The 55315-nt window shown below is 72.8% G+C and carries 54 protein-coding genes, 1 tRNA gene and 1 riboswitch (1 of these 56 cut by a window edge); of the genes, 25 read left to right on the top strand and 30 right to left on the bottom strand.

Going from position 1 to position 55315, the window contains the following annotated elements:
* A protein-coding gene (clpB, locus tag ACIBTV_RS17920; protein WP_396706133.1) for an ATP-dependent chaperone ClpB crosses the window boundary here: on the bottom strand, nt 1-1293 show its 5' portion. Its footprint begins 1287 nt before the window's first position; the window shows 1293 of its 2580 coding nt (coding positions 1-1293); the start codon lies at nt 1291-1293; the stop codon falls past the left edge of the window.
* An 87-nt stretch (nt 1294-1380) separates the two neighbouring features.
* The gene (locus tag ACIBTV_RS17915) at nt 1381-2031 is read right to left on the bottom strand and encodes a TetR/AcrR family transcriptional regulator (RefSeq protein WP_396706131.1); all 651 of its coding nucleotides are present in this window, start codon (nt 2029-2031) and stop codon (nt 1381-1383) included.
* An 85-nt stretch (nt 2032-2116) separates the two neighbouring features.
* Between ACIBTV_RS17915 and ACIBTV_RS17910 the strand changes: the two genes are divergently transcribed.
* From ACIBTV_RS17910 to ACIBTV_RS17895, 4 genes are all read left to right on the top strand, one after another.
* Nucleotides 2117-3253: an epoxide hydrolase family protein gene (locus ACIBTV_RS17910; protein ID WP_396706129.1), complete on the top strand. Its 1137-nt coding sequence runs from the start codon at nt 2117-2119 to the stop codon at nt 3251-3253.
* Between the two features lie 126 nt (nt 3254-3379).
* Nucleotides 3380-3880, top strand: a complete 501-nt coding sequence (locus ACIBTV_RS17905; RefSeq protein ID WP_091599134.1) for a cation:proton antiporter regulatory subunit — start codon at nt 3380-3382, stop codon at nt 3878-3880.
* A gap of 5 nt (nt 3881-3885) precedes the next feature.
* Nucleotides 3886-5091: a cation:proton antiporter gene (locus ACIBTV_RS17900; protein WP_396706127.1), complete on the top strand. Its 1206-nt coding sequence runs from the start codon at nt 3886-3888 to the stop codon at nt 5089-5091.
* A 180-nt stretch (nt 5092-5271) separates the two neighbouring features.
* Nucleotides 5272-5703, top strand: coding sequence for a hypothetical protein (locus ACIBTV_RS17895; protein ID WP_396706125.1), 432 nt, complete (start codon nt 5272-5274; stop codon nt 5701-5703).
* A gap of 92 nt (nt 5704-5795) precedes the next feature.
* Here ACIBTV_RS17895 and ACIBTV_RS17890 read toward each other — a convergent pair whose 3' ends face one another.
* From ACIBTV_RS17890 to dnaK, 5 genes are all read right to left on the bottom strand, one after another.
* Entirely contained in the window at nt 5796-6002 is a 207-nt protein-coding gene (locus tag ACIBTV_RS17890; RefSeq protein ID WP_396706123.1) for a hypothetical protein, read from the bottom strand.
* 131 nt (nt 6003-6133) lie between these two features.
* On the bottom strand, nt 6134-6577 hold the full coding sequence (locus tag ACIBTV_RS17885; protein WP_396706120.1) for a heat shock protein transcriptional repressor HspR: 444 nt from the start codon (nt 6575-6577) through the stop codon (nt 6134-6136).
* Between the two features lie 28 nt (nt 6578-6605).
* Nucleotides 6606-7793 carry a molecular chaperone DnaJ gene (gene dnaJ / locus ACIBTV_RS17880; RefSeq protein WP_396706118.1) on the bottom strand — a complete coding sequence of 396 codons (1188 nt, stop codon included), beginning with the start codon at nt 7791-7793 and terminating at the stop codon, nt 6606-6608.
* Between the two features lie 85 nt (nt 7794-7878).
* Entirely contained in the window at nt 7879-8637 is a 759-nt protein-coding gene (gene grpE, locus ACIBTV_RS17875) for a nucleotide exchange factor GrpE (protein WP_396706116.1), read from the bottom strand.
* A gap of 47 nt (nt 8638-8684) precedes the next feature.
* Entirely contained in the window at nt 8685-10559 is a 1875-nt protein-coding gene (gene dnaK, locus ACIBTV_RS17870; protein ID WP_396706113.1) for a molecular chaperone DnaK, read from the bottom strand.
* Between the two features lie 194 nt (nt 10560-10753).
* Between dnaK and ACIBTV_RS17865 the strand changes: the two genes are divergently transcribed.
* From ACIBTV_RS17865 to ACIBTV_RS17855, 3 genes are all read left to right on the top strand, one after another.
* Entirely contained in the window at nt 10754-12574 is a 1821-nt protein-coding gene (locus ACIBTV_RS17865; RefSeq protein WP_396706111.1) for an ABC transporter, read from the top strand.
* A 73-nt stretch (nt 12575-12647) separates the two neighbouring features.
* Nucleotides 12648-14312, top strand: coding sequence for a GTPase (locus ACIBTV_RS17860; protein WP_396706154.1), 1665 nt, complete (start codon nt 12648-12650; stop codon nt 14310-14312).
* 53 nt (nt 14313-14365) lie between these two features.
* Complete coding sequence (locus ACIBTV_RS17855) at nt 14366-15580, top strand: hypothetical protein (protein WP_396706110.1); 1215 nt, start codon at nt 14366-14368, stop codon at nt 15578-15580.
* A 361-nt stretch (nt 15581-15941) separates the two neighbouring features.
* Here the strand turns inward: ACIBTV_RS17855 and ACIBTV_RS17850 are convergent, their stop codons facing one another.
* Nucleotides 15942-16754, bottom strand: coding sequence for a hypothetical protein (locus tag ACIBTV_RS17850; protein WP_396706108.1), 813 nt, complete (start codon nt 16752-16754; stop codon nt 15942-15944).
* 526 nt (nt 16755-17280) lie between these two features.
* Here ACIBTV_RS17850 and pdhA point away from each other — a divergent pair.
* The 6 genes from pdhA (at nt 17281) to ACIBTV_RS17820 (ending at nt 26175) form a co-directional block, all read left to right on the top strand.
* A complete protein-coding gene (gene pdhA, locus ACIBTV_RS17845; RefSeq protein WP_396706106.1) occupies nt 17281-18456 on the top strand; it encodes a pyruvate dehydrogenase (acetyl-transferring) E1 component subunit alpha in 1176 nt (391 codons plus the stop codon).
* A complete protein-coding gene (locus ACIBTV_RS17840) occupies nt 18456-19445 on the top strand; it encodes an alpha-ketoacid dehydrogenase subunit beta (protein WP_396706104.1) in 990 nt (329 codons plus the stop codon). Before pdhA ends, ACIBTV_RS17840 begins: the two co-directional genes overlap by 1 nt.
* Before the next feature lie 5 nt (nt 19446-19450).
* A complete protein-coding gene (locus ACIBTV_RS17835) occupies nt 19451-20944 on the top strand; it encodes a dihydrolipoamide acetyltransferase family protein (RefSeq protein WP_396706152.1) in 1494 nt (497 codons plus the stop codon).
* Nucleotides 20945-21163: 219 nt separating this feature from the next.
* Nucleotides 21164-21301 (top strand): hypothetical protein, encoded by a 138-nt coding sequence (locus ACIBTV_RS17830; RefSeq protein ID WP_172836472.1) that lies wholly within the window; start codon nt 21164-21166, stop codon nt 21299-21301.
* A gap of 347 nt (nt 21302-21648) precedes the next feature.
* Nucleotides 21649-24219 carry a hypothetical protein gene (locus tag ACIBTV_RS17825; RefSeq protein WP_396706102.1) on the top strand — a complete coding sequence of 857 codons (2571 nt, stop codon included), beginning with the start codon at nt 21649-21651 and terminating at the stop codon, nt 24217-24219.
* A 123-nt stretch (nt 24220-24342) separates the two neighbouring features.
* Nucleotides 24343-26175, top strand: a complete 1833-nt coding sequence (locus tag ACIBTV_RS17820) for an NHL domain-containing thioredoxin family protein (protein WP_396706100.1) — start codon at nt 24343-24345, stop codon at nt 26173-26175.
* A gap of 97 nt (nt 26176-26272) precedes the next feature.
* Here ACIBTV_RS17820 and ACIBTV_RS17815 read toward each other — a convergent pair whose 3' ends face one another.
* Genes ACIBTV_RS17815 through ACIBTV_RS17805 form a run of 3 tightly spaced genes read right to left on the bottom strand, consistent with a single transcriptional unit; the run spans nt 26273 to nt 28567 of the window.
* Nucleotides 26273-27025 carry a LamB/YcsF family protein gene (locus ACIBTV_RS17815; RefSeq protein WP_396706098.1) on the bottom strand — a complete coding sequence of 251 codons (753 nt, stop codon included), beginning with the start codon at nt 27023-27025 and terminating at the stop codon, nt 26273-26275.
* Nucleotides 27009-27974 carry a biotin-dependent carboxyltransferase family protein gene (locus ACIBTV_RS17810; RefSeq protein WP_396706150.1) on the bottom strand — a complete coding sequence of 322 codons (966 nt, stop codon included), beginning with the start codon at nt 27972-27974 and terminating at the stop codon, nt 27009-27011. The genes ACIBTV_RS17815 and ACIBTV_RS17810 overlap by 17 nt, the downstream gene beginning before the upstream one ends.
* A complete protein-coding gene (locus ACIBTV_RS17805; protein ID WP_396706096.1) occupies nt 27872-28567 on the bottom strand; it encodes an allophanate hydrolase subunit 1 in 696 nt (231 codons plus the stop codon). The genes ACIBTV_RS17810 and ACIBTV_RS17805 overlap by 103 nt, the downstream gene beginning before the upstream one ends.
* 111 nt (nt 28568-28678) lie before the next feature.
* Here ACIBTV_RS17805 and ACIBTV_RS17800 point away from each other — a divergent pair, with 111 nt between their 5' ends.
* The gene (locus tag ACIBTV_RS17800) at nt 28679-29356 is read left to right on the top strand and encodes a hemolysin III family protein (protein WP_396706094.1); all 678 of its coding nucleotides are present in this window, start codon (nt 28679-28681) and stop codon (nt 29354-29356) included.
* A gap of 106 nt (nt 29357-29462) precedes the next feature.
* Here ACIBTV_RS17800 and ACIBTV_RS17795 read toward each other — a convergent pair whose 3' ends face one another.
* On the bottom strand, nt 29463-29753 hold the full coding sequence (locus tag ACIBTV_RS17795) for a DUF6458 family protein (protein ID WP_281571502.1): 291 nt from the start codon (nt 29751-29753) through the stop codon (nt 29463-29465).
* 113 nt (nt 29754-29866) lie between these two features.
* Here ACIBTV_RS17795 and ACIBTV_RS17790 point away from each other — a divergent pair, with 113 nt between their 5' ends.
* Nucleotides 29867-30406 carry a SixA phosphatase family protein gene (locus tag ACIBTV_RS17790; RefSeq protein ID WP_396706092.1) on the top strand — a complete coding sequence of 180 codons (540 nt, stop codon included), beginning with the start codon at nt 29867-29869 and terminating at the stop codon, nt 30404-30406.
* A 39-nt stretch (nt 30407-30445) separates the two neighbouring features.
* On the opposite strand, the gene ACIBTV_RS17785 is transcribed toward ACIBTV_RS17790, so the two are convergent.
* From ACIBTV_RS17785 to ACIBTV_RS17770, 4 genes are all read right to left on the bottom strand, one after another.
* Complete coding sequence (locus tag ACIBTV_RS17785; protein ID WP_043961115.1) at nt 30446-30715, bottom strand: DUF6458 family protein; 270 nt, start codon at nt 30713-30715, stop codon at nt 30446-30448.
* A gap of 280 nt (nt 30716-30995) precedes the next feature.
* Nucleotides 30996-32852, bottom strand: coding sequence for an acyl-CoA dehydrogenase (locus ACIBTV_RS17780; RefSeq protein ID WP_396706090.1), 1857 nt, complete (start codon nt 32850-32852; stop codon nt 30996-30998).
* Nucleotides 32853-33040: 188 nt separating this feature from the next.
* Entirely contained in the window at nt 33041-34198 is a 1158-nt protein-coding gene (locus ACIBTV_RS17775; RefSeq protein ID WP_396706088.1) for a PP2C family protein-serine/threonine phosphatase, read from the bottom strand.
* Between the two features lie 100 nt (nt 34199-34298).
* On the bottom strand, nt 34299-34928 hold the full coding sequence (locus ACIBTV_RS17770) for a septal ring lytic transglycosylase RlpA family protein (protein ID WP_396706086.1): 630 nt from the start codon (nt 34926-34928) through the stop codon (nt 34299-34301).
* A 200-nt stretch (nt 34929-35128) separates the two neighbouring features.
* Between ACIBTV_RS17770 and ACIBTV_RS17765 the strand changes: the two genes are divergently transcribed.
* Entirely contained in the window at nt 35129-35701 is a 573-nt protein-coding gene (locus tag ACIBTV_RS17765) for a phosphoribosyltransferase family protein (protein WP_396706084.1), read from the top strand.
* On the opposite strand, the gene ACIBTV_RS17760 is transcribed toward ACIBTV_RS17765, so the two are convergent.
* Complete coding sequence (locus ACIBTV_RS17760) at nt 35685-36215, bottom strand: alpha/beta hydrolase (RefSeq protein ID WP_396706082.1); 531 nt, start codon at nt 36213-36215, stop codon at nt 35685-35687. The two genes, ACIBTV_RS17765 and ACIBTV_RS17760, sit on opposite strands and share 17 nt — an antisense overlap.
* A 116-nt stretch (nt 36216-36331) precedes the next feature.
* Between ACIBTV_RS17760 and ACIBTV_RS17755 the strand changes: the two genes are divergently transcribed.
* A complete protein-coding gene (locus tag ACIBTV_RS17755) occupies nt 36332-36748 on the top strand; it encodes an ASCH domain-containing protein (RefSeq protein WP_396706080.1) in 417 nt (138 codons plus the stop codon).
* 53 nt (nt 36749-36801) lie between these two features.
* Here ACIBTV_RS17755 and ACIBTV_RS17750 read toward each other — a convergent pair whose 3' ends face one another.
* Nucleotides 36802-37680, bottom strand: a complete 879-nt coding sequence (locus tag ACIBTV_RS17750) for an LLM class flavin-dependent oxidoreductase (RefSeq protein WP_396706078.1) — start codon at nt 37678-37680, stop codon at nt 36802-36804.
* A 94-nt stretch (nt 37681-37774) separates the two neighbouring features.
* Here ACIBTV_RS17750 and ACIBTV_RS17745 point away from each other — a divergent pair, with 94 nt between their 5' ends.
* Entirely contained in the window at nt 37775-38269 is a 495-nt protein-coding gene (locus tag ACIBTV_RS17745) for a GNAT family N-acetyltransferase (protein WP_396706076.1), read from the top strand.
* Between the two features lie 4 nt (nt 38270-38273).
* On the opposite strand, the gene ACIBTV_RS17740 is transcribed toward ACIBTV_RS17745, so the two are convergent.
* From ACIBTV_RS17740 to ACIBTV_RS17725, 4 genes are all read right to left on the bottom strand, one after another.
* The gene (locus ACIBTV_RS17740) at nt 38274-38507 is read right to left on the bottom strand and encodes a hypothetical protein (RefSeq protein WP_396706074.1); all 234 of its coding nucleotides are present in this window, start codon (nt 38505-38507) and stop codon (nt 38274-38276) included.
* 222 nt (nt 38508-38729) lie between these two features.
* Nucleotides 38730-38972, bottom strand: coding sequence for a hypothetical protein (locus tag ACIBTV_RS17735; protein WP_396706072.1), 243 nt, complete (start codon nt 38970-38972; stop codon nt 38730-38732).
* A 100-nt stretch (nt 38973-39072) separates the two neighbouring features.
* On the bottom strand, nt 39073-39840 hold the full coding sequence (locus ACIBTV_RS17730; RefSeq protein WP_396706070.1) for a class I SAM-dependent methyltransferase: 768 nt from the start codon (nt 39838-39840) through the stop codon (nt 39073-39075).
* Nucleotides 39841-39849: 9 nt separating this feature from the next.
* Nucleotides 39850-40458, bottom strand: a complete 609-nt coding sequence (locus tag ACIBTV_RS17725; RefSeq protein ID WP_396706068.1) for a dihydrofolate reductase family protein — start codon at nt 40456-40458, stop codon at nt 39850-39852.
* Nucleotides 40459-40549: 91 nt separating this feature from the next.
* Here ACIBTV_RS17725 and ACIBTV_RS17720 point away from each other — a divergent pair, with 91 nt between their 5' ends.
* From ACIBTV_RS17720 to ACIBTV_RS17710, 3 genes are all read left to right on the top strand, one after another.
* The gene (locus tag ACIBTV_RS17720) at nt 40550-41089 is read left to right on the top strand and encodes a GrpB family protein (RefSeq protein WP_396706066.1); all 540 of its coding nucleotides are present in this window, start codon (nt 40550-40552) and stop codon (nt 41087-41089) included.
* A 209-nt stretch (nt 41090-41298) separates the two neighbouring features.
* Nucleotides 41299-41532 carry a hypothetical protein gene (locus ACIBTV_RS17715; RefSeq protein WP_396706064.1) on the top strand — a complete coding sequence of 78 codons (234 nt, stop codon included), beginning with the start codon at nt 41299-41301 and terminating at the stop codon, nt 41530-41532.
* Between the two features lie 143 nt (nt 41533-41675).
* On the top strand, nt 41676-42152 hold the full coding sequence (locus ACIBTV_RS17710) for a hypothetical protein (protein ID WP_396706062.1): 477 nt from the start codon (nt 41676-41678) through the stop codon (nt 42150-42152).
* An 89-nt stretch (nt 42153-42241) separates the two neighbouring features.
* Here ACIBTV_RS17710 and ACIBTV_RS17705 read toward each other — a convergent pair.
* A tRNA-Gly gene (locus ACIBTV_RS17705) sits at nt 42242-42315 on the bottom strand.
* 282 nt (nt 42316-42597) lie between these two features.
* Here ACIBTV_RS17705 and ACIBTV_RS17700 point away from each other — a divergent pair.
* Nucleotides 42598-43575: a zinc metalloprotease gene (locus tag ACIBTV_RS17700; protein WP_396706060.1), complete on the top strand. Its 978-nt coding sequence runs from the start codon at nt 42598-42600 to the stop codon at nt 43573-43575.
* A gap of 77 nt (nt 43576-43652) precedes the next feature.
* Here ACIBTV_RS17700 and ACIBTV_RS17695 read toward each other — a convergent pair whose 3' ends face one another.
* A complete protein-coding gene (locus ACIBTV_RS17695; RefSeq protein ID WP_396706058.1) occupies nt 43653-44231 on the bottom strand; it encodes a pyridoxamine 5'-phosphate oxidase family protein in 579 nt (192 codons plus the stop codon).
* A 79-nt stretch (nt 44232-44310) separates the two neighbouring features.
* On the opposite strand from ACIBTV_RS17695, the gene dcd reads away from it, so the two are divergent.
* Complete coding sequence (gene dcd, locus ACIBTV_RS17690) at nt 44311-44889, top strand: dCTP deaminase (protein ID WP_396706056.1); 579 nt, start codon at nt 44311-44313, stop codon at nt 44887-44889.
* Nucleotides 44890-44949: 60 nt separating this feature from the next.
* Here the strand turns inward: dcd and ACIBTV_RS17685 are convergent, their stop codons facing one another.
* Nucleotides 44950-45990, bottom strand: a complete 1041-nt coding sequence (locus ACIBTV_RS17685; protein ID WP_396706054.1) for an NlpC/P60 family protein — start codon at nt 45988-45990, stop codon at nt 44950-44952.
* Nucleotides 45991-46002: 12 nt separating this feature from the next.
* A riboswitch (cyclic di-AMP (ydaO/yuaA leader) is annotated at nt 46003-46142 on the bottom strand.
* A 242-nt stretch (nt 46143-46384) separates the two neighbouring features.
* Between ACIBTV_RS17685 and ACIBTV_RS17680 the strand changes: the two genes are divergently transcribed.
* Nucleotides 46385-48403: an N-acetylmuramoyl-L-alanine amidase gene (locus ACIBTV_RS17680; protein ID WP_396706052.1), complete on the top strand. Its 2019-nt coding sequence runs from the start codon at nt 46385-46387 to the stop codon at nt 48401-48403.
* A 69-nt stretch (nt 48404-48472) separates the two neighbouring features.
* Here the strand turns inward: ACIBTV_RS17680 and ACIBTV_RS17675 are convergent, their stop codons facing one another.
* The 3 genes from ACIBTV_RS17675 to ACIBTV_RS17665 all read right to left on the bottom strand — a co-directional run bounded on the left by ACIBTV_RS17675 (nt 48473) and on the right by ACIBTV_RS17665 (nt 51961).
* On the bottom strand, nt 48473-49486 hold the full coding sequence (locus tag ACIBTV_RS17675) for an NlpC/P60 family protein (RefSeq protein ID WP_396706050.1): 1014 nt from the start codon (nt 49484-49486) through the stop codon (nt 48473-48475).
* Nucleotides 49487-49653: 167 nt separating this feature from the next.
* Nucleotides 49654-50655 (bottom strand): hemolysin family protein, encoded by a 1002-nt coding sequence (locus tag ACIBTV_RS17670; protein ID WP_396706048.1) that lies wholly within the window; start codon nt 50653-50655, stop codon nt 49654-49656.
* Nucleotides 50648-51961, bottom strand: a complete 1314-nt coding sequence (locus ACIBTV_RS17665; RefSeq protein ID WP_396706148.1) for a hemolysin family protein — start codon at nt 51959-51961, stop codon at nt 50648-50650. The genes ACIBTV_RS17670 and ACIBTV_RS17665 overlap by 8 nt, the downstream gene beginning before the upstream one ends.
* 25 nt (nt 51962-51986) lie before the next feature.
* On the opposite strand from ACIBTV_RS17665, the gene ACIBTV_RS17660 reads away from it, so the two are divergent.
* Complete coding sequence (locus ACIBTV_RS17660; protein ID WP_396706046.1) at nt 51987-52319, top strand: GPP34 family phosphoprotein; 333 nt, start codon at nt 51987-51989, stop codon at nt 52317-52319.
* Between the two features lie 69 nt (nt 52320-52388).
* Here the strand turns inward: ACIBTV_RS17660 and ACIBTV_RS17655 are convergent, their stop codons facing one another.
* On the bottom strand, nt 52389-54590 hold the full coding sequence (locus ACIBTV_RS17655) for a (Fe-S)-binding protein (RefSeq protein WP_396706044.1): 2202 nt from the start codon (nt 54588-54590) through the stop codon (nt 52389-52391).
* Between the two features lie 306 nt (nt 54591-54896).
* Complete coding sequence (locus ACIBTV_RS17650) at nt 54897-55160, bottom strand: cell division protein CrgA (RefSeq protein WP_091593679.1); 264 nt, start codon at nt 55158-55160, stop codon at nt 54897-54899.
* Nucleotides 55161-55315 lie beyond the last annotated feature (155 nt).

Genomic DNA, 55315 nt, shown 5'->3' with positions numbered 1-55315 from the left:
CAGCGCCATCTCCTCGATCTCCAGCCGGCGCACCGCCCGCTCGATCTCGTCGACCTCGACCGGCCGCGAGTCGATCTCCATCCGGAGTCGGGAGGCGGACTCGTCGACCAGGTCGATCGCCTTGTCCGGCAGGAACCGGTCGGTGATGTAGCGGTCGGAGAGGGTGGCGGCGGCGACCAGCGCGGCGTCGGTGATGCGGACGCCGTGGTGCACCTCGTAACGCTCCTTGAGGCCGCGCAGGATGCCGATGGTGTCCTCGATCGTCGGCTCGCCGACCAGCACCGGCTGGAAGCGGCGCTCCAGCGCGGGGTCCTTCTCGATGTGCTCGCGGTACTCGTCGAGGGTGGTCGCGCCCACCATGCGCAGCTCACCGCGGGCCAGCATCGGCTTGAGCATGTTGCCCGCGTCCATCGAGCCCTCGCCCTTGCCGGCGCCGACGACCGTGTGCAGCTCGTCGAGGAACGTGATGACCTGCCCGTCGGAGTTCTTGATCTCCTCGAGCACGGACTTGAGCCGCTCCTCGAACTGGCCGCGGTACGACGCGCCGGCCACCATCGCGCCCAGGTCGAGCGAGACGAGCTTCTTGTTCCGCAGCGACTCGGGCACGTCGCCGGCGACGATCCGCTGGGCCAGCCCCTCCACGATCGCGGTCTTGCCGACGCCCGGCTCACCGATCAGCACCGGGTTGTTCTTCGTACGCCGGGACAGCACCTGGATCACACGGCGGATCTCCGAGTCCCGGCCGATGACCGGGTCGATCTTGCCGTCTCGGGCGCTGGCGGTGAGATCGACGCCGTACTTGGCCAAGGCCTGGTAGGTCTGCTCCGGGTCGGCGGTGGTGACCCGCCGGTCCCCGCCACGGACGGTCGGGAAGGCGGCGACCAGGTTCTCCTCCGTGGCGCCGGAGTTCTTCAGCGCGACGGAGACCGCGCCACCCACCCGGGCCAGGCCGGCCAGCAGGTGCTCGGTGGAGGTGTACTCGTCGCCCAGCGGCCGCGCGATCTGCTCGGCGGCGCCGATGGCGTTGACGAACTCACGGGCGAGGGTCGGCTCGGCGATGCTGGAGCCGCGCGCGGCGGGCAACCCGTCGACCGTGCGCTGGGCGACCCGGCGCAGCTCGGCGGGGTCGGCCCCGACGGCGCGCAGCAGGCCGGCGGCGGTCGAGCCTTCGGTGTCGAGCAGCGACAACAGCAGGTGCCAGGGTTCCACGGTGGCGTGGCCGCGCTGGTTCGCCAGCGCCACGGCACCGGTGATGGTCTCGCGGCTCTTGGTGGTGAGGCGTTCCGTGTTCATGGGCTCCCCTGATATCGGCGTGTCCACTAGGAAGTGACACAACCAGAGTTGAGCGTATTCCGCTCAACTCTAGCGCTGTGACCCCACTCACTCCCGACGTCGCCACCGCCAGTCGAACTCGCCGGGCGCGGGGGGCGGGCCGGGCAGCGACGAGCCGTCACCGCCGGTCGACAGGCCGGCCAGCATCACCGCCAACTGGCGCCGGCGCAGCTGTCGGGTCCGCTCCGGATCGGGTACCCGCACCGCGGCGCACGCCTCCAGCAGCAGCCCGACGTCCTGCACCACGATGTCCGGCCGAAGCCGCCCGCCGTCGTGGGCGCGCTTCACCAGCGAGGTGGTGAGCTCGTTCGCCCGGACGGCGTCCCGACCCATCTCCTCGGTGGGGGTGAACGTGCCAGCCAGGTGCACGGTCAGCGAGTGCACGTCGGCGTCGACCACGCGCTCCAGGAAGCCGGCGAGGCCTCGCCACCCGTCCGGGTCGGCGAGCCCCGCCTCGGCCTCGGCCACGTACCGCCGCAGACCGTCCCGGCAGAGCGTGCGCAGCAGGTCCTCCTTGCTCGCGTACCGCCGGTAGAGCGCGCTGATGCCCACGCCCGCGCGGTCCGCGACCGCGGCGATGGGCGCCTTCGGATCGTCGAGGAACACGGCGCGGGCGGCGTCGAGGATCACCTCGTCGTTGCGCGCCGCCTGGGCACGGCGACCCGCGAGTGGCGGGGTCTTCGCGGTCGGGTTCGGCATGGCTCCAGATTAACAGTGGAACGGATCGTTCCGCTCTGCTAGGGTCCGAACGGAACGAAGCATTCCGTTCTGAAGGAGCGAGAAGATGACCGACTCCGCGATCCGCCCGTTCCGCGCCGAGGTGCCGCAGGCCGACCTCGACGACCTGGCCGACCGGCTGGGCCGGACCACCTGGCCCGACGAGCTGCCCGGCGCGGGCACCGCCTACGGGATGCCCCTCGACCGGGTCCGCGCCCTGGCCACCCGGTGGGCGGAGACCTTCGACTGGCGGGCGGTCGAGGCGCGGCTGAACGCCCACCCGCAGTTCGTGACCGAGATCGACGGCGAGGACATTCACTTCCTGCACGTCCGCTCATCACGCGCCGACGCCCTCCCACTGGTGCTCACCCACGGCTGGCCCGGCTCGGTGATCGAGTACCTGGACGTGATCGCCCCGCTCACCGAGCCGGACGACCCGGCGGCACCCGCCTTCCACCTGGTGATCCCGTCGCTGCCCGGCTTCGGCTTCTCCGGGCCGACCCGCAGCGCCGGCTGGAACCGCTACCGGACGGCCCGCGCCTGGGCCGAGCTGATGAGCCGACTGGGTTACGAGCGCTACGGCGCGGTCGGCAACGACGCCGGTTCGCTGGTCTCGCCCGAGGTCGGCCGGACCGACCCGGAGCACGTGGTCGGCGTCCACGTCACGCAGCTCTTCTCGTTCCCGTCCGGCGACCCCGCCGAGTTCGCCGGGCTCTCCGACGCCGATCAGGCGGCACTCGGCCACCTCCAGTGGTTCTACGAGAACAAGTTCTCCTTCAACCAGGTGCACAGCCAGCAGCCGCAGACCCTGGCGTACGCGCTGACCGACTCCCCGGTCGGTCTGCTCGCCTGGAACTCCCAACTCTTCGACCAGGGCCTCGACGACGACTTCGTCCTGGCCAACGTCGCGCTCTACTGGTTCACCCGCACCGCCGCCTCGGCCATCCGCTTCTACTGGGAGGACGCGCACGCCGGCGACCAGCCGAGCGGCCCGACCACCACGCCGACCGCGCTCGCCATGTTCCCGGGCGACTTCCAGTCGATCCGCCGGTTCGCCGAGCGGGACCACGCCGCCATCGTCCGGTGGACGGCGTACGACGCGGACGTCGAGGGACGCGGCGACGTGGGCGGGCACTACGCGGCGCACCAGGCGACCGGGGTGCTGGTGGGTGACATCCGGGAGTTCTTCGCCGGTCTGCGCTGATCCGACCCCGGGATCCGGGTGCGCCTGTCGTCGTCCCGGCGACGGCGGGCACACCCGGACTCCGGGCAGATCGGATCGATCACGGTGAGCGGCATCGACCGACGTGGACGCGGTACCGTTGCCAGAGTGCGAGTACGTGTTGAACAGATCGCGCTGCCGGGTATCGGCGTCCGCCACGACCTCGTGACGGAATCCGGTCGCCGCCTGGGCGTGGTCTCCCACCGCAATGGTCGTCGCGACCTCGTCCTCTACGACCCGGACGATCCCGACTCCTGCCAGTCCGACATCCCGCTGACCGACGACGAGGCGGAGGCGCTCGCCGACATCCTCGGCGCGTCGCTGATGCTGGGTCAGCTCTCCGGGCTGCGCGAGCAGGCCGCCGGGCTGCTCACCGAGCAGATCGCCATCCCGGCCGGCTCGTCGTACGTCAACCGGAAGCTCGGCGACACCCAGGCGCGTACCCGCACGGGCGCCTCGATCGTGGCGGTGCTCCGCCACGGAGAGGTGATCGTCTCGCCGGATCCCTCCTTCCGCTTCGCGGCCGGTGACGTGGTGGTCGTCGTCGGGACCCGCAAGGGCCTCGACGGAGTGACCGCCATCTTCGCCGACGGTGACCCGGACGGCTGAGGCGGATGCACGACTTCACCACACTGCTCGTCGAGGTCGGCGCGCTGCTGTTCCTGCTCGGCCTCCTCGGCCGACTCGGCCGCCGCATCGGTCTCTCGCCCATCCCTCTCTACCTGCTCGCCGGGCTCGCCTTCGGGCACGGCGGCCTGCTGCCGCTCAACGCCAGCGAGGAGTTCTTCGCCGTCGGCGCCGAGATCGGCGTCATCCTGCTGCTGGTCATGCTCGGCCTCGAATACTCGGCCGGCGAACTGGTCGGCAACCTGCGTGCGGCGGCGCCGGCGGGGCTCATCGACGGCGTCCTCAACGCCCTGCCCGGAGCGGCGTTCGCGCTGCTGCTCGGCTGGGACTGGGTCGCCGCGCTGGTGCTCGCCGGCATCACCTGGGTCTCCTCCTCCGGCGTCATCGCCAAGGTCCTCGCCGACCTGGGTCGGCTCGGTAACCGGGAGACGCCGGTCATCCTCTCGGTCCTGGTGATCGAGGACCTGGCCATGGCCCTCTACCTGCCGCTGGTCACCGCCGTACTGGCCGGCACCGGTCTGCTCGGCGGGGGCATCGCGCTCACCGTCGCGGTCGGCACGGTGCTGGTGGTGCTGGTGGTGGCCATCCGCTACGGCAAGGTCATCTCCTCGGCGATGTCGGCGCGCGACCCGGAGGCGCTCCTGCTCGGCGTGCTCGGCATGACCCTGCTGGTCGCCGGCCTCGCGGCGAAGCTCCAGGTGTCGGCGGCGGTCGGCGCGTTCCTGGTCGGCATCGCCCTGTCCGGCCCGGTCGCGCACAACGCCACCGAGATGCTGAGCCCGCTGCGGGACCTCTTCGCCGCGGTCTTCTTCGTCTTCTTCGGGCTGTCCACCGACCCACGGGACATCCCGCCGGTGCTGCTGCCGGCCCTCGGCCTGGCGATCGTCACCATGGCGACGAAGACGCTCACCGGCTACCTGGCCGCCCGGCGGGTCGGCATCGCCGAACCCGGTCGATGGCGTGCCGGCCTCACGCTCGTGCCCCGAGGCGAGTTCTCCATCGTCATCGCCGGGCTCGCGGTGGCGGCCGGCAGCGTCGAGCCACGGCTGGCCGCGCTCGCCACGGCGTACGTCCTCATCACCGTCGTGACCGGGCCGATGCTCGCCCGGATGCCCGACTTCCCGTGGTTCAAGCGCTGGCTGCGGCACCGCGCGGCCGCCCAGCGGCACGAGTCCGTACCGGTCGGCGACTGACGACGCTGGATGCGCCCGGGCCGGGTCGGCCGTACGGTCGACCCGGCCCACCCAAGGGTTGCCCAATTACTCCCTGGGAAGGGCTACCGCTACTGCTCAGTACCGCGTTACCGTGTCGCCCCAGCAGCCAGGGTCCGCGGGCGGCCGTACCTCCGCGCGGGCGTAGTGGAAGGTTGGCCGGTGAGCGTGCAGGAGTCGACGTTCCACGGCTTCGCGAACCCCGTCGATCCGACTCCGGCGGAGTTGCGTGCGTGGGCCTACCGGCCCGACTCGGTGCCGTTGAGCTCGATGCCGCCGGACTGGGACCTGCTGGTCTCCGGTGACCGGCTGGTGTCGACTCTCTTCGAGTTGGCCATGGACGGCAGCTGCCCCGCCCGCCGGTTCGCGGTGCACTGCCTCTACATCTACGCCGCCGACGGCATCCGGACGAACTTCCGCGCACACCCCAAGCGCCGCTTCCGCAAGCTCGTCGAGCAGGCCGAGAAGAACGGCGACGAGCTGATGCGGACGTGGGCGCACAACAGTCGCGTGCTGCTGGCCCGGCCGGACCTGTTCGTCTACCGCGACTGGTGCGAGGGCGGCCTGGTCCGGGAGAACCGCCGCCTCGGCTGACCGCCCGGCCCGGTTGACCGGCTCGCCCGAGCAGAAGACGAACGGGCCGGGACCCCCCGTGGATCCCGGCCCGCACGTCGGTGCCCCGCCCGTCAGCCCGGGCCGCCGCGTCCGTCGGGCCGTACCTCCGCCCGCCCCTGGTCGATTCCGTGATCGGCCCGGTCGGCGAAGCGGCCCTCCATCACGACCTCGGTGAAGCGCGGCCTGGTCAGCTCGTCGAACCGCTCGCGGAGCACCTCGACGATGCCGTCGAGTCGCTCCTCCGTCTGCTGGGCCACCTGCTTCGCCGCCTCCGTCATCGCTCCCCCTGCCATGCCGGTAGGTCCGGTTGACGCGAAAGGACCTCATTTTCAGCTAAGCAGAGCGGCCCGGCCCGCGCCGGGAAACCGGCGAGCGGACCGGGCCGTGAGTCCCGGAGGTGGGTGTCGCGTCAGCGGTCGGGCCCGCGCCGCGGGCGCCAGACCACCAGCGCGGTGGAGGTGCGGTTGGTGGGCACCAGGTCGCTGCCGGGGAAGCGGGCGAGCGACTCCAACTCGGCGATCCGGCGGTACGCGGCGTCGAGCTCCGCCTCCAGCCGCGCCACGCGCTGCTGCGCCTGTTCGAGGAGACGCTCCAGGCCGATGATCCGCTTGACCCCGGCCAGGTTGATGCCGTCGTCCTGGCTGAGCCGCTGCACCTCGCGCAGCAGCACCACATCCCGGACGCTGTACCGGCGACCGCCGCCGGCCGCCCGACCGGCCTGCACCAGGCCGAGCCGGTCGTACTGGCGCAGGGTCTGCGGGTGCATCCCCGCCATCCGCGCCGCGACCGAGATCATCAGGACCTTGGCCTCGTAGGCAGGGTCACCCGACGAACCGACGAACCCGTCCGACATCCCACTCACCTCCGCGTCCGTCCACCGATCATCCGGCTCGACGCACCCGCGCGTCGAGGTGTTCCCGAGCCGCCGGCGGTGTCTGCTCGGCGAACTCCTCCAGCGCCGCCCGCGCCTCGTCCGACACCCGCGCGGGCACCACCACGTCCAGTGTCACCAGCAGGTCGCCGGCCTGCCCGTCGCGGCGGACGACACCCTTGCCGCGCGCCCGCAGGACACGACCGCTCGGGGTGCCGGGCGGCACCCGTAGGGTCACCGCGCCGTCGAGCGTGGGTACCCGCAGGTCGGTGCCGAGCACCGCCTCGGCGAAGGTGATCGGCACGGTCAGCGTCAGGTCGTCGCCGCTGCGGCCGAACAGGTCGTCCGGACGCACCTTGACCTGTACGAACAGGTCACCCGCCGGACCGCCACGCTCGCCCGGCTCGCCCCGCCCCGCCAGTCGGATCCGCTGCCCGTCGGCGACGCCCGCCGGGAACCGGACGTTCATGGTCCGCGTCTTGGTCACCCCGCCGCTGCCGTGGCACTCGGGGCACTTCTCCTCGACGACCGTCCCCACGCCCTGGCAGTTGCGGCACGGCTCGGAGAAGCTGAACGACCCCTGGTTGCGGGTCGTGACCCCGGCGCCGTGGCACACCGGGCAGGTGCGCGGCTGGGTGCCCGGCTTGGCCCCGTTGCCGTGACAGGTGTCGCAGACGCCGGGGGCGCGCAGGGTCAGCGGCAGGGTGACGCCCCGCACCGCGTCGTCGAAGTCCAGTGCGACCTCGGTCTCCACGTCCCGGCCCCGGGCCGGGCCACGCGCGGTGGCCTGGCCCGCCTGCCCGCCCGAGAAGATCGAGCTGAACAGGTCGGTGAAGCCGGTACCGCCGAAGCGGCCATCGCCGGCGCCGCCGGGACGCCCACCGCCGAACAGGTCGGAGACGTCGAACGGCATGCCGCCCGGCTGGCCGCTGCCGCGGGCGCCGCGCCGGAACGCGCCCGAACCGAAGAGCGACCGCATCTCGTCGTACTCCCGGCGACGGCCGGGGTCCGACAGCACGTTGTACGCCTCGGACGCGGCCTTGAACCGCTCCTCGGCCTTGGGGTCACCGGGGTTGTAGTCCGGGTGCGACTCCCGGGCCAGCTTTCGGTACGCCTTCTTGATCTCGTCCGCGGAGGCGGCCTTGTCCACGCCGAGCACGGCGTAGAAGTCCTTCTCGATCCAGTCCTTCGAACTCACCGGTCCACCCCCTCCCCACCGTCGTGGCCCGGTCGCCCCGCCCACCGTCGTGCGGCGGACGGGGCGACCCGGTCACTGTTTCGCACTACTCCGGGTCCGCGACGCCGACCAACGCCGGCCGCAGCAGCCGCTCACCGAGCTGGTAGCCCCGCCGCATGATCTGCACGCAGGTCGGCTCGGTCACGTCGGCGGAGGTCTGGTGCGCCACCGCCTCGTGCAGCGTCGGGTCGAACGGGTCACCCTGTTCACCGAACGGGGTGAGCCCGAACTTGCCGAGCGCCGTGACCAGCTGCTCCGCCACCGTTCCGAACGGTCCGACCAGGTCGCCGTGTTCCCGGGCCCGGTCCAGGTCGTCGAGGATCGGCAGCAGCGCGGCGAGCACCGAGCCGGTCGCCTGCTCGGCGACGACGCCCCGGTCCCGATCCACCCGCTTGCGGTAGTTGGCGTACTCCGCCGTCACCCGCTGGAGGTCCCGGGTCCGCTCGTCGAGGTCGGCGCGGAGCGCCTCCAACTCCGCGCCGAGCGTGGAGCTGGTGGCGGCGTCGACCGGCTCGGCCGGCGCGTCCACCACCGGCGGGCCGGCCGCGGTCACCCCGTCGACCGTGCCGGTCTCGACCTCGATCTCGTCGACCACGACCTCGGCGTCCTCGACCAGCCCTTCGGCCGGGACGTCCGAGCCCGCGTCGGCCGCGGTGCCCTCCGGCTCCGCCGGCGGCTCGGTGATCTTGCGGTTGTTGCGGATGACGACCCGCGGCGCGTCACCGGCGGCCGGCTCGGCGGGCGCGGAGCCACCCGGCGTCGACCCGGCCTTACGCCGGTCGCCGTCTCGTGGCTTCTCCGTCATGCGGCTACCTCATCCCTTCGCCGTGAACTCGTATCGAGGACGCGATGTCACTTCTTGTCCTCGTCCACGATCTCCGCGTCGACCACGTCGTCGGCACCACCGGCCGGGCCCGCACCGGTCGCCCCGGCACCCGCACCCGCACCAGCACCCGCGCCGGCCTGTCCGCCCGGCTGCTCACCCTGCTCGCCCTGCTGCGAGTAGAGCAGCGAACCGGCCTGCTGGGAGACCTGCGCCAGCCGCTCGTGCGCCGACTTGATCTTCTCGATGTCCTGCCCGCCCAGCGCGCTCCGCAGCTCACCGAGCGCCTCGTTGAGCTGGTCGCGGTTCTCCGCCGGCAGCTTGTCGCCGCTCTCGGCGAGGAACTTCTCGGTCTGCCACTGCAGCGCCTCGGCGACGTTGCGGGTCTCGGCCTCGTCGCGACGACGCTTGTCCTCGTCGGCGTGCTCCTCGGCGTCCCGGCGCATCCGCTCGATGTCGTCCTTCGGCAGCGAGGAGCCGCCGGTGATCGTCATCTTCTGCTCCTTGCCGGTGCCCAGGTCCTTCGCGTGGACGTTGACGATGCCGTTCGCGTCGATGTCGAAGGTGACCTCGATCTGCGGCACGCCGCGCGGCGCCGGCGGGAGACCGGTCAGCTCGAAGGTGCCGAGCTTCTTGTTGTAGGCCGCGATCTCGCGCTCACCCTGGAAGACCTGGATCAGCACGGACGGCTGGTTGTCGTCGGCCGTGGTGAAGACCTCGGAGCGCTTGGTCGGGATGGTGGTATTGCGCTCGATCAGCTTGGTGAAGATGCCGCCCTTGGTCTCGATGCCCAGGCTCAGCGGGGTCACGTCGAGCAGCAGGACGTCCTTCACCTCGCCCTTGAGCACGCCGGCCTGCAGGGCGGCGCCGACGGCGACGACCTCGTCCGGGTTCACGCCCTTGTTCGGGTCGCGGCCGGTGAGCTGCTTCACCAGGTCGGTGACGGCCGGCATCCGGGTCGAGCCGCCGACCAGGATCACGTGGTCGACGTCGGAGACCTTGATCCCGGCGTCCTTCACGGCCTGCTCGAACGGGCCCTTGCAGCGGTCCAGCAGGTCCTGCGTCATCCGCTGGAACTCGGCGCGGCTCAGCGTCACGTCCAGGTGCAGCGGGCCGGCCGCACCGGCGGTGATGTACGGCAGGTTGATGTTGGTGGTGGTGGCAGCGGACAGCTCGATCTTCGCCTTCTCGGCGGCCTCGCGGAGCCGCTGGAGGGCCATCTTGTCCTGCGACAGGTCGATGCCGTGCTCACCACGGAACGTCTTCACCAGGTGGTCGATGATCCGCTGGTCCCAGTCGTCGCCACCGAGCTGGTTGTCACCGCTGGTCGACTTGACCTCGACAACGCCCTCGGCCAGCTCCAGCAGGGAGACGTCGAAGGTGCCACCACCGAGGTCGAAGACCAGGACGGTCTGCTCCTTGGAGCCCTTGTCCAGCCCGTACGCCAGCGCGGCGGCGGTCGGCTCGTTGACGATCCGCAGCACGTTGAAGCCGGCGATCTCACCGGCCTCCTTGGTGGCCTGGCGCTGACCGTCGTTGAAGTAGGCCGGCACGGTGATCACCGCGTCGGTGATCTGCTCGCCCAGGTACGCCTCGGCGTCCCGCTTGAGCTTCATCAGGGTCCGGGCGGAGATCTCCTGGGGGGTGTACTTCTTGCCGTCGATGTCCACGGACCAGTTGGTGCCGATCTCCCGCTTGACCGAGCGGATCGTCCGGTCCGGGTTCGTGACCGCCTGGCGCTTGGCGACCTCACCGACGAGCACCTCGCCGTTGCGGGCGAACGCGACGATCGACGGGGTCGTCCGCGAGCCCTCAGCGTTGGCGATGACGGTGGGCTCACCGCCCTCGAGAACGCTGACGCAGGAGTTCGTCGTGCCGAGGTCGATACCGACCGCACGTGCCATCTTCGCTTCCTCGCTTCGTAAGGTTGAGCAGGTGACGGGCACCGCCCGCAGCGCACCCACCACAAGTTGAGTGGAGTTGACTCAATAGTGCCACGCCTCCCCGGATCGTCAAGTCGGGGTTGAGCGGACCCGACGCAACCCGGTTTGCTACCGATCAGTTGTCTTCCCTTGCGTCGGTCGGGCACGCTTTAGCGGTGACGACGCACGGCGATCCCGCCACCCAGCCCGGCGCGCCCGCCGTCGCAGCCCGCACCGGCTCGCCGGAGGACGCGGAGGACCCGTCCGCCACCACCGGGGACGACAGCCTCCCCGCAGCCCTGGCCGGCCTCCGGGCCGCGATCGGGGCCGCCCGGTTCCCCCTCGCGCTGCCCTCGGCCGAGCCGGCCGAGCGCGCCGCCGCAGGGCTGGCCGCCCAACTCGACGACTACCTGCTGCCCCGGCTCGGGCGCCTCGACGCCCCCCTGCTGGTGGTGGTGGGCGGTTCCACCGGAGCCGGCAAGTCGACCTTGGTCAACAGCCTCGTGCAGGCACGGGTGAGCGCCGCCGGTGTGCTCCGGCCCACCACCCGCTCGCCGGTGCTGGTGTGCAGCCCGGCCGACTCGTCCTGGTTCCGGCAGGGCGACCTGCTGCCCGGCCTCACCCGCACCAACGAGCCCGGCGAGGACCCGCACAACCTCCAACTCGTCACCGCGCCCGCGCTCCCGGCCGGGCTCGCCTTCCTCGACGCGCCGGACATCGACTCGGTGGTCGACGCCAACCGCGCGCTCGCCGGCCAACTGCTCGCGGCGGCGGACCTCTGGCTCTTCGTCACCACGGCCGCCCGCTACGCCGACGCCGTCCCCTGGGAGTTGCTGCGCAGCGCCCGGGCGCGCGGCACGGTGATCGCGATGGTGCTCGACCGGGTGCCGCCGGAGGCGAGCGACGAGATCGCCGCCCACCTCGGCGAGATGCTCACCGAGCAGGGCCTCGGTCAGGCGCCGCTCTTCGTGCTCCCGGAGACCTGGGTCGACGGCCAAGGGCTGCTGCCGGCCCGGGTGACCGCCCCGCTCGCCGACTGGTTCACCCGGCTGGCCGCCGACGCCGACGCCCGCGCTGCCGTCGTACGACAGACCCTGGACGGCGCGCTCGCCGCGGTACACCCGACCGTAGAAGGGCTCGCCGACGCCACCGAGGAGCAGCTCGCGGCCGCCGACGCACTGGACGAGCGGGTGCGGGCCGCCTACCGGTCGGCGCACCGGACGGTCGAGCAGGGGCTGCGCGACGGCCGGCTGCTCCGGGGCGAGGTGCTGGCCCGCTGGCAGGAGTTCGTCGGCACCGGCGAGTTCTTCCGCACCCTGGAGGCCCGGATCGGGCGGCTGCGCGACCGCCTGGTCGCCGCGGTGACCGGGCGTCCGGCGCCGGCCGCCGAGCTGCGTACGGCCATCGAGTCCCAGCTGGTCACGCTCCTGCGCGGGGTCGCCGCGGAGGCGGCCGAGCACGCGTACACGGGGTGGAAGGCGCACCCGGCCGGGGCGGCGCTGGTCGACGCGGGTCTCGCCCACCCCGGCGAGGACCTGCCCGAGCGGGCCGAGCGGCTGGTCCGCGACTGGCAGCGCGGGGTGCTGGAGCTGGTCCGGGTGGAGGGGGGCGACCGCCGGTTCGTGGCCCGCACCGCCGCCTACGCGGTGAACGCCACCGGCCTGGCCGTCATGATCGCGGTGTTCGCCTCGACCGCGTTCGTCCCCACCGGCCTGGAGGTCGCCACCGGAGCCGGCACGACCGTCGCCGCACAGGCCGTCCTCCAGGCGATCTTCGGTGACCAGGCCGTGCGTACGCTCGCGAACAAGGCCCGCGCCGACCTGCTCGACCGGGTACGGGCCCTGCTGGACGAGGAGGCCGAGCGCTACCTCGCCCGCACCGGGGCGGCCCGCCCCGGCCCGGAGACCACCGACACGCTGCGCCAGGCGGCCGACCGGGTGGAGACCGCCCGCCACCGCAGCGGGCTGGCGGCGGGCCCCGGGGAGGAGCGCCGGTGAGCGCGCCGACCGGACGCACCGACCCCGCTGTCGCGAACGAGAGGCTCGCCCGGTGACCAACATCGTCGGCCGGATGCGGGAGGCGTTCCGCGGTGACCGGCGGATCGACCCGGACGTGCTGCTCGCCCGCCTGGACGCGCTGCGCCGCTTCCTCGCCGCGGCGGACGGCCACCTGCCCGACGCCTCGCTCGTCGCGGCGCACACGCTGGTCGAGCGGGCCGGCACCCGCCTCGCCCTGTCCCGGGACCACACCGTGGTCGCCCTGGCGGGCGCCACCGGCAGCGGCAAGTCCAGCCTGTTCAACGCACTGGCCCGGCTGACGCTCTCGCCGGTCGGCGTGCGACGACCGACCACCGGGGTCGCCCACGCCTGCGTCTGGGGGCCGCCGGAGGGCGCCGGCCGGCTGCTCGACTGGGTCGGCGTCCTTCCCCGGCACCGCTTCGTGCGGGAGAGCGCCCTGGACGGGGACGACGAGTCGGCGCTGCGCGGTCTGGTCCTGCTCGACCTGCCCGACTTCGACTCGGTGCAGCGGTCCCACCGGCTGGAGGTCGACCGGCTGCTCGGCCTGGTCGACCAGGTCGTCTGGGTGGTCGACCCGCAGAAGTACGCCGACCGCGTGATCCACACGAGCTACCTGCGCGAGTTCCACCGGCACCGGGACGTCACCCTGGTCGTGCTCAACCAGGCCGACCGGCTGCCCCCGGCGGAGCTGCCCCGGGTCCTCGCCGACCTGCGTCGGCTCCTCGACGACGACGGGCTGGAGGGCGTACCGCTGCTGGCCACCACCGCGACCGACCCGGACCAGACGGTCGAGCTGCGCGCGGCCCTGGAGCGCACGGTCGCCGAACGGCAGGCGGCGCTGCGCCGCCTCTCCGGTGACGTGGACACCGTGGTGACCGACCTCGACGAGCTGGTCGGGTCGGCCCGCCCGGCCGGCGGCCCGGACGACGCCACCGTCGCCGAGCTGAACCGGGCGCTCGCCGGCACGGCCGGGGTGCCGGCGGTCACCGAGGCGGTGCAGCAGGCGTACCGGCACCGGGCGGTGGCGAGCACCGGCTGGCCGCTGGTCCGCGGCTGGCGTCGGCTGCGGCCTGACCCGTTGCGACGGCTGCACCTGCCCGGCGCGCCCGGCGACGCCACCGACCCGGCGGAGAGTCTGGTCGCCGCCACCTCCGTCCCCGATCCGACGGCCGCGCAGCGCTCCGCGCTCGGGCTGGCCATCCGGGCGGTGGCCGACCGCGCCGCCGCGGACCTGCCGGCTGCGTGGCCGGGTGCGGTGACCACCGCCGCCCGGTCCCGCCTCGCCGACCTGCCGGACGCGCTGGACCGCGCGGTCGCCGGCACGGACCTCGGCCTGGACCGCCGCCCGGTCTGGTGGCGGGTGGTCGGCGCCGTGCAGTGGCTGGTCACCCTGGCCGCGCTGGCCGGGCTCGGCTGGCTGGTGCTGGGCTACGCGCTGCGCGCACTCGGCCTGCCCGAGTTGGACAACCCGACCGTGGGCGAGGCGCCGCTGCCCACCGTGCTGCTGCTCGGCGGCCTGCTCGCCGGGCTGGTGGTCGCCGCGCTGACGCGGCCGGTGGTCCGCTGGGCGGCGCGCCGGGCCCGGAGCCGGGCCGAGCAGCGGTTGACCGTCGCGGTCGCGGCCGTCGGCGACGAGTACGTGCTCGCGCCGGTCCGGGTCGTGCTCGCCTCCTACGCGGAGGCGCGGGACGCGCTGCGCGACGCCGCCGGGCGGTGACGCGGCCCGATCGCTGCCCTGCCTCGGGGGGTGACCGGGCGTAGGGTCGAAGCATGGCCACGCCCCAGACCCCGTACGAGGCGGTGCTGCACGCCGCCCGCGACGTGACCAGGCTCGACAGCGCGCTGGACGCCGAGATGCTCGGCACCGCGCTGCTCGGCAGCGTCTACGCCATCGCGGAGACCGACCGCAGCAGCGCCGTCCGGGAGTTCGTCACCGGTTTCCTCGCCGCCACCTCGCGGCGGCGGACGGCGGCGGCGACCACCATCCGATCGGTCTTCGCCGCCCTGGTGCCCGACGCCGAGGGCGCCGCCCGCGTCCGCCCCGGCAGCCAGGCGCCCGCCTGGTCCGGCCAGCTCGGCCGGGTGCACCTCACCGGCACCTGGGCCTACGGCGACGTGTACGGCGACCAGACCTCCTACCTGGCCACCTTCGCGTACGACGAGGCAGCGGGCGGGCCGGAGCACGCGCTGGTGGCACTGGTCGACCACAACATCGGCATCACCAAGGACGTCTTCGTCGGCGGGCCGGCCGAGCGGATCCTCGACCAGGTGCGGCAGATGTGCTCCGCCGACGACCTGACCTGGTTCCGGACGGAGGACCCGGGCCGGATGCGCGCCGAGGTGGACCGCCACCTGCTGATCACCGACGATCTCGGCGAGCTGCCCGACGAGGGCTCGCTCGCCACCGACCGGGCGCTCGTGGGTGCCCGCCTGGCGCTGCTGCCCACCGCGGCGGTGCCCCTCGCCGCCGTGCCGACGCCGCTCTCGGCCACCGACCGCACCGACCTGGTCCGCCGCTTCCTGGCCGCGCCGGAGGCTGTTCAGGCGGGGCTGGACGCCGTCGACGGCCCCGAACTAGCGTCGCTGCACTTCTGCATCAGTCTGCTGCTGGACCATTCGGCGACCTTCCCGGACGCCGACCCGCTGCGCTGGAGTCCCGCCGTCGCCGGCCTCTTCCTGCTCGACTGGGTGCACCGACGGGCGGTTCTGGACATGGACGACGCGGCGATGCTGCCCCGGGTGCTGCGCGCCTGGGTCCGGTACGCGGGCCGTCGGCGCGGCCTGCCGGAGGCGGCCGTCGAGCAGACCGCCGCCGCCGTCGACGAGATGGTGCCCGAGTTCGCCCGCCTCTACAGCACCGGCGAGCGGCGCAGCCCGGCCACGGCCGCGGTGGCCCAGTTGATGGCCGACGGGGTGGACCCGGACGATCCGGCGGCGTTGGACGCCTGGATCGAGGCCAACCGCGACCGCCTGACCGACGACTGAGCCCCGCCCAATCGTCTCCGCCGCGCCTGCAGGGCCGCCGGGGTGCGGCCACCGCCTCCAGCCGGGCCGGGGTGGTGGCACCCACCTCGTCGGCCGGGCGCGGTGAGGGCGACCGCCCTCGCCGGCGGACCCGTCCGCCCAGCGCCCCAGGTCCGGAAAGCCTGGCGCGGCGGGAGGCGCGGCGCATGTGTTCACGAGCGCCATGACTGAGCGGCATGAATATGCCGCTCAGTCATGGCGCTCACGGCACATGGTCCGGCTGGAGGCGGCGGGTCAGGGCGACACCGGGCCGCCGGGTGCGCCAGGCTGTCGGGTGAGCCAGGCCGTCGGGTAGCCAGGGCCGCCGGGTGCGCCAGGGCCGTCACCGCGCCGAATGGCCGGACAGCGGGGTGGTGGGCGCGTCCGCCGACCGGGACACGCTGGGGCTCGCCGTTGCCGGGCTCTCGTCCGGACCCGGGTAGGTGATCGTCGGGGTCGGTCGCCCGCTGGCGCTGGGACTCGGGCCGGACGTCGCCGTGGGGGTCGGGCCGCCGGGGTCGTCGGCCGGTGGGTCGGTGGGGTCGTCGTCGCTGTCCGGTGGGCCCGGGTCGGTGGGGCTGGGACTCCCGGTCGGGCTGGGCGGCCCCGTGACGGTGGGCGAGGCGCTCGGCGACGGGCTGCCGGTGGGCGAGACACTCGGGGACGGGCTGGGCGAGACGGTCGGCGGGGGGTTGGGCCGTCCGGGGCGCGGGCTGGGCACCGGCGGGTCCGACCGGCGGGCGGGCTCGTCGTCGGCGGCGTCGCGGTCCGACCGGTGCGGGCTGCCCGGCGGAAGCCACGGCGACCAGCCGCTGGCGGCGGACGGCGCGGCGACGCTCGGCGTGGCGAACGGGATCGGCGGCTGGCTGGTCGTCGGCAGCGGAACCACGACAGGCCCGACGGACGGGGTCGGGATGAACGGCGTGCTGCTGTCCGGGAGGGCCGTGCTGCCCACCGTGGCGGAGCCGGCGCTGATCGCCGCGAGAATCGGCATCGAGGCGGTGCCGGCGAGGAGCGCCACGGTGAAGAGATAGCCCCGGGATGGAGTGGCGGTGCCGGGAGCGCGGTGCGCACCGACCACCCGGCGGTAGCCGCCCCCGGCCGCGCGGTGCCGCCCGAGCAGCGGCGTACCCGGACCGTCGGCTGGCTCGGACACCCGGGCCTCCCTCTCGTGTCGGTCGTGGACAGTCCCCGACGGCGGGGGCAGGCCCGGGGATGCGGCAAACCACCCGATCGTGGCGATCCCGCAGCAATCAGCCTCGCTCAGTGACAATCCGTTGGCCAGCCCTCTACAGCGTGTCGACACGCGCATCCACCCGAACGGTGACGAACGGTCACCAGATCGTCGTCCGGCTCGCCACCCACCGACGATGACAAATGCCACGAACCGCGCGGCCATCCATCGACCGGGACGGGCGTACTGTGGGCGCGCTCACGACCTCTGCGAATATGGAGCATGACGGCAACGCTGCCGCGGCCTCCGCGCACCCTCGCGGCAGGCGCGGCTGGGCGCCGGCGCTCCCGAACCGGGTTCGGCACAGAATCCGGCTCACGCCGCGTAGCAACCCCCACCGGGGCTAGGCGCGGCCGCCAGAAACCGGTCCGGCAGCAGCCGGGCAGGCGCAGGATTTGCGCGGCCGGGTGACCCCCCGGTGCCGACGCAGAACGACAGGGAGAGACGGATGGCAAAGGGCGATCCCGGGGTCCCGGCCCGCGGTAGGCGGGCCGCACCCCGCTCCAGGAAGGCCACGGCCGGCGAGCCGGAACTGGTCCAGTTGCTCACCCCCGAGGGTGAGCGCGTCGAGAGCTACACCGGCCGCGACGGCACCGAGTACCGCGTCGACTTCACCGACGAGGAGTACCGGGGGCTCTACCGCGACCTGGTCCTGGTGCGGAAGCTGGACGCCGAGGCCACCGCCCTGCAGCGCCAGGGCGAGCTGGGCCTGTGGGCCAGCCTGCTCGGCCAGGAGGCGGCGCAGGTCGGCTCCGGCCGCGCGCTCCGTACGCAGGACATGGCCTTCCCGACCTATCGGGAGCACGGGGTCCTCTACTGCCGGGGCATCGACCCGATCATGCCGCTCGGCCTGTTCCGCGGCGTCGACCAGGGCGGCTGGGACCCGAACGAGTTCAAGTTCAACATGTACACGATCGTCATCGGGGCGCAGACCCTGCACGCGACCGGGTACGCGATGGGCGTGAGCATGGACGGCCGCACCGGCACCGAGGACGGCGAGGCGGTCATCGCCTACTTCGGCGACGGCGCCACCAGCCAGGGTGACGTGAACGAGGCCTTCGTCTGGGCCAGCGTGTTCAACGCCCCGCTGGTCTTCTTCTGCCAGAACAACCAGTACGCGATCTCGGAGCCGCTGGAGCGGCAGACCCGCGTCCCGCTCTACCAGCGGGCCGCGGGCTTCGGCTTCCCCGGCGTACGCGTGGACGGCAACGACGTGCTCGCGTCGTACGCGGTGACCCGGGCCGCGCTGGACAACGCCCGGCTCGGCCAGGGCCCGACCCTGATCGAGGCGTACACCTACCGGATGGGCGCCCACACCACGTCCGACGACCCGACCCGCTACCGGATCGCCAGCGAGGTCGAGGCGTGGCAGGCCAAGGACCCGATCGCCCGGATGAAGGCGTTCCTGACCAAGCAGCAGCTCGCCGACGACGCCTTCTTCACCGAGGTGGACGAGCAGGCCCGCCGCGAGTCGGTGCACCTGCGGGAGCGGGTGCTGGCCATGCCGAACCCGGAGCCCAGCACCCTCTTCGACAACGTCTACCCCAACGGGTCCCCGCTGCTCGACGAGCAGCGCGCCCAGTTCAGCCGGTACCTGGAGTCGTTCGAGGGGAGCGCGCACTGATGGCCACGGAGACGCTCACCCTCGGCAAGGCCCTCAACGTCGGCCTGCGCCGCGCCCTGGAGAACGACCCGAAGGTCGTCATCATGGGCGAGGACGTCGGCAAGCTCGGCGGTGTCTTCCGGATCACCGACGGGCTCCAGAAGGACTTCGGCGACCAGCGGGTGATCGACACCCCGCTCGCCGAGTCCGGCATCATCGGCACCGCGATCGGCCTGGCCATCCGCGGCTACCGCCCGGTCTGCGAGATCCAGTTCGACGGTTTCGTCTACCCGGCGTACGACCAGATCGTGTCGCAGGTCGCGAAGCTGCACTACCGCTCGGGCGGCAAGCTCCGGATCCCGATGGTGATCCGGATCCCGTTCGGCGGCGGCATCGGCGCGGTGGAGCACCACTCCGAGTCGCCCGAGGCGTACTTCTCGCACACCGCTGGCCTGAAGGTCGTCACCTGCGCCAACCCGCAGGACGCGTACGTGATGATCCAGCAGGCGATCGCGTCGGACGACCCGATCGTCTTCCTGGAGCCGAAGCGGCGCTACTGGGAGAAGGGGCCGGTCGACGTGGACGCGCCGCTGGCCGACGCGTACCCGCTGCACTCCTCCCGGGTCGCCCGGGAGGGCACCGACGCCACCCTGCTCGCGTACGGCCCGATGGTGCGGACCTGCCTGGACGCGGCTGCCGCCGCGGCCGAGGACGGCCGGAGCCTGGAGGTCATCGACCTGCGCACGCTCTCGCCGCTGGACCTGGGCGTGGTGTACGAGTCGGTGCGGCGCACCGGCCGGGCCGTGGTCGTGCACGAGGCGCCGTCCAACGTGGGTCTGGGCGCGGAGCTCGCCGCCCGGATCACCGAGGAGTGCTTCTACTCGCTGGAGTCGCCCGTGCTGCGGGTGACCGGCTTCGACACCCCCTACCCGGCCTCCCGGGTGGAGGAGGAGTACCTGCCCGACCTCGACCGGGTGCTCGACGCCGTCGACCGCACCTTCGGCTGGTGAGCGGCATGTCGCGGATCAAGACGTTCAACCTGCCCGACCTGGGCGAGGGCCTGACCGAGGGCGAGATCCTCAGCTGGCTCGTCAAGGTCGGCGACGTCATCGAGCTGAACCAGCCGATCGTCGAGGTGGAGACGGCGAAGGCGGCCGTCGAGATCCCGGCGAAGTGGGCCGGCCGGGTGCAGACGATCCACCACCCGGAGGGCGCGACGATCGAGGTCGGCACGCCGATCATCGCGATCGACACGGATCCCGACGCCGGCCCGCTCGAGAGCACCGACGACCTGCCCACCCCGTCGGCGGCCTCGCTGGCCGCGGTCGAGGTGGCACCGGCCGAGGGCATGGTCGAGCCGGGCCTGATCGGCGGTCCCGCCCCGGGCGGGCGCACCGCGGTGCTGGTCGGCTACGGCCCGCGTACGACGGCCGCGAAGCGTCGCCCGCGCAAGGGCGCGGTGCCGACGCAGGCCGCCGCGCCCACGGCCCCCGCGGTGGCCGCACCGACCCCGCCGGTCCCCACGGCCCGGACGGTCCCCACGGCCCCGGCGGTCCCCGCGGCCCCGGCGGTCCCCGCGGCGCCGGTCACGGTCCCGGCGTCGAACGGTCGGGGCGCGGCGGGCGGCCCGGTGCTGGCCAAGCCGCCGGTCCGCAAGCTCGCCCGGGACCTCGGCGTCGACCTGGCCGCGCTGACCGGATCGGGCCCGCTCGGCTCGATCACCCGGGAGGACGTCCAGCGGGCGGCGGCGGGCGCCGCCGAGCCGACGCCGGTCGCGGCGGCGGTCACCACGGCGGCGAGCTTCGGCGCCGACCGTGAGCAGCGCATCCCCGTCAAGGGGGTACGCAAGCTCACCGCCGAGAACATGTCCCGCTCGGCGTTCACCGCCCCGCACGTGACGGAGTTCCTGACCGTCGACATGACGCGGGCGATGAAGGCGCTGGACCGCCTGCGCGGGCGCCGCGAGTGGCGTGACGTACGCGTCTCGCCGCTGCTGCTGGTCGCGAAGGCGGTGCTGCTCGCGGTCAAGCGGCATCCGATGGTCAACTCGACGTGGGCGGGCGACGAGATCGTCGTCAAGGAGTACGTCAACCTGGGCATCGCGGCGGCGACGGAGCGGGGCCTGATCGTGCCGAACATCAAGGACGCCGGGCGGCTGACGCTGCGCGAGCTGGCGGACGCGATGACCGGCCTGGTGCAGACGGCGAAGTCCGGCCGCACCTCACCGGCGGACATGTCCGGCGGCACCCTGACGATCACCAACGTCGGCGTGTTCGGGGTGGACACCGGGACCCCGATCCTGCCGCCGGGCGAGTCGGCGATCCTGGCCTTCGGAGCGGTCCGCGAGATGCCGTGGGTGCACAAGGGCAAGGTCCGCCCGCGTCAGGTGACCACGCTCGGCCTCTCCTTCGACCACCGGATCATCGACGGCGAACTCGGGTCGAAGTTCCTGCGGGACATCGGCGACTTCCTGGCCGACCCGGAGGCGGCCCTGCTCGCCTGGACCTGACGCACTGCCTCACCAGCCACGGCCGGTGTGCCACGGGTTAACGCCCGGCACACCGGCCGTGTCCGTTGGGCGACAGAACCTCGGAAAACCGGCCGCATAACCTTTGATTGTTCCGTGGGTGTTTCAGCTCACCTAAGAATCGATGGCGATCCGCGCTCGGATGCGCTCTAATAGAGACATCAAGGGGCCGACAACCGAATAGCCAGCAGGAGAGTCACCATGAGCATGATCGAGCGGATCCGCACCCGCCGCGACGCCAACCGCCGCGCCCGTGCCATCGAGCACGCGCTGCGCTCGGCCAACTCGCCGGCGGTGCGTGAGGAGATCCTCGTCATCGCCCAGCGTCACGTGGGCTGACGCACCACAACGTTCCTCACCTCCTCCAGATCGATGACCCGCCCGGACGCCCCGGGCGGGTCATCGGCGTTTCACACCGGTTGACACCGGGATTCCACCTAGCCGCACCGCCCGGTACGGTGGGCTTCGGTCGTCGCCCACCGGCCCGGACAGACAGCTCAACCCATAGAAGCGGTTCGACAGCGTCCAGCCACGCGGAGTGACGGCCGATGCTCCCCGGAAGCCCCGGGTGGCCACCGGATACGGTGCGGGGAGCGCGGCATGGCCGGTACGCCGGCGACGGCCGGCAGCCAAGCCGAGGAGACCGATCGGCACGGGCGGCCGATTGTGATGGAGGAGGCGCACCGATGACGTCCGAGGGCCCGCACCACCCCGGCCAGGAGCCGGACGAGGTGTCGCCGGGCGCCGGCGGACCGGCGCCGTACGGCGACCGACCGGCGCATCCGGGGAACGGCTACGGCACTGCCGGCCCGGACCTGGGCTGGGCGCCCCCGCCACCGGCGGGATCAAACGCACCCGCCCCCGCCTGGGGGACACCACACGAGCAGAACCCGGCCCCGCAGTGGGGCAGCGCGCAGGTGCCGCAGTCCGGCGACACCGGGCAGCCCGGCGGCGCCCAGCCCGCGTGGGGCGCGGCGCAGCCGGAGCAGTCCGGCCCCGCCTGGGCCGCCACCGGCGGCGCCCAGCCCGGCTGGGGCGGCCAGCCCGAGCAGTCCGGCCCGGCCTGGGCCGGCGCTGCCGAGCAGCCCGCCTGGGCGCAGGCGCAGCCGGCCGTGCGCGGCGCGGCCCAGGTGCCCGCGCCGGCGTGGTCCCCGGAAGACCCCGCCCAGTCGGGCGCTTGGGCGCAGCGGGAGAGCGGCGGAAGCCCGCAGGAGTCCGGCTGGGGCGGCGCGGCACAGCCGGGCGGCGCGTGGACCGATTCCAGCCCGCAGCAGTCGGAGCAGGCGCAGGCCGGCGGTTGGGCCCCCGGTGGCGCCGCGCAGGACGACCCGGCCCAGAGCGGCTGGGACACCCCCGGCCAGCAGCAGAACGCCCAGCCCGGCTGGGGGCCGGCCGAGCAGGCCGCGTCCGCCTGGCCGCAGGCCGAGCAGGCGGCGCGGGGCGCCGCCCAGGTGCCCGCGTCGGACGACCCGGCCCGCTCCGGCGGCTGGGTCGCGCAGGACCCGGCCGCCTCCGGCAGCTGGCAGACGGGTGCCGCGGCGCAGCCCGACGAGGCATCCGGGGCGACCGGCTGGGGCGCCGCCGGCACCCCCGAGGACCGGCAGCGGCAGCCCGACTGGGTCATCCCGCAGGACGACGCCCGCGCGCACAACCCGCCGACGGCCTGGGGTGACGCCGCCGGCACGCCGGCGCAGGACGACCCGTCCCGGTCGAGCGGCTGGGCGACCTCCGAGCCGAACGGTGCACCGGCGCGCGCCAGCGCCGCCGTGCCCGGCGGAGAGGGCACGCCCGGCTGGGCGGCCGGCAACGACAGCCCGGCCCAGTGGGCCGGCGCCGAGCGGGCGACCGTGCCGGACGTCGAGCCGTGGGCGGCCAGCGAGGCGTGGGGCAGCGCCAACAACGAGTCCGCCCCCGCCGCCCCGGCCGCGTGGCAGGCGGAGCGCGACGAGGAGCCCCCGGCCTACCAGCCCGGCCCGGCTCCGGGCATCTCCGCGGCCAACGCGGTGCCGCTGCCGCCCCAGGAGCAGCGGGTGCCCGGCGCCAGCCTGGCCGCCGCCCCGCCGGCCGACTACGCGCCGCACGGCGAGTTCGCGTCGGCCACGCCCTACGCCGGGCAGCCGACCAGCGGCGAGCGCCCCGACTGGCCGAACGGCGACGCGGGCGCGCAGTCGTACGAGGCCGAGCAGGCGGGCTGGGGGCAGGCCGAGGCTCCGTCCTCGCCGGCCGCCCCGGCGGTGCCGGCACCGCGTACCTCCCCGGAGTCGGGGGCGGCGGCCCGCGCGGCCGTCTCCGTGCCCGACCAGGGTGCCACCGGACGGGCCTCCGCGAGCGCCTCGGTGCCGCTGGCCAGCCGCGTGATGCCGCCGGCCGACCAGTCCGCGGTGCCGACCGGGTCAGCCGTTCCACAGCCCCGGGTCTACGGCCGGCCGTCGCGTCCCGAGCCGGCGGACGAGCCCGCCGAGCCGGAGACGTACGGCACCCCCGAGCGCCGGGACGAGCCCGGGCCGGAGCCGCGGTTCGACGACTTCGACCGGGTGCCGCCGCAGAACGGCTTCGCGGAGGCCGGACCGGTCAACGCCGGGCCCCCGGCACCGCCGGCCTTCCCGCCGGCTCTGCCGGCGTTCGCGGACGCGCCCAGCCACACCCGACCGATGAACGGCGTACGCCCGCACCCCGGTGCGGAGCGGCCGGGTGACCCGTACGGCGCGCACCCCGGCGCCGAGGCGGGTCTGGCCGGTGTGCCCGGCTACGGGCCTCCGCCGTCCCCGCCCGGGGAGCAGGGTCCGGGCGGCGGTTTCCCGCCCGCCTTCCCGCCGCCCCCGCAGCAGCAGCCCGCCCCGTCTCCGTGGGGCGCTCCGGTCGACCAGGAGGCCGACCAGAGCCGGTTCGACTCGTTCAAGCCGGACGCGGAGCCGAAGACCGAGGCGCCGACGCCGAAGGTCCGCAACGGCCGGGTCCTGGCGGCCGTGCTGGTCGCCGCGGTACTGATCCTGGCCGTCCCGCTCGGCCTGCTGCTGCTGCTCGGCAAGGTCGGTGGCGGCGGCCAGCAGGCGTCGTTCGACCCGGCGGTGGGCACCTGCGTGAAGCAGTCCGGCAACGGTGCCGCACCGGCCGACTGCGCGGAGGCCGACGCGTTCACCGTGGTCTCCAAGGTGGACAACAAGGACAAGTGCGCCGATCCGGCCCAGCCGCACGTGGTGCTGCCGGGCGACGGCGCCAACCGGGTGCTCTGCCTGAAGCCGGCCGCGAGCCAGTAGGAACACGCGCACGACGGCGGGGTCACGGACATCCGTGACCCCGCCGTCGTCGTACGCGGGTGTGATCGAGCGCGCTCGGGGTACCGGCCGGAACGGCCCGCGTGGTCCGGCAGACTGGATGCCATGAGCGCACGAGTACGGGCCCCCGAACTGCGCGGTCGGGGCTGGTTGAACACGGGTGGGCGGGACCTGAAGCTCGCCGACCTCCGCGGCAAGATCGTCATCGCCGACTTCTGGACCTTCTGCTGCATCAACTGCCTGCACGTGCTCGACGAGCTCCGCCCGCTGGAGGAGAAGTACGGCGACGTGCTCGTCGTCATCGGCGTCCACTCGCCGAAGTTCGAGCACGAGAAGGACGCGGACGCGCTGGCCGCGGCCGTGGAGCGCTACGGGGTGCACCACCCGGTGCTGGACGACCCCGAGATGGACATGTGGCAGCAGTACGCGGCCCGCGCCTGGCCCACCCTGTCGGTCATCGACCCCGAGGGCTACGTCGTGGCCACCATGGCCGGCGAGGGGCACGCCGAGGGGCTGGCCCGGCTGATCGACGAGCTGATCGCCACCCACGAGGCCAAGGGCACGCTGCACCGGGGCGACGGCCCGTACGTCCCGCCCGCCGAGCCGGAGACCACGCTGCGCTTCCCCGGCAAGGCGGTCGTACTGGACTCGGGCAATCTGCTGGTGTCCGACTCGGCCCGGCACTCCCTCGCGGAGCTGGCGCCGGACGGCGAGCGGCTGGTCCGCCGGATCGGCTCGGGCAGCCGGGGGCGGGCCGACGGCCCGGCCGAGGCGGCGACCTTCTCCGAGCCGCAGGGCCTGGTGCTGCTGCCGGCGCACGTCGCCGAGGTGGCCGGCTACGACCTGGTCGTGGCGGACACCGTCAACCACCTGCTGCGCGGGGTGAAGCTCGCGGGCGGCGAGGTGGTCACCGTGGCGGGCACCGGGCGGCAGTGGCGGTCGAGTGTCGACGACCACTCCCACGACGCCCTCGCCGTCGACCTGTCGTCGCCGTGGGACCTGGCCTGGTACGACGACAAGGTCGTCATCGCCATGGCCGGCATCCACCAGCTCTGGTGGTTCGACCCGATCAAGCGGACCGCCGGCATGTACGCCGGCACCACCGTGGAGGCGCTGCGCGACGGCCCGCTCGCCGAGGCGTGGATGGCCCAGCCGTCCGGCCTCTCCGCCTCCGCCGACGGGGTCCGTCTCTGGATCGCCGACAGTGAGACCAGCGCGATCCGGTACATCGAGAACGGCGTGATGGGCACCGCCGTCGGGCAGGGGCTCTTCGACTTCGGCCACGTCGACGGGCCGGCCGCGACGGCGCTGCTCCAGCACCCGCTGGGCGTGTGCGCGCTGCCCGACGGCTCGGTGCTGGTCGCCGACACGTACAACGGCGCTGTCCGGCGCTTCGACCCGGAGACCGACCAGGTCTCCACCGTCGCCGACGGCCTGGCCGAGCCGAGCGACCTGGTGCTCACGCCGGAGGGCGAGGTGCTCGTCGTGGAGTCGGCGGCGCACCGGCTCACCCGGCTGGCGCCGGGCGCGTTGACCGCGGCCGGTGCGAGCACCGTCGACGGCCCTCGGCACCGCGCCGAGCGGAAGCCGACCGACGTGGGCTCCGGTGAGCTGTCCCTGGACATCATCTTCACCCCGGCCCCGGGCCAGAAGCTGGACGAGACGTACGGCCCGTCGACCCGCCTCGTGGTGTCCGCCTCGCCGCCGGAGCTGCTCATCGAGGGGGCCGGCACGGGCACCGAGCTGACCCGGCGGCTGGTGGTGAACCCGGCGGTGTCCGACGGGGTGCTCCAGGTGACCGCGCAGGCGGCGACGTGTGACGCGGACGTCGAGCACGCGGCCTGCCACCTGACCCGGCAGGACTGGGGTGTGCCGGTCCGGGTGGTCGACGGCGGCGCCGACCGGCTGCCGCTGGTGCTGCGCGGCCTGGACGCCTGACGACCGGCGCGGGCTCCGGGTCGACCGGAGCCCGTCGGCCGTGGCGCGTGAACGCCCGCCCGGTCGCACGCCGGGAAGCGCCGAGGGGGCGCGCCGGTCAGGCCGTGAACGGGCTCAGCGCCACACCCGCGTCGATCAGCGCCGCGCGCACCATCTCCGCCGAGGCGACCGCGCCCGGGGTGTCGCCGTGCAGGCAGATCGATTCGACCGGGCAGGGGATCACGCGCCCGTCGACCGCGACCACGGTGCGGTCGGTGGCCATCCGGACCGCCCGCTCGGCGACCTGCTCCGGGTCGGTGACGAGCGCGCCCGCGGCGTTGCGCGGCACCAGCATGCCGTTGGGCAGGTAGCCGCGGTCGGCGAAGCCCTCGGCGACGACCCGCAGCCCGGCGCCCACCGCCAACTGGGCGAGCGTCGACCCCGGTGAGCAGAGGACGGGCAGTTGGTCGTCGTACTCGTTGACGGCCGCGACCAGCGCCGCCGCCTGCGACTCGTCGTGCGCCGCCGCGTGGTAGAGGGCGCCGTGCGGCTTCAGGTAGCGGACCCGGGTGCGGAACAGCCGGCAGAACGCGTCGAGGGCGCCCAGTTGGTAGAGGACCTCGTCGCGCAGCTCGGCGAAGTCGTACGCGATGTGCCGCCGACCGAACCCGGCCAGGTCGCGGTAGCCGACCTGCGCGCCCACCGCGACGCCCCGGCGCGCCGCCTCCTCGCAGACCCGCCGCATCGTGGTGGGGTCGCCGCCGTGGAACCCGCAGGCGACGTTCGCGGAGGTGACGAGGCCCAGCAGCGCCTCGTCGTCGCCGAGCCGCCAGATGCCGAATCCCTCGCCCAGATCAGCGTTGAGGTCCATGGAATCTGACGGTAGTCCCTGGGCGGGCCTGCGCGAGCGGGGTCACGTCGGCCACCACCCCGATGACCGGGTAGCCGCCGGTGGTCGGATGGTCGGCGAGGAACACCAGGGGCTGACCGTCGGCCGGCACCTGCACCGCGCCGAGCACGACGCCTTCGCTGGGGAGTTCGCCGGCCACCGCCCGGGGCAGCGGCGCGCCGGCCAGTCGCGCGCCGACCCGGTTGCTCAGCGGGCTCACCGCGTACGCCGTGCCGAGCAGCCGCTCCAGCGCGGCCGGGGTGAACCAGTCGTCGCGTGGGCCGAGCCGCAGGGTGAGTCGCACCTCGTCAACGGGCGGTGGGGCGACGGTCAGGTCGACCGGCGCGGGTGGGCCGGTCGGGGTGCCGAGGGGCAGCCGGTCTCCGTCGCGCAGTGGTGGCGGGCCGAGCCCGGAGAGGGTGTCGGTCGCGCGGCTGCCGAGGACGGGGGGTACGTCGAGGCCGCCGGAGACGGCCAGCCAACTGCGGACGCCCGTGCGCGCGGGGCCGAGCCGCAGCACTCCGCCGGCGGGCACGGCGAGTGGTCGTCCGGTGTCGCCGGGCCGCTGGTCCACGCGTACGTCCACCTCGGCGCCGGTCACCGCGACGGCGGCCGCGCGGGTCAGCCGGAGCGTGCAGCCGGTCAGCGTGATCTCCAGGCCGGCGGCGTCCTCGGGGTTGCCGACCAGGCGGTTGGCCAGGCGCAGCGCGGCCGGGTCGAGCGCTCCGGAGCGGGGCACCCCGAGGTGGGCCAGGCCGGGGCGGCCCAGGTCCTGCACGGTGGTCAGCGCCCCGGCCCGGAGCACCTGGAGCTCCCCGGCGGCCGGGCTCACGACGCCACCAGCCGGACCCGGGTGCCGGGGGTCAGTCGGGTGGGCGGGTCGGCGACCACGTCGAAGAGCGCCATCGTGGTCCGGCCGACCAGCAGCCAGCCGCCGGGTGACGTGCTGGGGTAGATCCCCGCGTACGGGCCGGCGAGCGCGACCGAGCCGGCCGGCACCCGGGGGCGGGGGGTGGGCAGCCGGGGCAGCGCCAGCTCCGCCGGGAGGCCGGTCAGGTACGCGAAGCCGGGGGCGAAGCCGCAGAAGGCGACCCGGAACTCGGTGCCGGTCAGCCGTTGCACCACGGTGGCGACGGTGGTCGCCCAGTGTTCGGCGACGAGTGGCAGGTCGGGGCCGTCGTACGTCACGGGCACCTCGACCTGGGCGGCGGCGGTGTCCGCGGTGACCGGTCGTGGGTGCCACCCGGCGATCCGTCGGGCGGTCGTCTCCGGGTCCGGTACGCCGTCGAGCAGGACCGTGGCGGCCGCCGGGACGATCTCGACGGCGGCCAGCTCGCCGAGGTCGCGGCGCCGGGTCAGCTCCGCCCGCCACGCCTCCACCCGGCCGGCGACGTCACCGTCAGCGGCGATGTCCTGCTCGGCCGGGCCTGCGACGTCGCCCGCTGGCGGGGCGGCGACGGCTCCCGCCGGCGGGGCGGCGACGTCGAGCAGCAGGGCGTGCGCCCCGACGGGTCGGATCCGCATACCCGCCATCTTCGCCGACCCGGTGCCGGCGCGGTGTCCACCGTCCGCCGTGGAGCGGAGTGACGAGTCGCACTACTTCCAAGTAACCTACGGTGCCGTAACCTATTGGGCGTGACCACCTCCGCAGCGCCCCGGCTCAAGCCGGTCGACATCGGTAAACCCCGGATGCGCGGCTGGCTGCACACGTACGCGTTCTTCGTCGCCCTGGTCTGCGGCATCGTGCTCTGCGCGATCGCCGGGAGCCGGCCGGGCTGGGCTCCGCTGGTGAGTTGCGTCGTCTACAGCCTCACCGTCTGCGGGCTCTTCGGCACCAGCGCCCTCTACCACCGTCGCGTGTGGTCGGAGCGCGGCTACCAGATCATGCGCCGCCTGGACCACTCGATGATCTTCGTGTTCATCGCCGGCACGTACACGCCGTTCTGCGTACTGCTGCTGGACCGGCGCCCGGCGACGATCATGCTCGCCACGGTGTGGGGCGGAGCGTTGGCCGGCGTGGCGCTCAAGGTCGTCTGGCCGCACGCCCCGCGCTGGGTCTCGGCGCCGCTCTACCTGGCGCTGGGCTGGGTGGCGGTGGCGATGCTGCCGCAGATCCTGCACGAGGGCGGGGTGGCGGCGCTGGTGCTGCTGCTGGTCGGCGGTGCGATCTACAGCGTCGGCGCGGTCTTCTACGCGCTGCGCCGCCCCAACCCGTGGCCGACGGTCTTCGGCCACCACGAGTTCTTCCACGCCTGCACGCTGGTCGCCGCGATCTGCCACCACATCGCGATCTACTTCGCGCTGTTCGCCTGACCGAGCCCGCCCGGCCGGGCATCGAGAGCCGCCGGTGCCGCCGCCCGGGGCCCGGAGACGCACCGAGGGCCCCGCGCGGTGCGGGGCCCTCGTCAGCGGTGGGGGATCAGACGGTACGGCCCGGCCGGCGCACCTCGCGGTACTCCTGCACCACCCGGTCGTCCTGCACCGGCACCACCCGGTCGGCCACCACGCGGTCCTCGCGGACCGGGGCGGTGGTGACCACCGTCCGCCGGCGGTTGTTCCAGAAGTAGAGGGTGACGAGCAGACCGGCGACGCCGGCGAGCATCAGCACCCAGCCGACCACGGCCAGGTTGAGCCAGCCCAGATCGGCCTCCACGGCGAACGCGAAGATCGCACCCAGCGCGATCAGGAAAATGCTGCCACCAATGCCCATGGTCGCCTCCTCGGCTCTCAGCTCGCGTAACGTCCCGCCGCGGCCATCGGTGAGGTTGCGGCACCCATCGACTTACCCAGGCACCGTGATCGCCAATCGGGCAAGCTGGGGTCATGACGGACGCGTACGCCGAGGGACGGACACTGGTGCTGCTGCGGCACGGGAAGGCCGAGCAGAACGAGGATCTTCCGGACGCGGACCGGTCCCTGACCAGCCGGGGAGAGGCCGACGCCGCGGCGTCCGGCGCGTGGCTGGCCAAGCACAACCTGCTGCCCGACGTGGTGCTCTGCTCGACCGCCCGGCGCACCCGCCAGACCTGGCACCAGGTGGCGATGGGGATGACCGGTTCGCCCCCGGAGGGGGGTTCGGCCGGCCCCCGCCCGGAGGTCCGGTACGAGGCCGACGCGTACGAGGCGCACCCGGACGACCTGTTGGCGCTGGTCCACCGCGTCGACCCGGCCGCCCGCACGGTGCTGCTGATCGCCCACAACCCGGGGATCTCGCTGCTGTCCGCCCTGCTCGACCCGGCGCGGGCCACCGACCCGGAAGGGCTGCGGACGAGCGAGCTGGCCGTCCACCGCACCTCGGCCCGGTGGGCGGACCTGGCCCGGGGCGACACCGAGCTGACCCATCGGCACACCGCACGACACTGAGCCACCCACCGGTCGGTGGGTGGCTCGGCGTGGCACGGCTCAGGAGGGCGGTGCCGTCGGCGGCGGTGGGTCGGGAGGTGGCGGCATCATCGCGGTGGGGTGCGACAGCCGGTTCTCCTCGACGATCAGGGTCCGGGCGCGCTTGCGCCGGTCCTGCCAGAACCACAGCGTGGTGAGCAGGACGGCCAGCCCGGCCAGGATGAACACCCAACCGACCGCACGAAGGTCCACCCACCAGACGTTGGCTCTGATGGCGAAGGTCAGGATCGCGCCGATCGCGATCAGGAAGATCCCGCTACCAATGCCCATGTGCGCTGCACTCCCCCGTGCGGTGGCTCCGGGCTCAGTTCCGGCGTGACTCGCCGTCGGTTCCCGCGGAGGTTACCCACCCCGACGACGACCTACCCGGACCACTGCGCCGAATGCGGCGGCTCCGCCCTCTGCGATCGGGCAGTTACGGCGCCTCACGCCGACCGTTCGATACCGAACCGACCGGGCGCCAACCACAGGATCGACCGAGTGGGGAGAGGCGGAGGGAGGGACGGGAAGGGGACGGCTGGGGCGGCCGTCCCCTTCCAGCCTTACCGCGTCAGAAGGCCTCTTCCGGGAGGTCCATGATCTCCAGGTCGGCGCCTTCGACGATCCGCCGGTCAGCGCCGATGCGCGGCAGCACCTCGCGGGCGAAGAACCGGGCAGCCGCGACCTTGCCGGTGTAGAACGCCTTGTCCGCGGCGGAGACGTCGCCGGCCAGCGCGCGCAGGGCCACCTCCGCCTGCTTCTGGAGCAGCCAACCGACCACCAGGTCACCGATCGCCAGCAGGAACCGGCGGCTGCTCAGGCCTACCTTGTAGAGGGCGCGGGGGTCGCCGGCCTGGGCCTCGCCCAGCCAGCCGGTGAGCACGCCGAGGATGTTCTGCACCTCGGCGAGCGCCTTTCCCAGCGCCTGCCGCTCCTCCTTGAGCTGGCCGTTGCCGCCCTCGGTGGTGATGAACTCCTGGATCTCGCCGGCGACCGCCATGAGCGCCTTGCCGTTGTCCCGGACGATCTTCCGGAAGACCAGGTCGAGGCTCTGAATGGCGGTGGTGCCCTCGTACAGGGTGTCGATCTTGGCGTCCCGGACGTACTGCTCCAGCGGGTAGTCCTGGAGGAACCCCGAGCCGCCGAAGGTCTGCAGCGCCTCGTGACCCAGCAGCTCGTACGCACGCTCCGAACCGACGCCCTTGACCAGCGGCAGGAGGAAGTCGTTGACCCGCTTGGCGAGCTTCGTCGCCTTCTCGTCGCCGGCCGCCTCGGCGATGGCCACCTTGTCCTGCCAGGAGGCGGTGTAGAGGACCAGGGCGCGCAGCCCCTCGGCGTACGACTTCTGCAGCAGCAGCGAGCGCCGCACGTCCGGGTGGTGGGTGATGGTCACCCGCGGCGCGGTCTTGTCGGCCTGCTGGATCAGGTCGGCGCCCTGGACGCGGTTCTTGGCGTACTCCAGCGCGTTCAGGTAACCGGTGGAGAGGGTGGCGATCGCCTTGGTGCCGACCATCATCCGGGCGTACTCGATGATCATGAACATCTGCCGGATGCCGTCGTGCTTGTCGCCCAGCAGCCAGCCCTTGGCGGGGACGCCGTGCTCGCCGAAGGTCATCTCGCAGGTGTTCGAGACCTTGATTCCCATCTTGTGCTCGACGTTGGTGGCGTAGACGCCGTTGCGCTCGCCGAGCTCGCCGGTCTCCTCGTCGAAGTGGTACTTCGGCACGACGAAGAGCGAGAGGCCCTTGGTGCCGGGGCCACCGACGCCCTCGACGCCGACCGGGCGGGCCAGCACATAGTGGACGATGTTGTCGGTCAGGTCGTGCTCACCCGAGGTGATGAAGCGCTTGACGCCCTCGATGTGCCACGAGCCGTCCGGCTGCGGGATGGCGCGGGCGCGGCCGGCACCGACGTCCGAGCCGGCGTCCGGCTCGGTGAGCACCATCGTGGAGCCCCACTGCTTGTCGATGAAGAGCTTCGCCCACTTCTTCTGCCGCTCGGTGCCCTCGACGTGCAGCACGTGGGCGAAGGACGGGCCGGAGGCGTACATCCAGACCGGCGCGTTCGCGCCGAGCACCAGCTCGGCGAGCGCCCACCAGAGGGCGCGGGGCGCGTTGGTGCCGTCCAGCTCCGACGGCAGGTCGAGCCGCCAGAACTCGGACTCCATGAACGCCCGGTAGGACTTCTTGAACGACTCCGGCAGCGGCGCGGTGTGCGTGGCCGGGTCGAAGACCGGCGGGTTTCGGTCGCTGTCCGAGTAGCTGGCGGCCAGGTCCTCGCGGGCGAGGCGGTCGACCTCGGCGAGGATGCTCCGGGCGGTGTCGATGTCGAGCTCGGAGTATGGCTCCTGGCCGAACGCCCGGTCGGCCCCGAAGACCTCGAAGAGGTTGAACTCGAGGTCCCGAAGGTTGCTTCTGTAGTGGGTCATGCTCACTGGCCCCGCTTCCGGACAGGTTACCGATCAGTAACCCCAGACTCTATTACCGGCTGGTAGGGACCGACAAGACGATCGCCGAAGTGACGGCGATTACACACCTGCGGTTCCGCCTTCGGCCACCGCCGCCGCCGATCGCCGGGCACGCCGCCACCAGGGGAAACACCCCGGGACGTACGCCCTCACGCCTCCGCCGCGCCGACCTCCCAGCTCGGCACGGCGGCCGCCGCGGCGGCCCCCGGCCCGGCGTACTCCATCAGGACGAGCGCGATGTCGTCGTCGAGCCGGCCGTGCACCCACTCCACCAGGGCGGTCTCCAGCGACGCCAGCCCGTCGGCGACGGTGCCGTGGCCGAGCAGTCGCCACGCCCGGTCGGCGGTCGGGAAGAACTCCCCGTCCCGGCGGGCCTCACCGAGCCCGTCGGTGAAGAGCAGCAGCCGGTCGCCGGGCTCCAGACGCTCCACCCGGGGCCGCACCACCGGCATGAAGCCGAGCGGCGGCGCCGGCGCGGGCGGTTCCAGTGGGATCACCGCGCCGCGCCGCAGCAGCAGCGGCGGTGGGTGTCCACAGTTGACGATGGTGAGCGTCCCGCCCCGCTCCTCGACCAGCGCGGCGGTGACGAAGTCCTCGTCGCCCACGCTGCGGGCCACCGCGCGGTCCAGGTCGGCGACGACCGCACGCAGGTCGGCCCTCTCGTACGCCACGTGCCGGTAGGAGCCGAGCACGATGCTGGCCAGCCGGACCGCGTCCAGACCCTTGCCCCGGACATCTCCGATGATCATGCGCACGCCGTACGGGGTGTCGATCGCCTCGTACAGATCCCCGCCGATCTCCGCGGTGGCGGTGGAGGAGATGTACCGGCCGGCGACCGAGAGCGTGCCCACCTGCGGGCCGAGCGGCCGCAGCACCGCCTGCTGGGCCACCGACGCGAGCTTGGACAGCTGGGCGATCCGCTCGACCTGTCGTTGCCGCACCAGCGCCACCACCACCGCGATGGCGGTGGCCAGCGCGATCCCGACCACGTTGACGCCGTTCACCAGGGAATGGGACACGTTCACGCCGTTGACCGGTGGGATGGCCCGCGCGCACAGGGTGAAGGCCACCCCGAGCAGGGTGGCCACGACACCGACGCCGAGCACCACCCGCCAGGACGCGAGCGCGGCCGCGAGGACGGGGGCTCCGGCCATCAGCGCGATGTAGTGCGCCGGACGGCCGTCGGCCACCTCGAACAGCGAGACGATCGCGAGCAGGGCGACGGCCGCGCCGAGACCGGCGCGGGTTCCGGGGCTCAGCGGGCGACGGCCCGACTGGAAGGGATGCGTACGTACGAGGGACAGCATGCCTGATCGACGAGAGTGGGTGAACGAACCTGGCCCGTCGTCCGATGAGGTTCTGCCCGGCCGGATTCCGTCACCGACCCGATCGCCGTCCCCCATCCGCTCAGCCGAGCACCTCGTACCGGACGGTCGTCGCGCCGACGTCGAGCGACGCGATGGTGGCGAAGGCCGCCCGGGACAGGTCGAGGCAGCGACCGTCGATGAACGGCCCACGGTCGTTGATGCGCACGGTGACCGACTTGCCGTTCGCCGGGTTGGTCACCCGGACCTTGGTGTTGAACGGCAGGGTCTTGTGCGCGGCGGTCAGCGCGTCCGGGTTGAAGTTCTCGCCGTTGGCGGTCAGCTGGCCGTCCGAGTAGAAGGAGGCGCCGCAGCTGCCGCTCTCCACGACGGTGGCGGCCGGGGTGGTCCGCTTGATGGTGGCCGAGGGCTTGGGGGCGGCCGTACGCGTCTTGCTCCGGGAGGCGACCTGCGGGGAGCGGCTGTTCGTCGGGCTGGCCGAAGCGCTCGGCGTGGCGCTGGCGCTGGGGCTCGCACTCGGCGAGCCGGTGGCCGCCGTGCTCGCCGCGGTGGTGGGGGTGAGATCGACCGCAACCGGGCGGGCCGGCGCGCCCGAGGTCAGGTGGACCGTGCCGACGGTGCCACCGACGGCGAGCGCGACGCCGAGCGCCGCGGTGGCCGCGATGCCGGCCGGCGACGAGATCCTGCGGGTACGGGAGTGCTTGCCAGTCACCGGCCCGGTCCTTTCGTCTTGCCAACAAACCGGGTCGGACCGTAACGAGAGATGCACTTCCGAAGTCAACGTGATCATTGTGGTATGCCCGTATTTGGCGTGATACGTGTAGCCGATCATCCGAGCCACGCTCAGCCGGGTGGCCCACCCGGCCGCTGCCCCCCGAGTGGTGCTGCGGCCCCGTGCCGGAGGATGAGCAGATGCCCGCTGAGCTGAGCGAACGCCTGATCCGGCTGGCCCGCTGGATCGACCCCGGGCGCGGCGCGACCCACCTGGTCAGCGACGTCTCCGACTGGTGGCGGGACCCCGTCGTGCTGGCCGAACTGGGACCGGCGCTGGTGGCGCCGTTCCGGGCCGCACAGCCAACGGTGGTGCTCGCCCCGGCGGTCACCGGGCTGCTGGTGGGACCGCTGGCCGCCACCGCGCTCGGCGTGGGCTTCGTGCCCGCGCACAAGCCGGGCGACGGGCGGCTGCCGGCCGGGCCGCTGACCTGGGCGCAGAGTCCGCCGGACTTCCGGGGCCGCCGCGTCGACCTGGCCGTCCGGGAACGCCACCTCGGCCCGGGTGACCGGGTGCTGGTCGTCGACGACTGGGTGGCCACCGGTGCCCAGGTGCGCGCCCTCTACGAGATCTGCGCGACGCGGGGGGCCGAGGTCGTCGGCACCGCCGCCGTCGCCGTCGAATGCCCGCCCGAGGTCGCCGCCGAGCTGCGCGTACGCGGCCTGGTGGCGGGTCACGACCTCGGCGCGCCCCCGGTCACACCGTCCAGTTGATGTGCACGAACGCGTCGACCGCCATGCAGACCCGGCCCAGCGCCTCCGCCGAGGCCACCAGCGGCCCCGGCACCAGCAGGGAGTGGTCGGCGTCGGGGATCTCCAGGAGGTGCGGGGTGAGCCGACGGGCCGTCGCGGCGTCCCAGGACCGGTCGGCCGTGCCACCCACCAGCAGGAACGGCGCCGTGGCCCGCTCCAGCGCCGCCACCACCTCCGGGACGTGCAGCAACGGGGTCAGCCAGATCGCCGGCAGCTCCCGGTCGGCGGCGAGCGAGGCGGCGAAGCTGCCGAGCGACTTGCCGACCAGCAGGTCGGCGCGCTCGTCCACGATCGGCGTGACCTGCTCCACCACCCACGCGCCGCGCTGCTCCGCCGTCAGTTCGGCCGGCACCTGCCAGGTGATCTCGTGCACGTCGAAGCCGCCGCGCCGCAACGACTCCCCGGTGTACGCGAACAGCGGCCCTCGGGTGTCGTAACCGATGCCGGGGATGAGCACCGCTCGCCGATCCGCCATGCTGCCCTCCTGATGCCTCGACTGCCGCTGCGGCCACCGTAGCCCCGGCGGAGCGCGACGTGGGGGCGGACGAAAACTGCCGGCGGGACGTCCGCCTCTCGCCTAGCCTCGGCAGGATGTGGCCACGGATCGGCGGACTGCGCACCCTCGCCCTCGGCACGCCGGGTGAGCTGCGGGCGGACCTCAACAGGCTGGTGCTCGCCGGGGTGAAGACGGCGACGGCGGGGCTCCTGAGCGAGTACGCCGAGGAGGGCGAGGAGCTGGAGCGGATCGGCGAACGGCTGGCCCTGGTCGACGACGACGACCAACTCGTCGGGCTCGTGCAGATCACCGCCGTCGACGTGGTCCGCCTCGCCGACGTCGACTGGGACTTCGCCCGGTCGGAGGGCGAGGGGGACCGCTCCGTCGAGGACTGGCGCGACGGCCACGCCGCCTACTGGGCCCGCCTCGGCACGCCGGTCACCGACGACACGGAGATCGTCTGCCTGCGGTTCCGGCTGCTCCCGACCGACGACGGCGTCCTCGGCACCTGAACCGGGCCGCTCAGCCGGCGGAGTCCTCGGCACCTGAACCGAGCGGGTGCCGCTCAGCCGCGCAGCTCGGGCAGCAGCCGGGTGGCCACGTCCACCAGCGTCTCCTCGTCGCCCGCGTACCAGCTGCTCGCCCGCGGCCAGTGCGTCACCACGTCGGTGAAGCCCAGGCCGGCGGCCCGCTCGACCTGGTCGGCGAAGAAGTCGGCGCTGCTCAGCGAGAACACGGGGGCGGAGTCCAGCGAGAGGTAACGGTCCAGGGTCGCCGGGTCGCGGCCCGCCTCGTCGAGCGTCCGGTCCAGCCGCCTCGACAGCTGCGTGATCCCGTCCCACCAGCTCTCCAGGTCGTCGTCGGCGTTGCCGGTGGTGACCCAGCCCTGGCCGAAGCGGGCCACGAGCCGCATCGAGCGCGGCCCGTTCGCGGCCACCACGAACGGCACCCGCGGGGTCTGCACGCAGCCCGGGTTGTTCCGCGCGTCCACCGCGGCGAACCACTCCCCCCGCCAGGTGGTGCCGTCCTCCCGCAACACCAGGTCGAGCAGCTCGACGAACTCGGCGAACCGGTCGACCCGCTGACGCGGGGGCAGGGTCTCGCCGCCCAGCACCGTCGCGTCGAACCCGATGCCGCCGGCGCCGACGCCCAGCAGCAGCCGACCGCCGGAGACGTCGTCGAGGGCGGTGACCTGCCGGGCGTACGCGGCCGGGTGCCGGAAGTTGGGCGACGCGACCAGGGTGCCGAGGCGGATCCGCGAGGTGACCGTCGCCGCCGCGGTCAGCGTGGTCGTCGAGTCGAACCAGGGGCCGTCGACCAGGTCACGCCAACCCAGGTGGTCGTACGTCCACGCGTGGTCGAAGCCCCACTCGTCCGCCTGACGCCAGCGCCGCTGCGAGTCGGCCCAGCGCTGGTCGGGAAGGATCACGATGCCAATCCGCATGACCGCAGCGTAGACGGCCGTACTCGGGCCGCACGCCGGCAGCGAGCCCGGTTATTCGGGTGAGCCCGGCCGCCGTGGCGATTAGCGTGGCGCGATGCCCGACCTCCAGCGGCTCGACGCCCACCACGCCCCGGCGCTGCTCCGTTTCGAGCGGGAGAACCGGGCCTACTTCGCCCGGTCCGTGCCCGACCGGGGCGACGACTACTTCACCGGCTTCGCCGCTCGGCTCGCGGAGCTGCTCGCGGAGCAGGCCGCCGGCCTGCTCCACTTCCACGTCCTGCTCGACGACGACGGCGAGGTGCTGGGCCGCTTCAACCTCGTCGACGTCGCCGACGGCGGCGCCGAGCTGGGCTTCCGGGTGGCCGAGGCGGCGAGCGGGCGAGGGGTGGCGACCGACGGCGTACGCCGGGTGTGCACGCTGGCCCGCGACGAGTACGGTCTGCGCCACCTCGTCGCGTCGGCCGCGCTGGACAACGCCGGGTCCCTCGCGGTCCTCCGACGTACCGGGTTCACGCCGGTCGGCGACGTGACGCTCGCCGGCCGTCCCGGGCTGCGCCACGTGCTCGCCCTGACCGCGTACCGGATGTGACCCGCTAGCCGGCCGCCCTCCGCTGCTGCCAGCGGCGGATCAGCGCCCAGCCCATGAGCGCCGCGGCGACGACGCCCGGCCCGCAGTGGACGGCGAGCACGCCGGCCAGGCCGGGGCCACCCCAGTCGTCGCGGTACGTCGCCGGGTCACCCAGGTCGATCACGAACGGTTCGGCGATCGCCCGGACCACCAGGTAAGCGCCCAGGACCATGGACAGGACATAGAGAGCCCTCTTCATGCTCCCCGACCGTAGCGGCGCCGGTCCACCTCTCGAACGAACCGCTGCAGACGCTGTCGAGCTGCCCCGGATCTGGGGCGCCTCGAGAGCTGCACCGAGTTTCCTGGTGCGACGCCGTCACCGTTCCACGAATTGGTCACCGCCTGCGGAACAGCGCAGCCTGCCTGACGCCTCCCGGACGCGGCGATGGCGGAGCCGTGACCGCCGGCTTCGTCCGCCCTGTCACTGCGGGTCCCGGAGCCGGGAGCGTGCCTGCTCGACCAACTCCTGGTAGTTCGCCATGAAGGTCTCGACAAGGAGCGGTTCGAAGAGACAGGTGAGGTTCCACAGTGCCCGCTGCTCGGCCTGGTCCTCGATCAGGTCGGTGAATCCGCCGGTCCGCTCGTCGGTGCGGTGCAACCACTCGAAGAGCACCAGCGCCTCGTCGTGGGTGAGCCGGACCACCACCTCGCCGTCCCGCGCCATGGCCGGCAGTGTAGGTATCCGGGGCCACCTCGACGACGCCCCGGATCTGGGGCAGCTCGACAGCCTCGGCCACATGGGCCCGCCGCGACGGCGGGGCCGGTCACCGCCGCCGTACGCGCAGCACCCCGGTCAGCATCGGGAGGGTGAACTCCCCGTCGGCGGTTTCGGGTCTCGTCGCGAGGTAGGCGCGGATCCGGTCGAGGGCGGCCTCCCGGTCCGGCGCCGGCATGACCAGCATCCCCGCGCGTGTCGCGAGCGTCGCGGCGAGGGAGTCGGCGGTGCGGCGCTGCCCGTGCGGGAACTCGGCCTGCTCCGGCGAGCCGAACCGGGCCTCGCCGATCCGCGGCAGGTGCAGGTCCGCCGTGGCGGCACGCCACCTGCTGCGGGTGTCGCGGGGGCCGATGGCCGCGCTCCCGCTGATCCGTTCGAGCCCGGCGACCCAGTCGACCCGGTCATCCAGGACGTTCCACGGCCCGGCCAGGATGCCCCCGGGCGCGAGGACGCGGGCGATCTCCGGACCCGCGACGGCCATGTCGAACCAGTGCAGGGCGTTGCCGGCGAGCACGGCGTCGACGGACGCGTCCGGAAGCGGGATGGCCTCGGCGCTGCCCGGCAGGGCCCGCACGGTCGGCAGCGCACGACGCAGCTCGCTCACCATCGCCGGGTCGGGTTCGACCGCGACGATGTCGACCCCCAGCGCGACCAGCGCGGCGGTCAGCTTGCCCGTTCCGGCGCCGAGGTCGAGCACCCGTGGGCCGGGCGCGGCGTCGAGCACCCAGCGCACCGCGGGCTGCGCGTAGTCCGGGCGGTGCTCGGCGTACGCGGCCGCCGCCGCGCCGAACGACGAGCTGAGACGGCTCTCATCCACGCGGTGACCCTAGCCGGCATCGGCGTACGTCGGGGTGCCCGCCGGCTCGTACGTCAGTTGCAGCGCGCCGTTGGGGTGGGTGACCGACTCGGTGAGCCGGAGGGCGGCGGGCACCGCACCCTCGGCGAACACCCGTTTTCCGGTGCCGAGCACCACCGGGTAGAGCCACAGGTTCACCTGGTCGACGAGGCCGAGGCGCAGCAGCGACTGCAACAGGTCCAGGCTGCCGATCACGTGAACCCGGTCGTGGCGCTCCTTCACCTCGGCCACCCCCTCGGCCAGGTCCCCGGCGATCACCGTCGAGCCCTCCCAGGCGAGGGGCTCGGTCAGGGTGCGGCTGGCGACGTACTTGGGCACCCGATTCAGGAGGCCTGTGAAGGGCATCTCCTCCGACGCCTTCGGCCAGTAGGCGGCGAAGATGTCGTAGGTCTTCCGGCCCAGCAGCAGCGCGTCCATCCCCGCGGCCTGCTCGAACACCGCCGAGCCAGACCCCTCGTCCGGCAGTGCCAGCTGCCACCCGCCGTTCGGGAAGCCGCCGTCGCGGTCCTCGTCGGGCCCTCCCGGCGCCTGCGCCACCCCGTCCAGCGTCACGAACTCCGTCACGATCAGCTTGCCCATGGACATTCCCCTTAACTCTGATCCGTCCCTCGGTAGACCAGCCCGCCGGCGCGAACTCATCGGGTCGGACCGGGCCGTTACGGTGGCCGACGTGAAGGAGGAAGCGCCCATAGTCGAGGTGGTGCCCTACGACCCGGCCTGGTCGGAGCAATTCCAGGTCGAACAACGGCTGCTGTCGGAGGCGCTGCCAGCGGCGCTGAGCGTGGAGCACATCGGGTCCACCAGCATTCCCGGACTGGCGGCCAAGCCCATCATTGACATCTCGGCGGTGGTAGCTGAGGTTGGCGAGGTCGTCGCCGACCTCCGGCCACTTGAGCAACTCGGGTACGTCTACCGTCCGCTGGTCTTCCCGGAGGACGATGATCACTTGTTCTTCGCCAAGGACACCGACGGGCAGCGCAGCCACCATCTCCACGTCTTCGGCGTCACGTCGCCGGTACCAGAGGCGAACCGCGTCTTTCGCGCCTACATCGCGGCCAATCCCGACGCTGCCGGCCGCTACGAGGCGGCAAAGAGGCGTGCCGCTGAGCTGCATCCCCATAGCCGGGCCCATTACGGCGCCGCGAAGGAAGAAGTGATGACGCAGTTGTCGGCCGAGGCACGCCTGTGGTTCCGGTCGGCAGACGGCTAGCCCTCACAAACGATCGAGGGGGTCGGGCCCGACGAAGACGCCCTTCCGCCAGGGCTCACGCGCGAATAGGACCAACAGGCTCGACAGCTTCAGTTTGGAAGAGCGTGATCTGCCGCCCATGATGCCCGGAACGCCTGCTCCCGTGCTCGGTCATACTGACTCCTCATGACCGTTCATGACCGTGGGCGGACATGGTTACTGGCCCGTGGATGGCCGGACGCGCCGCCAACGTCGGGCATGATGACGCTGTGACGGATCATGCGCAGGCCGAGTTCTCGCCGCCTGTCGTGTGCGATCAGTGTCCCCATCCGATCAGCGAGCACACGCTGTGGGAGCCGGATGAAACCTGCGGTGGTTGGATGCACTGCATCGCGCCGGGCTGCGACCAGTGCTGGCACGACTGGCCCCGCCTTTCAGCCGACGAGGGCTGCAAGCCCACCTGACCCGCTGCCCTCCCGTATGCCGTCGACCCACCCTCCGGAGAGCGGGCCGGCTCCGGGGCCGCCATAACGCGCGGACCGGCAGACTTCGTACGGACGCTGGCGGCCCCGGTGACGGTCTGCTCGGCAAGGGAATGTCGGAGACGATGGCAGCAAAGTCGTACCGGCTGCTTCGGGCCGTACTGATGACGGCGGTCAACGAGGATGAGTTGCTACGCAGGAATCCGTGCCGGATTCCGGGCGCGGATCAGGAAAAGGCAGCGGAGCGACCGGTGCTCGCGCTCGCCCAGGTGCTCAAGCTTGCGGAGTCGATGAATGAGCGGTACCGCGCCCTGGTCCTGGTGACCACGTTCGCCTGCCTGCGCTGGGGTGAGGTGTCGGCGCTACAACGACAGGACATTGACACGGACGCCGGGGTGGTCCGCGTTCGGCAGACCTTCACGGAGGTGCGTGGCGTCGGGATGGTCCTGGGGCCGCCGAAGTCCCGTGCTGGTCGGCGCGTCGTCTCTGTCCCTGCGGCGATCCTGCCGGCCCTGCGTGAGCACCTCGCGGCGTTCGTTGACGACAACCCGGAGGACAAGGCGAAGGCCAAGGGCAAGAAGGCCGGTAAGAAGCGTGGCTAGTGGCCCGTGGATGGCCCATCGGGCGCTGGCGGTCCCGGGAACATCGAAGGCCCTGGCTGGGACTGTCGTCCTGGCCAGGGCCTTTCGGTTGGAGCGGGTGACGGGAATCGAACCCGCACTGTCAGCTTGGGAAGCTGATGTTCTGCCATTGAACTACACCCGCAAGCGGCACCACTGTACCTGAGTCACGTGCGCGGTGCACCCAGGTACCCCCTCGGCGGCGCGCCGTCGGGGCACGGCCCGCCACCGCCGGCCCGGAGGGGCCCGGGATGACTCCGGCCGCCCGCCGCGCCGGCTCCATCCCCAGCTCACGCCCGACACGGAGGAAGTTTCCGCCGCGCAACATATGGCCATTCTCAAATTCATCGATCGGTTGTAACGTCTGCCACACGTTCTCAGCCTTGGCGTGACACACCCCCGGTCGCGCCGGAGAAAGAGGTGGACCATGGGACTTCGTCCCCACCTGTCGACCCGGCGCGCCGCCGGTGTCGCGTCGACGACCCTCGCGCTGCTGCTCAGCACCGCCGCGGCGGGCGTCGTTCCGGCCGCGGCGGCCGGGTCCGCCGCCCCGGGCGGCACCTGTGTGGAACCTGCCGACGTCCACGCGGACGCCCGCGTCAAGCCGGGCGGCGCCGCCAAGCACGAACCCAACGAGCTCACCGCCGCCCAGGTCCGGGACCGAGAGGCCGATCTGGCCGCCGCACTGCGTGAGCGCAGCATCGCCCGGGCCGGCGCGGCCCCGCTGGCCGCCATCACCATCCCGGTGATCGTCCACGTGATCCAGGAGAACAGCACCCGCGCCGGGGGCAACATCCCCGACTCGATGATCAACTCACAGATCGCCGTGCTCAACCAGGCCTATGCCGGGGGGACCGGTGGCGCCCCCACCGCCTTCGGATTCCAGCTCACGAAGATCAACCGAGTGACCAACCCGGCCTGGTACCCGATCGTGTACGGCTCCTCCGCCGAGCGGCAGATGAAGGCGAGCCTCCGCGAGGGCGGCAAGAACACGCTCAACATCTACCTGGGCGAACTGAGCGACGACCTGCTCGGCTGGGCGACCTTCCCGCAGCGGAAGCTGAGCAACTCCGACGGCGTCGTCGTGCTGGGCGAATCGCTGCCGGGCGGCACCTCGACCAACTACAACCAGGGCGACACGGGCACCCACGAGGTGGGCCACTGGCTGAACCTCTACCACACCTTCCAGGGCGGCTGCGGCGGCCAGGGCGACAGCGTCAGCGACACCCCGGCCGAGGCGTCGCCCGCCTACCATTGCCCGACCGGTCGGGACACCTGCACCGCGACCGGCCTCGACCCGATCACCAACTTCATGGACTACACGTACGACTCGTGCATGTACCAGTTCACCCCCGGACAGGCGAGCCGCATGCTGACCGCGTGGAACGCCTACCGCGCGGCGTAGCGTCCCACCCCGTACCGCCGGTGCCGGCCCCGCCGCGACGGGGCCGGCACCGGCGTCTTGCTCCCCAGGACGCGCGTTCAGGCGGCGGACGGATGGACGTCACGCACCCGGTCGGGGCGGGCCGGGCGGGGCTGCGGCCGGACCGGCGTCGGCGCCGGCTGGTCGGTGGCGTGCGGGTCGGTGGCGTGCGGGTCGAGCCAGACCTGGACGGCGGGGCGGCCGTGGCCCTCGCCGGGCCCGCCGGCGCTGCCCGAGTCGCGTCGCGCGAGCATCGCCACGTCGACGCTGAACTCGAAGAGCCGCCAGTCGACCTGCGGGGCGGCGTTGGCGCTGGCCGCCAGCCGGGCCACGCGGGCCTGATCGGTCACCGGCCAGGCGTGCCCGGCGACGTAGGCCTCGTCGTCGCTCTCCTCCGGCGGGAAGGAGTGCAGCGCGTAGCGGCCGTCGCGCTCCAGGTCACGCCGCTTCGGCGAGTCGATGATGAAGCAGAAGAGCCCCTCGTCGGTGATCACCGGCGACACCGGGTGCACCCGGGGCCCACCGTCGGCACGGACCGTGGCCAGGTAGCCGAAGCCCGGACCGTACTGCTGCAGGAGAACGCGGATCCCGTCGGCGAGTCGGGGCTCGTCAGCGGCGAATTCGGACCAGGAAGCCATGCCGGCATTCTATCGAACAAATGTACGAGAAGGCGACCGCGACGCGCAGGTCAACGCGGCGCCTCGCTATGGTGGTCCGATGCTGCTCTCCGACCGCGACCTGGTCACCGAGATCAAGGCCGGCACGCTCGGACTGGACCCGTTCGAACCCACCCTGGTGCAGCCGTCGAGCATCGACGTACGCCTGGACCGGCTCTTCCGGGTCTTCAACAACCACCTCTACACGCACATCGATCCAGCCATCCAGCAGGACGACCTGACCTCGGTGGTGGAGGTGCCCGACGGGGAGCCATTCGTGCTGCACCCCGGGGAGTTCGTGCTCGCCTCCACGCTCGAGGTGATCTCGCTGGGTGACCAGCTCGCCGGTCGGCTGGAGGGCAAGTCCAGCCTCGGCCGGCTCGGCCTGCTCACCCACTCGACCGCCGGCTTCATCGACCCGGGCTTCTCCGGGCACGTGACGCTGGAGCTGTCGAACGTGGCGAACCTGCCGATCACGCTCTGGCCGGGCATGAAGATCGGCCAGCTCTGCATCTTCCGGCTCTCCTCACCCGCCGAGCACCCGTACGGCTCGGCCGTCTACGGCTCGCGCTACCAGGGGCAGCGCGGTCCGACGCCGAGCCGCTCCTGGCAGAGCTGGCGTACCTGGCCGACCCGCTGACGCACCTGACGACGAAGGGCCCGCTCCGACGAACGGAGCGGGCCTTTCTCGCGGTACGGGTCAGCCGGGTCGGCCGTAGCTGTGGATCGGGCCGTCGTCGACCTTCTTCATCTTGATCGGTACGCCGGCCTGCGAGGCGTGGACCACCCAGCCGCCGCCGACGTACATGCCGACGTGGTGGATGTCGCTGTAGTAGAACACCAGGTCACCGGGGCGCAGGTCGGCCCGGCTGACGTTCTTGGTCACCCGGCTCTGCTGCGCGGCGTTGTGCGGCAGCGAGACCCCGGCCTTCGCCCACGCGGCGAGCATCAGACCCGAGCAGTCGTACGAGTCGGGGCCCTCGGCTCCCCAGACGTAGGGCTTGCCGATCTGGGCGCAGGCGAACTTGACCGCGATTCCCGCCCCGCCGCCCGGGTAGGTGGCCGGGCAGGGCGCCGGCCGCAGCGAGCCGCCGCCACCGTTGCCGTACACCTTGATCCGCAGCTTCTGCAGCCGGTCGATCTCGGCGTTGATCTGCTTCTTCTTCGCGGCGAGCTGGGCTTCGGTGCGGGTGAGCTGCGCGACCATCTCGTCCAGCGGCGCCTTCTGCCGGGCCAACTCGTCGCGCAGGTCGGCGACCTGGCGGACATCCTGCTGCTGGTTGTACGCGAAGCGGTCGAGCAGCTCCAACTGGCCGACCACCTCACCCGGGCTGTGGCTGCCGAGCACGGCGTTGATGGTGGAGACGTTCTCGCCCTTGTAGGCGCGGACGGCGAGAGCGCTCACCTTGTTCATGGCCTCGTCGACCTGGGTCTGGAGGGGCTTGATCCGGCCGGCCAGCGCGTCGGCCTGCTTGCGCTTGGCCGCCAACTCGATGCGGGTGGCGTTGTGCTTCTCGATGATGGGTTCGAGCTTGTTCCAGTCCTCGTCGATCTGGCGCTCGATCTCGGCCACCGACGGGTCGGCGTGGGCCGCGGTCGCGCCACCGGTCAGGACGACGGTGACGCCGATCAGGGCGGCGAGGGCGGTGGTGAAACGGGACCAGCGTGGGCGCGGCGCAGCCGTCGGGTGACCGGCTGTCGCCGGCCAGGCGGACGGACGCCGCGGGGCATGGTGGGCCACCGGGCTCCGGACTCCTTCTTCCCTGCCCGCCTACCGGGTTAGCTGACGGGTTCGGGCGGGAAGGTGGACGCCCTACCGCAGTGACTGCGGATTCACCCCAGACGAACCTGGGTCCCCGGCTCGCTCGGCGAGCGACTCGGCGGTGTCGGACCGTTACCGCCCGGGATGGACGGACCTGCTACCGGGCCGACGAATGACCAGAGTAGAGACGGTTGTTACCGATCCGCAACCCATGGGGCCGTGACACTCCGTGCCGATCGTCGAGGCGACGGGACCCCGACCCGGCAACGTGAAGGTTTTCTACCAAGAATGCCGATAGACGGAAGGCTATTGACGTACCGGTGGTGGCGGAGTGAAGGTGGGCCCACGTCACCCGTCCGACCCGGGGGGTCAGATGCCCGCTTCAGTCCTGACCAGAAGCAGAAACACCCTGCTCGCCGCCGCGCTGGTCGCCGCGACGACCGCGCCGATCGGCGGTGGCCCGGCCGCCGCCGCACCGACCGACGACCGCCAGCGGCAGTACGCCACCGCGGCGACCGAGTACGGCGTACCGGAGGAGATCCTGCTCGGTGTCTCCTACCTGGAGTCCCGCTGGGACACCCACGCCGGCACACCGAGTACGGGCGGCGGCTACGGTCCGTTGCACCTCACCGACGCCGCCTCCGTCGCGTCCCCACCCACCGCCGCCCACGTCGACCCGGACGAGGACCCGCGCGGTGACGACGCACGACCGCTGACCGTCCAGGCGCCCCAGGCCGGCGGCCCGACCCACGACGCCCCGGCGGCCGCCGCGCTGTCGACCCTGCGGGCCGCCGCCACGCTCACCGGCGCCACGCCCGAGCGCCTGCGCACCGACCCGGCGGCCAACATCCGCGGTGGCGCCGCGCTGCTCGCCGCGTACCAGAGGGAATTGGGTGGCCCGGTCGGCGCCGGCACCGACCCGGCGGCCTGGTACGCCGCGGTCGCCCGCTACTCCGGCGCGGACCGGGAGGACACCGCGGCCGCCTTCGCCGACGAGGTGTACGCGCAGATCCGGTCCGGCGCGAGCCGGCGCACCGACGACGGGCACCAGGTCACGCTCGCCCCGCGGGCCGTCGACCCGGACACCGGTGCCCTGCACCGGCTGGGTCTGCGCCCCGGCGACCGGCCCGACGGGCTGGAGTGCCCGGTCGGCCTGGGCTGCGAGTGGATCCCGGCGCCCTACGAGCAGTACGGCCCCGGCGCCGGCGACTACGGCAACCACGACCTGGGCAACCGGCCCGCGCAGCAGAAGATCGAGTACATCGTCATCCACGACACCGAGGGCTACTACGGCCCGAGCGTCGACCTGGTGAAGCGGGCCGACTACCTCGGCTGGCACTACACGCTGCGCTCCGTCGACGGGCACGTCGCGCAGCACGTGAAGACGAAGGACGTCGGCTGGCAGGCCGGCAACTGGTACGTCAACGCCAAGTCCGTCGGCATCGAACACGAAGGCTTCGCCGGGCACGGCACCTGGTACACCGAGGCGATGTACCGCACGTCGGCGAAGCTGGTGCGCTACCTGGCGCTGCGGCTCGGCATCCCGTTGGACCGGCAGCACATCATCGGGCACGACAACGTTCCCGGAACCGTCGCGTCCACCGTCGCCGGCATGCACTGGGACCCGGGCCCGTACTGGGACTGGTCGCACTACTTCGACCTGCTCCGGGCACCGTTCCGCGGCACCGGCACGGCACGGACCGGTCTGGTGACCATCGACCCGGACGTCGCCGCCAACCGGCCCGCCTTCGTCGGCTGCAACCAGCAGCCGCCCGGCGTGCCGACCCCGCCGCCGCCCGCGCAGCCGTGCCCGCTGCGCGGCTCCTCCGCGGTGATCCTGCACAGCGCGCCCAGCCACGACGCCCCACTCGTCAACGACCTCGGCACGCGGCCCGACGGCACGCCGAACACCATGTACATCTCCGACCACGGCGCCCGCGCCTCGGTTGGCCAGACGTACGCGGTGGCCGAGGTGCGCGGCGATTGGACGGCGATCTGGTATCTCGGCCAGAAGGCGTGGTTCCACAACCCAGCCTCGGCGCGCAGCGCCAAGTGGGCCACCGGCCTCGTGGTGACCCCGAAACCGGGGAAGGCCACCATCCCGGTCTACGGGCGGGCCTACCCGGAGCAGGCCGCCTACCCGGCCGGCGTCCCCTACCAGGCGATCTCGCCGCTGCAGTACACCCTGGCGGCCGGACAGCGGTACGCGCTCGGCGGGATCGTGCCGAGCGAGTACTACCGCGCGGTCACGTTCGACGGCTCGTCAGCGGGCGACTGGACCGTCATCCGAGGTGAGCTGCGTTACGCGCAGATCCAGTTCGGCCACCGCATCATGTACGTCAACCTGGACGACGTGCGGATCCTGCCGTCGCCGATCGGCGCGCCGAGGTAGCCGCCCGCGCTCGACGAGGAAGGCCCCCGGTCGCGTGGACCGGGGGCCTTCTCGTGGATCGTGAACGGGTCAGGTGACCCGGACGAAACCGGCGAGCGGCTGTGTGCTGATGCTCGACACCTGGACGGGCTTCCCGGTCCGTGGTGCGTGCACCATCAGGCCATTGCCGAGATAGAGGCCGACGTGATGCAGATCACTGCCGAAGAAGACGAGGTCACCCGGTCTCGCCTCGGAGCGGGAGACCTTCCGGCCTTCGTTCCACTGTGCGCCCGTGAAGTGGGTGAGCGAGATGCCCGCCGCCTTGTAGGCGTACTGGGTCAGGCCGGAGCAGTCGAACGAGTTCGGGCCGGTGGCGCCCCACACGTACGGGTCACCGACCTGGGCGCAGGCCGTGTTGATCGCCGTGCGCGCGGCACCGCTGACCACACCGTCGATCTTCGGGCAGCCCGCCGGCCGGATCGAGGTCACCGGCAGCATCTTGGTCAGCCGCTTGATCTCGGCGTCGATCTGCTTCTTCTTCGTCGCCAGATCGGCCTGCTGCTTCTCCTGGGTGGCGATCAGCGTGTCGAGCTTCTGCTTCTCGACGTCGTACTTCTCGCGAACCTTGAGCACACCCTCGACCTCCTTGCGCTCCTGCTTCGCGAGGCGGTCGAGGATGGTCAGCTGCTCGGTGAGCGTGTCCGGCTTGGCGCTGACCAGCAGCGCGCCGATGTCCTGCGAGGGGCCTTCGATGTAGTAGCGGGAGGCGAGATCGCCGACCCGCGCCACCGCCAGCTCGCTCTGCAGCGCCAGCGGCTCGATCTTCTTCTGGAGGGCCACCGACTTCTGGCGGTTGACCTTGAGCTGCGCCCGCACCTTGTTGTACTGCTCAATCGTGGGTTCGAGCTTCTCCCACTGCTTGTCGATCTGCGCGTCGATCTCGTCGACCGTGGGCTCCGCGTACGCCGGGGCAGACAGCATCCCGGCGCCGACCGCGACGGCGGCGACCAGAGTGAGCAGGCGGTGGGCGGCCCGGCGCAGGCCACCCGGACGAGCGGATCGTCCCGGTGCGTGACGATGGGGGGGCATGGTTGCCACCGGCACCGACTCCTTTGCAACCGACCGCCGGGCGCCTCGCAGAGGGGAAGCGGCGAGGCAGACGACCCACAGCGGTCGGTGCCCCACGATAGGGAAGCGCCGGAACGGAATCAAGGCGAGCGCGCGCGTCGTCACCGAGGCGCGACCGCTTGCGTACCAAGGGTGTCGATCGGTCAGCCGACGATTGCAGTCAATACGTCGTCGAGCGTGACGACACCGAGGGGACGTCGGCCGTCGCTGACGAGGACCATGTGCCGCCGCTCGCGCCGCATCGAGAGCAGCAGGTCGGCGAGCGTACGCTCCGGCGGGACGACCGCCAGCGGCCGGTAGACGTCGGCGGGCACCGGCGCCCGCCGGGCCGGCCCGGCGTACCCGAGCACGTCCTTGACGTGCACGAACCCGAGGACCCGGCGGGTGGCCCGCTGCACCACCGGGAAGCGCGACCGACCGGTGCGGGTCGACAGCACCTCCAGCGAGGCCGGTGAGACGTCCTCGGCCACCGTCACCACCGTCGACCAGGGTTGCAGGGCGTCAGCCGCGGTCCGGCTGTGCAGGGCGAGCGCGCCGGTGATGCGGGCGTGCTCCTCGGCGTCCAGCAGCCCCTCCGTACGCGCCTGCGCGACCAGCCCGGCCAACTCCTCCGCCGTGAAGACGGTCTTCACCGTCTCGGTCGCCTCGATCCGCCACAGCCGCAGCACGTGACGGGCGGCCCACTTCATCGCCAGCAGCAGCGGCTTCGTGGCCACGCAGAAGGCGAGCATCGCCGGCCCGAGCCACAGCGCGGCCGGCTCCGGGCCGGCGAGGGTGATGTTCTTCGGCACCATCTCGCCGACCACGGTGTGCAGGAAGACCACCATCCCGAGGGCGAGCACGAAGGCCACCGGGTGGACCGCGCGGTCCGGCAGGCCCACCGCGTGGAACGGCGACTCCAGCAGGTGGGCCAGCGCCGGTTCGGCGATCGCCCCCAACCCCAGCGAGCACACCGTGATGCCGAGCTGCGCCCCGGCGATCATCAGCGGGATCTGGTTCATCGCCGACAGCGCCCAGCGGGCCCGCTGCGAGGTGGCGGCGAGCGGTTCCAGCACCGTACGCCGGGACGCGATCAGCGCGAACTCGCTGCCCACGAAGAACGCGTTGCCGAGCAGCAGGAGCACGGTCAGCAGCAGCTCAGCCATCGTCGTCCGGCGCCTCGGGGCGTACCACCCGGACCTGCTCGATCCGGTGCCGCTCGACCTCGACCACGGTGAACTCCCAGCCACCGGCCGCCACCGTCTCGCCGGCAACCGGGATGTGCCCGAGCCGGGCCAGCAGGTAGCCGGCCAACGTCTCGTACGGGCCGTCGGGCAGCCGGAAGCCGGTCCGCTCGGCCAGCTCGTCGGAGCGCAGCACGCCGTCGACGAGGAGCGTCCGCTCGCCGCCCGGCACGGTCAGCTCGACCGGCCCCTCGTCCGTCACCGCGTCCGGGTCGAACTCGTCGGCGATCTCCCCGACCAGCTCCTCCACCAGGTCCTCGACGGTGACCACACCGTCGGTGCCGCCGTACTCGTCGACCACCACGGCCAGCTGGGCCCCGGCGGTCCGAAGGGCGGCGAGCACCCCGTCCAGGTCCAGGCTCTCCGGCACGTACACCGGCTCGCGGGCCACCGCGCCGACCGAGGTGACGGCCCGGCGGTCCGGTGGCACGCCGAGCGCGTCCGGCACCCCCGCCACCCCGGTCACCGCGTCCAGCGTCTCCTCGTAGACCGGGAACCGGGTCCGTCCGGTGTTCCGGGACAGCGCCAGCAGCTCCGCCACGCTCGCGGACACCGGCAGCGCCACCACGTCGACCCGCGGGGTCATCGCCTCCGCCGCCCGCTTGTCGCCGAACCGGATCGTCCGGCGCAGCAGCATCGCCGTGTCCGGCGGAAGCGCGCCCGCCCGCGCCGAGATGGCGGCGAGCAGGCCCAGCTCCTCCGGCGACCGGGCACTGGCCAGCTCCTCCTGCGGCTCCACGCCGAGCGCGCGGACGAGCCGGTTCGCCGACCCGTTGAGCGCCCGGATGAGCCAGCCGAACGCCCGGGAGAAGCCGCGCATGGGAGCGGCGGTGGCCAGCGCGGCCGGCATCGGCCGGGCCAGGGCGATGTTCTTCGGCACCAGCTCGCCCAACAGCATGGAGATCAGCGTGGCCAGGGCCAGGGCGAGGAACGGGGTGAACCGGTCGGTCGCGTCACCGGCCAGCGGGCGCAGGACCGGCGCGAACACCCGGGCCAGCGCCGGCTCGGCCAGGTAGCCGGTGAGCAGCGCGGTGATGGTGATGCCGAGCTGCGCCCCGGAGAGCTGGAACGAGAGCTCCCGCAACGCCCGACGGACGGTGCCCGCCCTCGTGTCCCCGCTCTCGGCCCGCCGGTCGATCTCGGCCCGGTCCACGGTGACCAGCGCGAACTCCGCCGCGACGAAGAACGCGTTGCCGGCGGTCAGCGCGGCGAAACCCACCAGGGGCAGCAGCGTGGTCAGGAGCAGGACATCGATGGTCGCTCACCTCGGGCGCGATTGTTCCACGGCGGCACCCCGCGTAGGGGTCCCGCGACGCCCGCTCCACCCGTTGCCGGCGGTCACGACGGACGGGCCGGTGGAGCCCCGCACCGCCGCGCTGGTGAGCCTGACCCGGGCCGTCAGCCTGGACCGAGGCGTCTTCCGCGAGCTGCCGAAGGACCGGGTCGAGCGCAGGCTCACGGAGATCTCCGAGGGCAGCTGGGCGTCCGAGGCGACGACCCGGGCGATCCGGGAGACCCAGGCGGCCCTGATCGCGGCCACCACCGCCGCGGCCACCGCGGCGATCGTGACCACCACCGTCTCCTGACGAGGACGCCGACGGCGGTGGCACCGGGTGCCACCGCCGTCGTGCGCCGAAACCTCGACGGTACGCGGGTCAGCCGGCGACCGGCTCCGCCTCCCTGTCGCCCGGCGCCTGCTGCTCCGGCCGGACCGAACGCAGCAGCACACTCGCCACGTCGATCACCTCGACCTGCTCGCCGGCGCCCTTGCCGTTCACCCCGTCGCTCAGCATCGTCGAGCAGAACGGGCAGCCCACCGCGACCGTCCTGGCGCCGGTGGCCATGGCCTCCTCGACGCGCTCCACGTTGATCCGCTTGCCGATCTTCTCCTCCATCCACATCCGGGCGCCGCCGGCGCCGCAGCAGAAGGAGCGCTCGCTGTTGCGCGGCATCTCGGTCAGCTCGCCGGCGATGGCGGTGCCGAGCACCTCGCGCGGCGGGGCGAAGACCCGGTTGTGGCGGCCCAGGTAGCACGGGTCGTGATAGGTGACACCGCCGTCGACCGGCTGCACCGGGGTGAGCTTGCCGGTGGCGACCAGGTGGGCCAGCAACTGGGTGTGGTGTACGACCTCGAACTCGCCGCCGAGCTGCCCGTACTCGTTGCCGAGGGTGTTGAAGCAGTGCGGGCAGGTGGCGACGATCTTGCGCTTGCTCTTCTCCCGACCCTCGAACGCCTCGTTCAGCGTCTCCACGTTCTGCTGGGCGAGCATCTGGAAGACGAACTCGTTGCCGATGCGGCGGGCCGGGTCACCCGAGCAGGTCTCCCCCTCGCCCAGGATCGCGAACGACACGCCCGCCTCGTGGAGCAGCGTGGCGACGGCGCGGGTGGTCTTCTTGGCCCGGTCCTCGAACGCCCCGGCGCAGCCGACCCAGAACAGGTACTCGAAGTCGTCGACCTCGCCGACCCGGGGCACCTCGAAGTCGAGGCCCTTGGTCCAGTCCTCGCGGGTGCTCTGCGGGGCGCCCCACGGGTTGCCCTTGTTCTCCAGGTTGCGCAGCATGACGCCGGCCTCGGACGGGAAGCTCGACTCGATCAGCACCTGGTAGCGGCGCATGTCGACGATGTGGTCCACGTGCTCGATGTCGACCGGGCACTGCTCGACGCAGGCGCCGCAGGTGGTGCAGGACCAGAGCACGTCCGGGTCGATGACGCCGCCGGACTCCGCGTCACCGACCAGCGGCTTGTCGGCCTCGGCCAGGGCGAGCACGTCGACGTGCGCGAGCTGCGCCGCCGTCGCCTTCTCCTCCCCGGTCAGGTCCTTGCCGCCGCCCGCCAGCAGGTAGGGCGCCTTCGCGTACGCGTGGTCGCGCAGGCTCAGCACGAGCAGCTTGGGCGACAGCGGCTTGCCGGTGTTCCAGGCCGGGCACTGCGACTGGCAGCGGCCGCACTCGGTGCAGGTGCTGAAGTCGAGCAAACCCTTCCAGGTGAACTGCTCCACCTGGGCCACACCGAACTGGTCCTTCTCGGGGTCGGCCTCCTCGAAGTCGAGGGGCTTGCCGTTGCTCGTCATCGGCCGCAGCGCGCCGAGGCCCGAGCCGGCGGGCTTGGCCGGCTCCCGCTTGAAGAAGATGTTGAAGAACGCCAGGAAGCGGTGCCAGGCGACGCCCATCGTGACGTTCAGCGAGATCACGATGAGCCAGGTCATCGAGATGACGATCTTGATCAGCGCGGCGACGCTGACCCCGGCCTCCCAGGCCGGGAGGGCGTTGCCGATCGCGTGGCTGACCGGGGTCGCCCAGACCGGGTACTCGAAGTGGTCGGTGGCGACCTTGAAGCCGCGGATGAGGAAGCCGAAGATCAGAACCAGCAGCACGACCCATTCGACGAAGTAGCCCTGCCACATCGTCGAGCCGGTGAACCGGGAACGGCCACCCGGCCGCGAGGGCCGGTTGCGGAGTCGGATGGCCATCAGCACGAGGATGCCGACCAGGCCGAGCACCCCGATGACCTCGGTGGCCAGGCCGAAGATCGTCCAGTGCCCGATGATCGGCAACCCGCCGCCGGTGCTGACCACCTCGAAGTACGCCTCGAGGACCAGCAGCGACAGCACGATGAAGGCCACCATCACGAACCAGTGGGCGGCACCCACCACGCTCCATTTGAGCATTCGCGTGTGGCCGGCCGTCTCGACCAGCATCGTCCTCGTCCGGGCACCCCGGTCGGCGAACCGCTCGGGCGCCGGTTGGCCGAGGCGGATGACGGCCACCATCTTCAGGACCGCGCGTACCGCCAGCCCCACCGCCGCAGCGGTGATGGCGGCCGCGAGGATCGTGGTGACGATCTGGACGCTGCCCATCGAGTTGGCCTCCCCGGTCTGCTGCCTGTCGAGCGGTTCGGCGACCGGAAGCCGGGTCAGGACGCGATCGGCGAGCCGCCACCGCACCCACGACCGGACCGGCCGATGACCTCGCTCCGCTCGGTCATGCAGTGCAGCCTACTGGCAAGGTTACCCAGCAGTAACGTGAGTCATCTCGCACCAGGCCGCGCCGCCCTGCGCACACCATAGGTGGCTTCGGCCGAAACTGCCCGGGCAGGGGCGGCGTCGGGTGACATGGACCGGTCCCACACCCGGCGACCGTGGCCGTCGGGTGTGGGACCGGGATCAACGCCAGCGGGAGAGCAGGATCAGGGAGGAGACCATCGCGCCGAAGCCCACGGCGAGGTTCCAGTAGCCCCACGACATGACCGGGTAGGCCTGCTCGGACAGGTAGTAGACCACCAGCCAGCCGATGCCGGCGACGATGAGCGCGACCGCCGTGACCGGCAACCACACCGGGCTAGGCTTGCGCGACGCCGCCGTCGTCGTCGGGCGTACGTCCGTCGGCGGGGTGTACACCTTCTTCTTGCGGACCTGAGACTTGGGCACGACGCTCTCCAGGAGGGGGTAACGACCTCGTCCGGCCTGACAACCGGGCGCGAGGGCGACGGTCCATGGCCAATAATGTTCGACAGCTAGCGTAGTCCGGAAGGCCGGCCCAAACCACGAATGGGGTCAGCCAGATGCGCGGAGTGACCGAAATG

Source organism: Micromonospora sp. NPDC049366 (genome assembly GCF_044466625.1).
Taxonomy (GTDB): domain Bacteria; phylum Actinomycetota; class Actinomycetes; order Mycobacteriales; family Micromonosporaceae; genus Micromonospora.
The sequence above is the reverse complement of the archived record's forward strand: the minus strand, read 5'-3'. Positions and strand labels throughout refer to the sequence as shown.

Excerpts from the sequence above, each read along its gene's own strand:
- ACIBTV_RS17695 (WP_396706058.1), bottom strand. The coding sequence starts at position 44,231 with ATGGCTTCCTGGTCCGAATTCGCCGCTGACGAGCCCCGACTCGCCGAC.
- ACIBTV_RS17815 (WP_396706098.1), bottom strand. The coding sequence starts at position 27,025 with ATGGACCTCAACGCTGATCTGGGCGAGGGATTCGGCATCTGGCGGCTC.
- ACIBTV_RS17855 (WP_396706110.1), top strand. The coding sequence starts at position 14,366 with ATGGCCACGCCCCAGACCCCGTACGAGGCGGTGCTGCACGCCGCCCGC.
- grpE (WP_396706116.1), bottom strand. The coding sequence starts at position 8,637 with ATGACGGAGAAGCCACGAGACGGCGACCGGCGTAAGGCCGGGTCGACG.
- ACIBTV_RS17820 (WP_396706100.1), top strand. The coding sequence starts at position 24,343 with ATGAGCGCACGAGTACGGGCCCCCGAACTGCGCGGTCGGGGCTGGTTG.
- ACIBTV_RS17670 (WP_396706048.1), bottom strand. The coding sequence starts at position 50,655 with ATGGCTGAGCTGCTGCTGACCGTGCTCCTGCTGCTCGGCAACGCGTTC.
- ACIBTV_RS17660 (WP_396706046.1), top strand. The coding sequence starts at position 51,987 with ATGGTCGCTCACCTCGGGCGCGATTGTTCCACGGCGGCACCCCGCGTA.
- ACIBTV_RS17830 (WP_172836472.1), top strand. The coding sequence starts at position 21,164 with ATGAGCATGATCGAGCGGATCCGCACCCGCCGCGACGCCAACCGCCGC.
- ACIBTV_RS17740 (WP_396706074.1), bottom strand. The coding sequence starts at position 38,507 with ATGAAGAGGGCTCTCTATGTCCTGTCCATGGTCCTGGGCGCTTACCTG.
- ACIBTV_RS17860 (WP_396706154.1), top strand. The coding sequence starts at position 12,648 with ATGCGGGAGGCGTTCCGCGGTGACCGGCGGATCGACCCGGACGTGCTG.
- ACIBTV_RS17825 (WP_396706102.1), top strand. The coding sequence starts at position 21,649 with ATGACGTCCGAGGGCCCGCACCACCCCGGCCAGGAGCCGGACGAGGTG.
- ACIBTV_RS17910 (WP_396706129.1), top strand. The coding sequence starts at position 2,117 with ATGACCGACTCCGCGATCCGCCCGTTCCGCGCCGAGGTGCCGCAGGCC.
- dcd (WP_396706056.1), top strand. The coding sequence starts at position 44,311 with ATGCTGCTCTCCGACCGCGACCTGGTCACCGAGATCAAGGCCGGCACG.
- ACIBTV_RS17750 (WP_396706078.1), bottom strand. The coding sequence starts at position 37,680 with ATGCGGATTGGCATCGTGATCCTTCCCGACCAGCGCTGGGCCGACTCG.
- ACIBTV_RS17805 (WP_396706096.1), bottom strand. The coding sequence starts at position 28,567 with ATGCGGATCCGACCCGTCGGGGCGCACGCCCTGCTGCTCGACGTCGCC.
- ACIBTV_RS17680 (WP_396706052.1), top strand. The coding sequence starts at position 46,385 with ATGCCCGCTTCAGTCCTGACCAGAAGCAGAAACACCCTGCTCGCCGCC.
- ACIBTV_RS17885 (WP_396706120.1), bottom strand. The coding sequence starts at position 6,577 with ATGTCGGACGGGTTCGTCGGTTCGTCGGGTGACCCTGCCTACGAGGCC.
- ACIBTV_RS17780 (WP_396706090.1), bottom strand. The coding sequence starts at position 32,852 with ATGACCCACTACAGAAGCAACCTTCGGGACCTCGAGTTCAACCTCTTC.
- ACIBTV_RS17835 (WP_396706152.1), top strand. The coding sequence starts at position 19,451 with ATGTCGCGGATCAAGACGTTCAACCTGCCCGACCTGGGCGAGGGCCTG.
- ACIBTV_RS17745 (WP_396706076.1), top strand. The coding sequence starts at position 37,775 with ATGCCCGACCTCCAGCGGCTCGACGCCCACCACGCCCCGGCGCTGCTC.
- ACIBTV_RS17775 (WP_396706088.1), bottom strand. The coding sequence starts at position 34,198 with ATGCTGTCCCTCGTACGTACGCATCCCTTCCAGTCGGGCCGTCGCCCG.
- ACIBTV_RS17725 (WP_396706068.1), bottom strand. The coding sequence starts at position 40,458 with ATGGGCAAGCTGATCGTGACGGAGTTCGTGACGCTGGACGGGGTGGCG.
- dnaK (WP_396706113.1), bottom strand. The coding sequence starts at position 10,559 with ATGGCACGTGCGGTCGGTATCGACCTCGGCACGACGAACTCCTGCGTC.
- ACIBTV_RS17755 (WP_396706080.1), top strand. The coding sequence starts at position 36,332 with ATGTGGCCACGGATCGGCGGACTGCGCACCCTCGCCCTCGGCACGCCG.
- ACIBTV_RS17735 (WP_396706072.1), bottom strand. The coding sequence starts at position 38,972 with ATGGCGCGGGACGGCGAGGTGGTGGTCCGGCTCACCCACGACGAGGCG.
- ACIBTV_RS17655 (WP_396706044.1), bottom strand. The coding sequence starts at position 54,590 with ATGGGCAGCGTCCAGATCGTCACCACGATCCTCGCGGCCGCCATCACC.
- ACIBTV_RS17765 (WP_396706084.1), top strand. The coding sequence starts at position 35,129 with ATGCCCGCTGAGCTGAGCGAACGCCTGATCCGGCTGGCCCGCTGGATC.
- ACIBTV_RS17890 (WP_396706123.1), bottom strand. The coding sequence starts at position 6,002 with ATGACGGAGGCGGCGAAGCAGGTGGCCCAGCAGACGGAGGAGCGACTC.
- ACIBTV_RS17840 (WP_396706104.1), top strand. The coding sequence starts at position 18,456 with ATGGCCACGGAGACGCTCACCCTCGGCAAGGCCCTCAACGTCGGCCTG.
- ACIBTV_RS17790 (WP_396706092.1), top strand. The coding sequence starts at position 29,867 with ATGACGGACGCGTACGCCGAGGGACGGACACTGGTGCTGCTGCGGCAC.
- ACIBTV_RS17700 (WP_396706060.1), top strand. The coding sequence starts at position 42,598 with ATGGGACTTCGTCCCCACCTGTCGACCCGGCGCGCCGCCGGTGTCGCG.
- pdhA (WP_396706106.1), top strand. The coding sequence starts at position 17,281 with ATGGCAAAGGGCGATCCCGGGGTCCCGGCCCGCGGTAGGCGGGCCGCA.
- ACIBTV_RS17715 (WP_396706064.1), top strand. The coding sequence starts at position 41,299 with ATGGCCGGACGCGCCGCCAACGTCGGGCATGATGACGCTGTGACGGAT.
- ACIBTV_RS17760 (WP_396706082.1), bottom strand. The coding sequence starts at position 36,215 with ATGGCGGATCGGCGAGCGGTGCTCATCCCCGGCATCGGTTACGACACC.
- ACIBTV_RS17710 (WP_396706062.1), top strand. The coding sequence starts at position 41,676 with ATGGCAGCAAAGTCGTACCGGCTGCTTCGGGCCGTACTGATGACGGCG.
- ACIBTV_RS17900 (WP_396706127.1), top strand. The coding sequence starts at position 3,886 with ATGCACGACTTCACCACACTGCTCGTCGAGGTCGGCGCGCTGCTGTTC.
- ACIBTV_RS17915 (WP_396706131.1), bottom strand. The coding sequence starts at position 2,031 with ATGCCGAACCCGACCGCGAAGACCCCGCCACTCGCGGGTCGCCGTGCC.
- ACIBTV_RS17795 (WP_281571502.1), bottom strand. The coding sequence starts at position 29,753 with ATGGGCATTGGTGGCAGCATTTTCCTGATCGCGCTGGGTGCGATCTTC.
- ACIBTV_RS17785 (WP_043961115.1), bottom strand. The coding sequence starts at position 30,715 with ATGGGCATTGGTAGCGGGATCTTCCTGATCGCGATCGGCGCGATCCTG.